56 protein-coding genes (1 of these 56 running past the window's edge) are annotated in these 56,033 nt (G+C 73.9%); 41 read left to right on the top strand and 15 right to left on the bottom strand.

Annotated features, from left to right (window positions below; all coding sequences use genetic code 11):
* On the top strand, positions 1-377 hold the final stretch of the coding sequence (locus AMK13_RS07615; RefSeq protein WP_074001618.1) for a S8 family peptidase. The gene continues 1,108 nt to the left of window position 1, outside the view; the window shows 377 of its 1,485 coding nt (coding positions 1,109-1,485); its start codon lies off the left edge, out of view; the stop codon is at positions 375-377.
* A 114-nt stretch (positions 378-491) separates the two neighbouring features.
* On the opposite strand, the gene AMK13_RS07610 is transcribed toward AMK13_RS07615, so the two are convergent.
* Complete coding sequence (locus AMK13_RS07610; protein ID WP_049659266.1) at positions 492-1,391, bottom strand: HipA family kinase; 900 nt, start codon at positions 1,389-1,391, stop codon at positions 492-494.
* A 91-nt stretch (positions 1,392-1,482) separates the two neighbouring features.
* On the opposite strand from AMK13_RS07610, the gene AMK13_RS07605 reads away from it, so the two are divergent.
* The 9 genes from AMK13_RS07605 (at position 1,483) to AMK13_RS07560 (ending at position 12,447) form a co-directional block, all read left to right on the top strand.
* The gene (locus tag AMK13_RS07605) at positions 1,483-1,923 is read left to right on the top strand and encodes an SRPBCC family protein (protein ID WP_074001617.1); all 441 of its coding nucleotides are present in this window, start codon (positions 1,483-1,485) and stop codon (positions 1,921-1,923) included.
* A gap of 234 nt (positions 1,924-2,157) precedes the next feature.
* On the top strand, positions 2,158-3,312 hold the full coding sequence (locus AMK13_RS07600; protein ID WP_074001616.1) for a glycosyltransferase: 1,155 nt from the start codon (positions 2,158-2,160) through the stop codon (positions 3,310-3,312).
* 396 nt (positions 3,313-3,708) lie between these two features.
* Positions 3,709-5,232, top strand: coding sequence for a sugar transferase (locus tag AMK13_RS07595; RefSeq protein WP_074001615.1), 1,524 nt, complete (start codon positions 3,709-3,711; stop codon positions 5,230-5,232).
* A gap of 7 nt (positions 5,233-5,239) precedes the next feature.
* Complete coding sequence (locus AMK13_RS07590; protein WP_074001614.1) at positions 5,240-6,586, top strand: O-antigen ligase family protein; 1,347 nt, start codon at positions 5,240-5,242, stop codon at positions 6,584-6,586.
* A complete protein-coding gene (locus tag AMK13_RS07585; RefSeq protein WP_074001613.1) occupies positions 6,583-8,319 on the top strand; it encodes a lipid II flippase MurJ in 1,737 nt (578 codons plus the stop codon). Before AMK13_RS07590 ends, AMK13_RS07585 begins: the two co-directional genes overlap by 4 nt.
* Complete coding sequence (locus AMK13_RS07580) at positions 8,309-9,160, top strand: polysaccharide deacetylase family protein (RefSeq protein ID WP_079271934.1); 852 nt, start codon at positions 8,309-8,311, stop codon at positions 9,158-9,160. Before AMK13_RS07585 ends, AMK13_RS07580 begins: the two co-directional genes overlap by 11 nt.
* Complete coding sequence (locus AMK13_RS07575; protein ID WP_074001612.1) at positions 9,157-10,272, top strand: glycosyltransferase; 1,116 nt, start codon at positions 9,157-9,159, stop codon at positions 10,270-10,272. Before AMK13_RS07580 ends, AMK13_RS07575 begins: the two co-directional genes overlap by 4 nt.
* Before the next feature lie 49 nt (positions 10,273-10,321).
* Entirely contained in the window at positions 10,322-11,290 is a 969-nt protein-coding gene (locus AMK13_RS40850; protein ID WP_079271933.1) for a Wzz/FepE/Etk N-terminal domain-containing protein, read from the top strand.
* The gene (locus tag AMK13_RS07560) at positions 11,287-12,447 is read left to right on the top strand and encodes a GNAT family N-acetyltransferase (RefSeq protein ID WP_079271932.1); all 1,161 of its coding nucleotides are present in this window, start codon (positions 11,287-11,289) and stop codon (positions 12,445-12,447) included. The genes AMK13_RS40850 and AMK13_RS07560 overlap by 4 nt, the downstream gene beginning before the upstream one ends.
* A gap of 4 nt (positions 12,448-12,451) precedes the next feature.
* Here AMK13_RS07560 and AMK13_RS07555 read toward each other — a convergent pair whose 3' ends face one another.
* Complete coding sequence (locus AMK13_RS07555) at positions 12,452-13,693, bottom strand: glycoside hydrolase family 26 protein (RefSeq protein ID WP_074001611.1); 1,242 nt, start codon at positions 13,691-13,693, stop codon at positions 12,452-12,454.
* 369 nt (positions 13,694-14,062) lie between these two features.
* Between AMK13_RS07555 and AMK13_RS07550 the strand changes: the two genes are divergently transcribed.
* The 9 genes from AMK13_RS07550 (at position 14,063) to AMK13_RS07510 (ending at position 21,215) form a co-directional block, all read left to right on the top strand.
* The gene (locus tag AMK13_RS07550; RefSeq protein ID WP_074001610.1) at positions 14,063-15,073 is read left to right on the top strand and encodes a hypothetical protein; all 1,011 of its coding nucleotides are present in this window, start codon (positions 14,063-14,065) and stop codon (positions 15,071-15,073) included.
* 236 nt (positions 15,074-15,309) lie between these two features.
* The gene (locus AMK13_RS07545) at positions 15,310-16,908 is read left to right on the top strand and encodes an ABC-F family ATP-binding cassette domain-containing protein (protein WP_049658446.1); all 1,599 of its coding nucleotides are present in this window, start codon (positions 15,310-15,312) and stop codon (positions 16,906-16,908) included.
* A 327-nt stretch (positions 16,909-17,235) separates the two neighbouring features.
* Positions 17,236-17,469 (top strand): helix-turn-helix domain-containing protein, encoded by a 234-nt coding sequence (locus AMK13_RS07540; protein WP_049658450.1) that lies wholly within the window; start codon positions 17,236-17,238, stop codon positions 17,467-17,469.
* A 300-nt stretch (positions 17,470-17,769) separates the two neighbouring features.
* Positions 17,770-18,576, top strand: coding sequence for an enoyl-CoA hydratase/isomerase family protein (locus AMK13_RS07535; protein ID WP_074001608.1), 807 nt, complete (start codon positions 17,770-17,772; stop codon positions 18,574-18,576).
* A gap of 193 nt (positions 18,577-18,769) precedes the next feature.
* The gene (locus AMK13_RS07530) at positions 18,770-19,258 is read left to right on the top strand and encodes an Asp23/Gls24 family envelope stress response protein (protein WP_074001607.1); all 489 of its coding nucleotides are present in this window, start codon (positions 18,770-18,772) and stop codon (positions 19,256-19,258) included.
* A 61-nt stretch (positions 19,259-19,319) separates the two neighbouring features.
* Complete coding sequence (locus AMK13_RS07525; protein WP_049658455.1) at positions 19,320-19,511, top strand: hypothetical protein; 192 nt, start codon at positions 19,320-19,322, stop codon at positions 19,509-19,511.
* Between the two features lie 83 nt (positions 19,512-19,594).
* Positions 19,595-19,912, top strand: coding sequence for a hypothetical protein (locus tag AMK13_RS07520; RefSeq protein ID WP_241852790.1), 318 nt, complete (start codon positions 19,595-19,597; stop codon positions 19,910-19,912).
* Positions 19,909-20,562, top strand: coding sequence for a DUF6286 domain-containing protein (locus AMK13_RS45790; RefSeq protein WP_074001606.1), 654 nt, complete (start codon positions 19,909-19,911; stop codon positions 20,560-20,562). Before AMK13_RS07520 ends, AMK13_RS45790 begins: the two co-directional genes overlap by 4 nt.
* Positions 20,559-21,215, top strand: coding sequence for an alkaline shock response membrane anchor protein AmaP (locus tag AMK13_RS07510; RefSeq protein WP_143204497.1), 657 nt, complete (start codon positions 20,559-20,561; stop codon positions 21,213-21,215). The genes AMK13_RS45790 and AMK13_RS07510 overlap by 4 nt, the downstream gene beginning before the upstream one ends.
* A gap of 11 nt (positions 21,216-21,226) precedes the next feature.
* Here AMK13_RS07510 and AMK13_RS07505 read toward each other — a convergent pair whose 3' ends face one another.
* Positions 21,227-21,988, bottom strand: coding sequence for an SDR family oxidoreductase (locus tag AMK13_RS07505; RefSeq protein WP_049653500.1), 762 nt, complete (start codon positions 21,986-21,988; stop codon positions 21,227-21,229).
* A gap of 110 nt (positions 21,989-22,098) precedes the next feature.
* Here AMK13_RS07505 and AMK13_RS07500 point away from each other — a divergent pair, with 110 nt between their 5' ends.
* Together AMK13_RS07500 and trxA are read left to right on the top strand one after the other, a co-directional pair.
* On the top strand, positions 22,099-22,506 hold the full coding sequence (locus AMK13_RS07500; protein WP_049653502.1) for a MerR family transcriptional regulator: 408 nt from the start codon (positions 22,099-22,101) through the stop codon (positions 22,504-22,506).
* Positions 22,507-22,509: 3 nt separating this feature from the next.
* Positions 22,510-22,842 carry a thioredoxin gene (trxA, locus tag AMK13_RS07495; protein WP_049653505.1) on the top strand — a complete coding sequence of 111 codons (333 nt, stop codon included), beginning with the start codon at positions 22,510-22,512 and terminating at the stop codon, positions 22,840-22,842.
* Here the strand turns inward: trxA and AMK13_RS07490 are convergent.
* Both AMK13_RS07490 and AMK13_RS07485 read right to left on the bottom strand, forming a co-directional pair.
* The gene (locus AMK13_RS07490; RefSeq protein ID WP_074001604.1) at positions 22,839-23,636 is read right to left on the bottom strand and encodes an SURF1 family cytochrome oxidase biogenesis protein; all 798 of its coding nucleotides are present in this window, start codon (positions 23,634-23,636) and stop codon (positions 22,839-22,841) included. The genes trxA and AMK13_RS07490 overlap by 4 nt on opposite strands.
* Before the next feature lie 31 nt (positions 23,637-23,667).
* Entirely contained in the window at positions 23,668-24,663 is a 996-nt protein-coding gene (locus AMK13_RS07485; protein ID WP_074001603.1) for a DEDDh family exonuclease, read from the bottom strand.
* A 125-nt stretch (positions 24,664-24,788) separates the two neighbouring features.
* Between AMK13_RS07485 and AMK13_RS07480 the strand changes: the two genes are divergently transcribed.
* The 4 genes from AMK13_RS07480 to moaA all read left to right on the top strand — a co-directional run bounded on the left by AMK13_RS07480 (position 24,789) and on the right by moaA (position 29,154).
* The gene (locus AMK13_RS07480) at positions 24,789-25,832 is read left to right on the top strand and encodes a zinc-dependent alcohol dehydrogenase family protein (protein ID WP_074001602.1); all 1,044 of its coding nucleotides are present in this window, start codon (positions 24,789-24,791) and stop codon (positions 25,830-25,832) included.
* Positions 25,833-26,124: 292 nt separating this feature from the next.
* Positions 26,125-26,484: a DUF485 domain-containing protein gene (locus AMK13_RS07475; protein WP_049653515.1), complete on the top strand. Its 360-nt coding sequence runs from the start codon at positions 26,125-26,127 to the stop codon at positions 26,482-26,484.
* Positions 26,481-28,088 carry a solute symporter family protein gene (locus AMK13_RS07470; RefSeq protein WP_049653517.1) on the top strand — a complete coding sequence of 536 codons (1,608 nt, stop codon included), beginning with the start codon at positions 26,481-26,483 and terminating at the stop codon, positions 28,086-28,088. Before AMK13_RS07475 ends, AMK13_RS07470 begins: the two co-directional genes overlap by 4 nt.
* Before the next feature lie 76 nt (positions 28,089-28,164).
* The gene (gene moaA, locus AMK13_RS07465) at positions 28,165-29,154 is read left to right on the top strand and encodes a GTP 3',8-cyclase MoaA (protein WP_049653518.1); all 990 of its coding nucleotides are present in this window, start codon (positions 28,165-28,167) and stop codon (positions 29,152-29,154) included.
* Between the two features lie 43 nt (positions 29,155-29,197).
* On the opposite strand, the gene AMK13_RS07460 is transcribed toward moaA, so the two are convergent.
* The 6 genes from AMK13_RS07460 to AMK13_RS07435 form a co-directional block, all read right to left on the bottom strand.
* Positions 29,198-29,437, bottom strand: coding sequence for a hypothetical protein (locus tag AMK13_RS07460; protein WP_049653520.1), 240 nt, complete (start codon positions 29,435-29,437; stop codon positions 29,198-29,200).
* Positions 29,438-29,701: 264 nt separating this feature from the next.
* Positions 29,702-30,085 carry a DUF3099 domain-containing protein gene (locus tag AMK13_RS07455; protein ID WP_049653522.1) on the bottom strand — a complete coding sequence of 128 codons (384 nt, stop codon included), beginning with the start codon at positions 30,083-30,085 and terminating at the stop codon, positions 29,702-29,704.
* A gap of 340 nt (positions 30,086-30,425) precedes the next feature.
* Complete coding sequence (locus tag AMK13_RS07450; RefSeq protein ID WP_074002096.1) at positions 30,426-30,974, bottom strand: RNA 2'-phosphotransferase; 549 nt, start codon at positions 30,972-30,974, stop codon at positions 30,426-30,428.
* 31 nt (positions 30,975-31,005) lie between these two features.
* Positions 31,006-32,403, bottom strand: a complete 1,398-nt coding sequence (locus tag AMK13_RS07445; protein ID WP_074001599.1) for a metallopeptidase TldD-related protein — start codon at positions 32,401-32,403, stop codon at positions 31,006-31,008.
* On the bottom strand, positions 32,403-33,956 hold the full coding sequence (locus AMK13_RS07440; protein WP_074002095.1) for a TldD/PmbA family protein: 1,554 nt from the start codon (positions 33,954-33,956) through the stop codon (positions 32,403-32,405). The genes AMK13_RS07445 and AMK13_RS07440 overlap by 1 nt, the downstream gene beginning before the upstream one ends.
* A 180-nt stretch (positions 33,957-34,136) precedes the next feature.
* Positions 34,137-35,282: an MBL fold metallo-hydrolase gene (locus tag AMK13_RS07435; RefSeq protein ID WP_074001598.1), complete on the bottom strand. Its 1,146-nt coding sequence runs from the start codon at positions 35,280-35,282 to the stop codon at positions 34,137-34,139.
* Positions 35,283-35,595: 313 nt separating this feature from the next.
* On the opposite strand from AMK13_RS07435, the gene fabG reads away from it, so the two are divergent.
* The gene (gene fabG / locus AMK13_RS07430; RefSeq protein WP_049652094.1) at positions 35,596-36,315 is read left to right on the top strand and encodes a 3-oxoacyl-[acyl-carrier-protein] reductase; all 720 of its coding nucleotides are present in this window, start codon (positions 35,596-35,598) and stop codon (positions 36,313-36,315) included.
* A 2-nt stretch (positions 36,316-36,317) separates the two neighbouring features.
* Complete coding sequence (gene fabI / locus AMK13_RS07425; RefSeq protein WP_049652095.1) at positions 36,318-37,085, top strand: enoyl-ACP reductase FabI; 768 nt, start codon at positions 36,318-36,320, stop codon at positions 37,083-37,085.
* A gap of 79 nt (positions 37,086-37,164) precedes the next feature.
* Here fabI and AMK13_RS07420 read toward each other — a convergent pair whose 3' ends face one another.
* Positions 37,165-37,839 (bottom strand): FadR/GntR family transcriptional regulator, encoded by a 675-nt coding sequence (locus AMK13_RS07420; protein ID WP_074001597.1) that lies wholly within the window; start codon positions 37,837-37,839, stop codon positions 37,165-37,167.
* 116 nt (positions 37,840-37,955) lie between these two features.
* On the opposite strand from AMK13_RS07420, the gene AMK13_RS07415 reads away from it, so the two are divergent.
* The 3 genes from AMK13_RS07415 (at position 37,956) to AMK13_RS07410 (ending at position 40,151) form a co-directional block, all read left to right on the top strand.
* Positions 37,956-39,254, top strand: a complete 1,299-nt coding sequence (locus tag AMK13_RS07415; protein ID WP_074002094.1) for a CynX/NimT family MFS transporter — start codon at positions 37,956-37,958, stop codon at positions 39,252-39,254.
* Positions 39,255-39,377: 123 nt separating this feature from the next.
* Entirely contained in the window at positions 39,378-39,500 is a 123-nt protein-coding gene (locus AMK13_RS45785; RefSeq protein ID WP_255357429.1) for an SGM_5486 family transporter-associated protein, read from the top strand.
* Positions 39,501-39,623: 123 nt separating this feature from the next.
* Entirely contained in the window at positions 39,624-40,151 is a 528-nt protein-coding gene (locus AMK13_RS07410; protein WP_049652098.1) for a SixA phosphatase family protein, read from the top strand.
* A gap of 109 nt (positions 40,152-40,260) precedes the next feature.
* Here the strand turns inward: AMK13_RS07410 and serB are convergent, their stop codons facing one another.
* Complete coding sequence (gene serB, locus AMK13_RS07405; RefSeq protein ID WP_049652099.1) at positions 40,261-41,517, bottom strand: phosphoserine phosphatase SerB; 1,257 nt, start codon at positions 41,515-41,517, stop codon at positions 40,261-40,263.
* Positions 41,518-41,738: 221 nt separating this feature from the next.
* Between serB and AMK13_RS07400 the strand changes: the two genes are divergently transcribed.
* From AMK13_RS07400 to AMK13_RS07390, 3 genes are all read left to right on the top strand, one after another.
* Positions 41,739-44,354: an FHA domain-containing protein gene (locus AMK13_RS07400; RefSeq protein WP_074001596.1), complete on the top strand. Its 2,616-nt coding sequence runs from the start codon at positions 41,739-41,741 to the stop codon at positions 44,352-44,354.
* Between the two features lie 278 nt (positions 44,355-44,632).
* Positions 44,633-45,730 carry a GAF domain-containing sensor histidine kinase gene (locus AMK13_RS07395; RefSeq protein WP_049652110.1) on the top strand — a complete coding sequence of 366 codons (1,098 nt, stop codon included), beginning with the start codon at positions 44,633-44,635 and terminating at the stop codon, positions 45,728-45,730.
* Positions 45,723-46,379: a response regulator gene (locus AMK13_RS07390; RefSeq protein WP_074001595.1), complete on the top strand. Its 657-nt coding sequence runs from the start codon at positions 45,723-45,725 to the stop codon at positions 46,377-46,379. Before AMK13_RS07395 ends, AMK13_RS07390 begins: the two co-directional genes overlap by 8 nt.
* A 22-nt stretch (positions 46,380-46,401) precedes the next feature.
* Here the strand turns inward: AMK13_RS07390 and AMK13_RS07385 are convergent, their stop codons facing one another.
* Positions 46,402-47,205 carry a hypothetical protein gene (locus AMK13_RS07385; RefSeq protein WP_074001594.1) on the bottom strand — a complete coding sequence of 268 codons (804 nt, stop codon included), beginning with the start codon at positions 47,203-47,205 and terminating at the stop codon, positions 46,402-46,404.
* A gap of 150 nt (positions 47,206-47,355) precedes the next feature.
* Between AMK13_RS07385 and AMK13_RS07380 the strand changes: the two genes are divergently transcribed.
* From AMK13_RS07380 to AMK13_RS07350, 7 genes are all read left to right on the top strand, one after another.
* Positions 47,356-48,147 (top strand): ABC transporter ATP-binding protein, encoded by a 792-nt coding sequence (locus tag AMK13_RS07380; RefSeq protein ID WP_049652103.1) that lies wholly within the window; start codon positions 47,356-47,358, stop codon positions 48,145-48,147.
* 130 nt (positions 48,148-48,277) lie between these two features.
* Entirely contained in the window at positions 48,278-48,700 is a 423-nt protein-coding gene (locus tag AMK13_RS07375) for an NfeD family protein (protein WP_049652104.1), read from the top strand.
* A 10-nt stretch (positions 48,701-48,710) separates the two neighbouring features.
* On the top strand, positions 48,711-49,754 hold the full coding sequence (locus tag AMK13_RS07370; protein ID WP_074001593.1) for an SPFH domain-containing protein: 1,044 nt from the start codon (positions 48,711-48,713) through the stop codon (positions 49,752-49,754).
* A gap of 195 nt (positions 49,755-49,949) precedes the next feature.
* Entirely contained in the window at positions 49,950-50,708 is a 759-nt protein-coding gene (locus AMK13_RS07365) for a sulfite exporter TauE/SafE family protein (protein ID WP_049652106.1), read from the top strand.
* Between the two features lie 79 nt (positions 50,709-50,787).
* Positions 50,788-50,967, top strand: coding sequence for a DUF1272 domain-containing protein (locus AMK13_RS07360; RefSeq protein ID WP_049652107.1), 180 nt, complete (start codon positions 50,788-50,790; stop codon positions 50,965-50,967).
* A gap of 82 nt (positions 50,968-51,049) precedes the next feature.
* The gene (locus AMK13_RS07355; protein ID WP_074001592.1) at positions 51,050-51,355 is read left to right on the top strand and encodes a 4a-hydroxytetrahydrobiopterin dehydratase; all 306 of its coding nucleotides are present in this window, start codon (positions 51,050-51,052) and stop codon (positions 51,353-51,355) included.
* Between the two features lie 123 nt (positions 51,356-51,478).
* Entirely contained in the window at positions 51,479-53,497 is a 2,019-nt protein-coding gene (locus tag AMK13_RS07350; protein WP_074001591.1) for an outer membrane protein assembly factor BamB family protein, read from the top strand.
* Positions 53,498-53,544: 47 nt separating this feature from the next.
* On the opposite strand, the gene AMK13_RS07345 is transcribed toward AMK13_RS07350, so the two are convergent.
* A complete protein-coding gene (locus tag AMK13_RS07345) occupies positions 53,545-54,075 on the bottom strand; it encodes an HNH endonuclease (RefSeq protein ID WP_049659779.1) in 531 nt (176 codons plus the stop codon).
* A 292-nt stretch (positions 54,076-54,367) separates the two neighbouring features.
* On the opposite strand from AMK13_RS07345, the gene tyrS reads away from it, so the two are divergent.
* Positions 54,368-55,636, top strand: coding sequence for a tyrosine--tRNA ligase (tyrS, locus tag AMK13_RS07340; RefSeq protein WP_074002093.1), 1,269 nt, complete (start codon positions 54,368-54,370; stop codon positions 55,634-55,636).
* Positions 55,637-56,033 lie beyond the last annotated feature (397 nt).

Genomic DNA, 56,033 nt, shown 5'->3' with positions numbered 1-56,033 from the left:
ACGGCAAGGGCGTCGTCTCCGTCACCGCGCCCGGTGGCGACCGCCGCTTCCAGCTCCCGGACACCCCCGACAAGGACGGCCGCATCCTGTCCACCATCCCCGGTGGCAAGTACGGCTACATGCAGGGCACCTCGATGGCCACCCCGCACGTCGCCGGCGTGGTCGCGCTGCTCGCCAGCACCTTCCCGTGGGCCAGCCCGGACGAGCTGACCGAGATGCTGACCAGCCACGCCGAGTCCGTCCCGTGCCCGAAGGGCGAGTTCAACCCGGGCGGTGCCGGTGCCTGGAAGGCCACCTGCGAGGGCACCACGAACGACAACGGCTTCTACGGCGCGGGCCTGGTCAACGCCGAGAAGGCGGTCCAGTGGTGGCGCTGACGCGCTGACCGCGGACAGCACTGAACAGTAGAACCGGGGAGCGGGCCCACAGGGTCCGCTCCCCGGTCGCGTTCCCACCCGTCGGCGTTCCGGCCGCGTCGGGCCCGAACCCGGCTAGCCCTCGTCGGCGTACTGCTCCCAGGCCGTCTCCACCGACGGCTTGCCGTGCAGGTCCGGTACGTCCCGCAGCCAGGCCGGCCGCCCGGCCCTGGTCCGGGCCGCCCGCCGCCGCTCCGCCTCGCGCAGCTGCTCGGGCGTGGCGAAGCCCTCCGGCAGCCACTCCTCGGAGAGCACCACCCGGGCGGCGAGGTGGGCGACGTAGGCGTGCCGGACGGCGTCCACCGAGTCGAAGCCGGGCTCGCCGGCCAGCCACTCGTCCGGGACGAGTGCCGCCACCTCCTCCAGCAGCGGCACGGTGACCAGCGGCCCGAGCTCCTCGTCAGCCAGCCGGACGTCCGGGGCCGAGCCGCCGAGCGCGTGCGCGCTGAGGTCGTACCGCTTGCCGACCGAGGCCTCGGCCCCCGCCCAGCGGTGGTGGAAGATCAGCGCGGCGCCGTTGTCGATCAGCCAGAGCCGCCCGTGCCAGACCACCAGGTTGGGGTTGTGCACGGTGCGGTCGACGTTGCCGGTCAGGGCGTCCAGCCAGACCACCCGGCCGGCCTCGGCCGAGTCCACCGTGATCATCCCCGGCCGGAAGTCCCGCGCGCCGGGCAGCAGGTCCATCCCGAGGTTGACCCCGGCGCTGGCCTTGAGCATGTCCTGGATCTCGGCGTCCGGTTCGTCCGCGGCGACGGCCGGGTCGAAGTCCACCAGCCGCAGCTCCGGCACCCGCAGGCCCAGCCGCCGGGCCAGCTCACCGACGATGACCTCGGCGATCAGCGCCTTGCGGCCCTGCGCGGCCCCGGTGAACTTGACCACGTACGTGCCTAGGTCGTCGGTCTCCACCACGCCCGGAACGGAGCCGCCGGCCCGCAGCGGGTCGACGTAGCGCACAGCAGTCACCAGATCGAGCACACCGGCCACCCTATCCCGCCGCGTCGCGGGCTGGACCCTGTGATTGGCTTGCCGGACAGAGCGGTTCCCACCACATGAGGAGAGCAAGGTCATGGGACAGGTGCAGGCCACCACCGAGCGGGTCTACGACGCCGCGCCCGAGCGGGTGTACGAGGCGCTGGCCGACTACCAGGTGACCCGCCCGAAGCTGCTGCCCGCGCAGTACAGCGAGTACGAGGTGCGGGTCGGCGGCACCGGTGCCGGCACCCAGGTGCACTGGAAGCTCCAGGCCACCGAGAAGCGGGTGCGCGACTGCCTCTTCACCGTCTCCGCGCCCGAGCCCGACCAGCTGGTCGAGAAGGACGCCAACTCCAGCATGGTGATCACCTGGACCGTCTCGGCCGTCGGCGAGGGCCGCGCCAAGGTCACCGTGACCGCCACCTGGCAGGGCGCCACCGGCATCGGCGGCTTCTTCGAGCGCACCTTCGCCCCGAAGGGCCTGAACCGGATCCACGACCAGGTGCTGGCCAACCTGGCCGCCGAGGTCCGCTGAGGCCCACCGAGGTCCACGTGGGGCCGCCGGGACCACCACGGTCCGCCGGCCCCGCGGATTCGCCAACCGCGCGATTCGCGCGCGTAGATCCATCGAACCGCTCGAATCGCCCGGGGATTCGAGCGGTTCGGTCTCCCGTACGAGCCGAAAGCCGTACGGGTGGCCGAACCGCCACCTGCGGGTGACGGGGGCCGCCCGGCACCGGTGGGCCACCCTAGGCTCGCCGCCGTGCATATGACGATCCTTCACATTTCCCAACCGGTGGACGGCGGGGTCGCCCGCGTCGTCGCCGATCTGGTCCGGGGCCAGCGGGAGGCCGGCCACCGGGTGCTGGTCGCCTGCCCGCGCGGCGGGCGGCTGGCCGCGGAGGCCGCCGCGGTGGGCGCGCTGGTCCAGGACTGGCCCGCCCGGCGCCCGCCCGGCCCGGGCACCCCCGCCGAGGCCTGGCGGCTGCGCCGGATCGTCCGGGCGGCCGCGCCCGACGTGGTCCACCTGCACAGCGCCAAGGCCGGGTTGGCCGGGCGGCTCGCGGTGCACGGCACGGTGCCGACCGTCTTCCAGCCGCACGCCTGGTCCTTCGCCGCCGTCGACGGCGCGCTGGCCGCCGCCACGCTGCGCTGGGAGCGCTTCGCCACCCGCTGGTCGCACCGGCTGCTGTGCGTCAGCGTCCAGGAGCGGGCCGACGGCGTGGCGGCCGGGCTGCACGCCGACTGGGCGGTGGTGCCCAACGGCGTGGACGTGCGCCACTACGCGCCCGCCGACCGCCGCGCCGCCCGGATCGCGCTCGGCCTGGACCTGGAGGCCCCGCTCGCGGTGTGCGTCGGGCGGCTGTGCCGGCAGAAGGGCCAGGACGTGCTGCTGGCCGCCTGGCCGGAGGTGCTGCGCCGGGTGCCGCGGGCCCGGCTGGCGCTGGTCGGCGGCGGGCCGGAGGAGCAGCGGGTCGCGGAGCTGGTCCGGCAGACCGCCGAGCCCGCCCGGATCCGGCTGGTCGGGGACGTGCCGGACCCGCGCCCGTGGCTGGCGGCGGCCGACCTGGTGGTGCTGCCCTCACGCTGGGAGGGGATGGCGCTGGCCCCGCTGGAGGCGATGGCGGCCGCCCGTCCGGTGCTGCTGACCGACGTGCCCGGCGCCCGGGAGTGCCTGCCGCCGTCCGAGCTGGCGCACGCGGTGGTCCCGCCCGAGGACGCGCGGGCCCTCGCCACCCGTATGGGGGACGCGCTGTCAGATCCGATCGAATGCGAGCGGCGCGGCGCCCGGTTGCGCGAGCACGTGATGGGCCGGCACGACGTGCGCACCGTGGTCGAACAGGTTGACGTCCTCTATCGCCACCTGCTGGGCGCGGGACCGGCGGCGGGGCGGCGCCGGGCCCGTGTCCCAGAGCGGATCTGATCGTTTCACATGCCGTGAATGCCCGCCGTTTCCGGCGTTGTCGTATTCGCACCCTCGGCCGGATAGGGAGGCGAGGCGTCAAATCCGAAATACCTATTAATGGGCGGCTGGAATGAATCGGCAAGTCAACTTCCGGCCTGTACCGCCCGGTTCTGTATTGTCGGATTTTGCCTGCTTCGTTCGGATTTCATGTCGGGAATTCACGGCTGGGCCCCTCGCGACCGACTTCTTCGTGACCAGTTCCTTTGCGATCGGCCCCGCCGCCGGACATCCGGAAGCCGCGAGCGGCAGCAGGTGCTGTCAGGACCGCGCCCACCGGGCCGGGACGGCCGCCCCGCGCCAACCGGTGCCGGGGCACCGTCACCCCGGGCACACAGCAGGGGAGATCGTGCGCTGATGACCATTGACCACGAGAGTGTGCCGCGATCGAGCGGACCCCTGTCCGGCCCCCGCCGGCCCGGCACCGGGCTGCTCGACCGGCCGGCGGGGGCGGCGCACCTCCGGACGGTCCCGCCGCAGCACCGGTCCCGTGGGACGGTCCGCTCCCGGCTGGCCCTGTCACTCGCCCTGGTCCAGGCCGACGTCATCGCGCTGTGCTCCGCCGGCGGCATCGCCAACCGCGCCTTCGACCCGGCCGCCCCGCTCGACCCGCTGCTCGGCGTCCCCGCCGTCCTGCCCCTGCTGCTCCTGCTCAACCTGGCCGGCGGCCTCTACCGCCCCCGGCTCACCCTGTCCGTCCTGGACGAACTGCCCGCGCTGTCCGCCCGGGCCGTGGTCGCCACCGCCTTCGCCGTCACCCTGTCCGGCGGCCTCGGCGGCCACTGGCCCGACTGCGGCCCGGCCAGCCCGGCCCGGCTCACCGTCCTGCTCGGCGCCCAGCTGCTGATCGTGGCCGTCGGCCGCGCCGTCCTCTACCACCTGGTCCGGCGGATCCGCCGCAGCCGCCCCAGCCCCGTCCTGGTGCTCGGCGCAGGCCGGCTCGGCCGCCGGGTCGCCGCCGCCCTCCGCGCGCACGGCGAGTACGGGATGCGCCCGGTCGGCTTCCTCGACGCGGACCCGCCGCTGCTGCCCGGCGACACCGACCTGCCCGTGCTCGGCGGCCGCGAGGCACTGGAGCGCGAGGTGCGCCGGCACGGCGTCCAGCACGTGATCGCCACCGCCGGCGCCGCCGACGAGGCCGAGACCGCCGCCACCCTGCGCGACGCCGCCCGGCTCGGCTGCCAGGTCTGGCTGGTGCCCGCGCTGCGCGAGTACGGCTCGCTGCCAGCCGCCCCGATCACCGGCGGCGACCACCTGTGGGGCTTCCCCTGCCTGCGGCTCGGCAGCCCCGCGATGCGCCGCCCCGGCTGGGCCGCCAAGCGCGCCCTGGACGTCACCGCCGCCGCGGTCGGCCTGCTGCTGCTCGCCCCCGTCCTGGTGCTCTGCGCCCTCGCCGTCCGCTTCGACACCGGCCCCGGCGTGCTCTTCCGCCAGCAGCGCACCGGCCTGGACGGCCGGGTCTTCACCGTCCTCAAGTTCCGCACCCTGCGCCCGAGCAACGAGCACGAGTCCGCCACCCGCTGGAACATCTCCCAGGACCACCGGATGGGCGCCGTCGGCCGGCTGCTGCGCAAGAGCTCGCTGGACGAGCTGCCCCAGCTGTGGAACGTCCTGCGCGGCGACATGAGCCTGGTCGGCCCCCGCCCCGAACGGCCGTACTTCGTCATGCGGTTCGGCCAGGCCTACCCCGAGTACGCGGACCGCCACCGCGTCCCGGTCGGCCTCACCGGCCTGGCCCAGGTCAACGGCCTGCGCGGGGACACCTCCATCGAGGACCGGGCCCGCTTCGACAACCGCTACATCGAGAGCTGGAGCCTCTGGCAGGACGTCAAGATCCTGTGCCGCACCGCGGCCCTGATGCTCCACCCGGACGGGAGCTGACCCCTTCGTGGCCCTGACCCTCCCCGCCTTCCCCCGCCCGGCCTTACGGGCGGCCCTACCCGCGCTCACCGAGCGCACCAGCCCGCTGGCCGCCGCCACCGTCCTGCTGGTCTGCGTGCCCACCGGGGAGAAGGACGTCGCCGCCGCCGTCCACGTCACCGCCGCCGACCTCGCCTCGCTGGCCCTGGTGGCCCTCACCGCGCTCAACCTGCTGCGCGGGCGGCTGCCAGCGGTCAGCCGCACCACCTGCGCGCTGTTCGGCGGGATCGTGGTCGCCGCCGCCGTCGCCACCCTCGGCTCGACCGACCCGGCCGCCAGCGTCACCGGCTTCGTCCGGCTCGCCCAGGTGTTCGTCCTGGTCCCCGCCGCCGTCCTCTGCGCCCTGCGCGACCGCACCGACCAGCGCCTGGTGCTCGGCTCCTTCGTGCTCGCCGCGCTGATCCAGGGCGTGGTCGGCGCGAAGCAGTACCTCACCCACACCGGCGCCTCCTACACCGGCCAGCCGATCCGGGCCGTCGGCACCTTCGGCGCGCTCGACATCATGGCGATGTCCAGCGTGGTCAGCTTCGGCCTGCTCGCCGCCCTCGCCCTGGCCCTCGGCGAGCGAGGCCCCGGGGGAAACGCCCGGCTGCGCCGCGCGATGTTCGCCGCCGCCGCCTTCCTCGCCTTCCCGCTGGCCGTCTCCTTCAGCCGGGGCAGCTGGATCGCCACCGGCCTCGCCGCCACCGTCCTGCTGCTGCGCGTCGACGCCCGGCTGCTGGTGCGCGGCGCCGTCCTCGGCCTGGCCGCCGCGGTCGTCCTGGTCGGCGGCCTCGGCCTCGGCGGCTCCGGCGTCACCAAGCGGCTCAGCTCGATCGGCTCCGTCTCCGCCGCCCCCGACCAGTCCGTCTCCGACCGGTACGACCTGTGGTCCACCGCCGGACGGATCTGGCAGGACCACCCCGTGCACGGCGCCGGCCCCAAGGCCTTCCAGCAGCTGCGCGACAGCCACGCCCCGCTGCGGCTGTCCTCCGGCAGCGACGCCGCCGACGCCACCATCGGCTTCCAGCGCGAACCGCTGCTCTCCCCGCACAACATGTACTTCCTGGTGCTCAGCGAGCAGGGCCTGATCGGCATCACCGCCTACGCCGCGCTCTTCCTCGCCCTGCTGATCGGCTGCCTGCGCCACCGCCGCGGCCCCGGGCTCGCCGCCCTCGCCCTGCTCACCTGGGTCCTCGTCGACTTCCTGTACTCCGACATCGGCGGCACCACCACCGTGCTGACCTCCGTCGTCCTCGGCCTCGCCGCCCGCGCGGCCGCACAGCACCCCGGGCACCCCGCCGCCGGTCCGGCGACCACCGGAGCGGCCCGGTGACCACCGACCGGCCCGCCGCCGTCGCCTCCCCCCTCCCCGCCCCCCGCGGCGCCCCCGGCGGGGACCCGTCCGCCGGGCCGCACCCGGCCCCCCGGCGCGGCTTCCTCGCCAAGGCCTTCGGCATCACCGCCGTGCTCAGCGCCGCCGGATCCGGCCTCGGCCTGCTGCGCGACCTCCTGCTGGCCCGCTACTTCGGCGCCAACCAGGGCACCGACGCCTTCCTGGTCGCCTGGACCGTCCCGGAGACCGCCGCGCCGCTGCTGATCGAGGACGCCATGTCCTTCCTCATGGTGCCCGCGTTCGCCCTCGCCCTGGTGCTGCGCGAGGAGGACCCGGATGCCCCCGACCCGGTCCGCCAACTGGTCCGCGCCACCCTGCCCTGGCTGCTGCTCGCGCTCAGCGGCCTCGCCCTGGCCGTCGCCCTGGGCGCCCCGGAACTGGTCGACCTGCTCGCCCCCGGCCTCACCGACCCCGGCCTGGCCGTCACCTGCACCCGGATCACCGCGGTCACCGTGCTGCCCTTCGGGGTGGCCGGCTACCTGGCCGCCGCGCTGCGCGCCCACCACCGCTTCACCGCCCCGGCCGGCATCTACGTCGCCTACAACCTCGGCATCCTCGCCGTCCTGCTCTGCCTCCACTCCTACCTCGGCGTGCGCTCCGCCGCCCTCGGCGTCGCGGGCGGCAGCCTGCTGATGGCCGGTCTGCTGGTCGGCCCGTTCCTGCGCCGGCTGCGCCAGGGCCCGCCCGGCACCGGCCGGGGCCGCCGTTCGCGCCGGGCCCTGGTGCTGATGCCGCTCGCCCTGCTGCCGGTGGCCGCCTTCACGCTCACCCGGCAGTCCCAGGTCTTCGTCGAGCGCTACCTCGGCTCGGCCCTGCCGCCCGGCACCATCTCGCACCTCAACTACGCCGCCAAGGTCTCCCAGCTCGCCATGACGGCGGGCCTGCTGATCTGCACCGTCACCTTCCCGCTGGTCGCCCGGGCGCTGGCCGCCGGGGACCTCACCGCCGCCCGCGACCGGGTGGAGAAGGACCTCGGCCAGGCGGCGGCCGTCGTCCTGTTCGGCACCGCCTTCCTGATGGCCTGCGCCCCCTCGGTGGTCTCGCTGCTGTTCGAGCGCGGCGCCTTCGGCCCGCACGACACCGCCGCCACCGCCGACGTCATCCGGGTGTACAGCTTCGGCCTGCCCGCCCAGGCGCTGATCGGCGTGATGGTCCGTCCGTACTTCTCGCTGCGCCCGGTGGTCCGCCGGGCCGACGACCCGGGCGCCGAGGACGGCCGCCGACTGCTGGACTGGTACCCGGCCGCCGCGATGGTGCTCGGCCTCGGCGTCACCGTCGCCACCGGCCTGCTCGCCACGCCCCGCTTCGGCGCCCTGGGGCTGGCCGCCGGCAACGCGGCCGGGATCACCGCCGCCGCCGCACTGCTGCTGCACGGCCTGGTGCTGCGCGGCATCCCGCTGCGGCTGCACCGGGTGCTCGGCGGCCACGGCCGGCTGGTGGCCGCCGCCGCCGGGGCCACCGTGCTCGGCACCGCCGCCGCCGGGCTGGCCGCCGACCCCCTGCTGTCGACCCTCCTCGGGGGCCTCACCGTGGCGCTGGCCTTCGCGGCCCTCGGCACCGGGCTCGGCGCCCGCGAGGTGCGCGGCCCGGTCCTCGCCCTCGCCCGGGCCCTGGGGCCCGTCCGGAACCCGCCAACCGCCGCCGAAGAAGGGAAGCGTCCCGATGGACAATGAACGGGGAACCGTCCGTTCGGCCCGGGCGGGCCTCCAGAGCGCACCGCCGGACCGGGCACGACCGCCCAGGAGCCGCCACCCGCTCGGCGCACCGCCGGTCCCCGGCTCCGCCTCGCCGTGGATCCTGATGTACCACTCGGTGGCGGTCGAGCAGGAGGACCCCTACCGGCTCACCGTCAGCCCCGAGCGGTTCGCCGAACAGATCGGCTGGCTGTACCGGAGCGGCCGGCGCGGCGTCTCCGTCCGCGAGCTGATGCGGGCCCACGCCCTCGGCCGGGACGACAGACTGGTCGGCCTGACCTTCGACGACGGCTACGCCGACATCGCCCGGTACGCGGTGCCGACCCTCCAGGCGTACGGCTTCACCGCCACCGCGTACGTGGTCGCCGACCTGCTCGGCCGGGACAACGGCTGGGACACCGAGGGCCCGCGCAAGCGGCTGCTCACCGTCCAGGAGGTCACCGGGCTCGCCGGCGCCGGCTGGGAGATCGGCTCGCACGGCCTCGGCCACCGGGCGCTGCCCGGCCTGCCGCCCGAGGCCCTCGCCGTCCAGGCCCGGGAGAGCCGGCGGCTGCTGGAGGAGGCCGTCGGCGGCCCGGTCACCGGCTTCTGCTACCCGTACGGCGCCGTCGACCTGCCCGCCGCCCTGGCCGTGCGCGACGCCGGGTACGACCACGCCTGCGCCATCGCGCACTCCCCGCTCACCGGCCGCTTCGCCCTGCCCCGCTGCTACGTCGGCGACCGCGACGGCGCCTGGCGGCTGCGCGCCAAGCAGGGCCGGCACCGGTTGCGGGACGCCGTCACCGGGCTGCGCCACGCCCGCCGGGAGCCCCGGCCATGAGGGTGCTGCACATCGTCACCGGCCTGGCCGCCGGCGGCGCCGAGCGCCAACTGCACCTGCTGCTGCGGCACCTGCCGGCGCACCAGCAGTGCGAGGTGCTCGCCCTGACCAACCCCGGCACGGTCGCCGAGGCGCTGCGCGCCGACGGCGTCACCGTCCACCACCTCGGCATGCGCGGCAACCGGGACCTCGGCGCGCTGCCCCGGCTGGTCCGGCTGGTCCGGGCCGGCCGCTACGACCTGGTGCACACCCACCTGTACCGGGCCCAGCTGTACGGCCGGACGGCCGCCCGGCTGGCCGGGGTGCGCGCGGTGGTCTCCACCGAGCACTCGCTGCACGCCGGGGTGATCGAGGGCCGCCCGGTCACCCGGGGCGTCAAGGGTCTCTACCTGGCGGCCGAACGGCTCGGCAGCACCACCGTCGCGGTCTCCCGCCAGGTCGCCCAGACGCTGCGTTCCTGGGGCGTCCCGCCGACCCGGATCGAGCTGATCCCGAACGGCATCGACACCTCCCGCTACCGCCTTCCGCCCGCCGAACGGGCCGCCGTCCGCCGCCGGTTGCGGGCCGAGCTCGGGCTGCCGTACGGGGGCTGGGTGGTCGGCGGGGTGGGCCGGCTGGTGCCCGGCAAGCGCTTCGAGGTGCTGGTCGAGGCGCTCGCCGAGCTCGACCCGGCCACCCGGCTGGTGCTGGTCGGCGAGGGTCCGGAGCGCGCCGCGCTGGAGCGCCGGGCCGAGGAACTCGGCGTGCGGGACCGGCTGGTGCTCACCGGGGAGCGCGACGACGTCCCCGAACTGCTGGCCGCCCTGGACGTGCTGGCCGCCCCCTCCACCGCGGAGACCTTCGGCCTCGGCGTCCTGGAGGGCCTCGCGGCCGGGCTGCCGGTGCGCTACAGCGCCTGCCCGGCGCTCGACGAACTGCCGCCCAGGGCCGCCCCGCAGGCCCGCCGCGTCCCCTCCGAGCCCGCCGCCTACGCCGCCGCGCTGCGCGACCTGCGGCCGCTCAGCGGGCACACCGCCGACCCGCTGCCGCACCCCCCGGCCGTCGGCCACTACGACATCGTCCGGGTCGCCGCCGACCTGGGCGCCCTCTACGACCGGCTGGCCCGCGTCTGACCGCCCGCCACCGCCGGAACCGCCGTACCAGACCCAAGGAGCAACACCCATGACCACACCGCGCCGAAGCGCCCGCCGCCTGGTCCGCCGCTGGTGGCCGGTGGTGCTCGCGGTTCCGCTGGGCGCCGCGGTCGGCGCCGGGTACGCCGTCGCCGCGTCCCCGTCGTACGCCGCGAACGCCTACGTCCTCGTGGTCGCGCAGAACCCCGGGGAGGCCGCGATCGCGACCAACTTCGCCCAGGCGTACGGCCGGCTGGCCGGGCAGCCGCAGGTGCTCGGGGTGGCGGCCGCCGAGACCGGCCACACCCGGTCCGAGCTGGAGTCCCTGGTGCACGGGACGACCTCCCCGGACGCCCCGATGATCGAGATCACCGGGACCGGGGAGCGCCCCCAGGAGGCCGCCCGGACGGCCGACGCGGTGGCCCGCTCGCTGGTCGCCTTCGCCAACACCAGCAGCAAGGACACCAACGTCCGGCTGGTGACGCTCTCCCCGGCCGCCGCGCCGGACAGGCCGACCACGCCGTCCGGGAAGCTGGACGTCGCGGTCGGCGGCGCGACCGGGCTGCTGCTGGGCGCGCTGGTGATGATGACCCGCCGCCGGGGTGCCCCGGCGGCGCCGGAGGCCGTCGGGAGCCCCGCGACGCCGCAGGAGCCGCAGGTGCCGCAGGCCTCGCGGGTGCCGCAGGCCCCCACCGCGTCCGCGCCGGTGGCCGTCCCGGCGACCCCGCGCCCGCGCCGCGAGGAGCCGGCCGGGGCCGGGACCGAGCCCAAGCCCGCCGCGGGCCCCAAGGTCGAGCCCAAGACCGAGGCCGAGCCCAAGGCCGGGACCAAGAGCGTGAAGGCGCCGGTGAAGGCCCCGGTGAAGGCCCCGGAGAAGGCCGAGAAGAAGCCCGCCGGGAAGCCCGCCGCGAAGGCCGACACGCAGGCCGCCGCCGAGCCCCCGGCGGCGGAGCAGCCCCCGGCCGAGGCGCCGGCCCCGGCCACCGCTGAGCACGCCCCGGTCGGGGGCGGTCGATGAGCACCGAGACCCGCAGAGGCGGCCTGCCCGCCCAGGCGACGGCGCCGGCCTGGACCACCGAGCTGCGCTGCGAGGACGACGCCCTGGACGCCCTCGCCGAGGAGTGGGACGACCTGGCCGCCCGCTGCCGGACCGCCACCTTCTTCCAGGCCGCGGACTGGCAGCGCTCCTGGTGGCGCCACTACGGCCGTCCCGGCGGCCTGCTCGTGGTGCTGGTCCGCCGGGACGGCCGGCTGGTCGGCGCGGGCGCCTTCGTGCGCCGCGGCGGGCCGCTCGGCGGCCTGACCGGCCTCGGCGGCGGGCTGGTCGACTACACCGACGTCCTGCTCGACGACGAGTGCGCCGACCGGGCCGCCGCCGAGTTCGCCGCCGCGCTCCCGCTCACCCGCCCCTGGCACTGGCTGGAGCTGCGCGAGGTGCACCCCGAGGCGGCGGTGCACCGGGTGTACGGGCACTGGCGCGGCAGCCGCCGCCGCTACCAGGACTCGCTCTGCCAGTACCTGCCGGCCGTCCCGATGGACCGGCTGCTCAAGCGGGTGCCCGGCAAGACCGCCCAGCGCAGCCGGGTGAAGCTCCGCAAGATCGCCGAGGCCGGGGTGGAGGTCCGCTCGACCCCGGTGGCGGAGGTGCCGCAGGCGCTGGACGCGATGCTGCGGCTGCACTTCCTGCAGTGGCAGGCGCGCGGCGTCACGCCCGAGCACCGCACCGAGCGGTTCGCCCGGCACCTGGCCGAGTCCAGCACCGGACTGGTCGCCGCCGGCCGGGCCGCCGTCCACCAGTTCCACCTGGACGGCCAGCTGGTCGCGGTCAACCTGCTGCTGCTCTGCCCGTCCTTCGGCGGGCTGTACATGTACGGGGCGCACCCGGTGCTGCGCGAGCGGCTGGACATCGCCGGACTGCTGTTCAGCGCGGCGCTGGACGAGACGGTCGGCGCCGGCGTCCCGCTGCTCGGCCTGCTGCGCGGCCAGGAGCCGTACAAGCAGCGCTGGCGGCCGGACCAGCTGGCCAACCAGCGGCTGCTGCTCGGCCCGGCGGGGGCGGCACCGGCGGCCGCCGTCCGGGCCGGGGCGGTGCGCGCCCGGCAGGCGGCGGCGCACCAGCTGCGCACCCGCTTCCCCCGCCTCAAGGAGGCGCTGCTGGCCCGCCGCCGCAGCTGACCGCTCAGTGCCGGGCGTGCCGCGCGCCGCCCGTCGGTTTGTGCGTCGGCTTGGGGGCCGTCGGACGGGTCGACGGGCTGGCCGCCCGGCTCGGGGTGGCGCCACCCCCGGGTACGGCGGGGGCGGCGGGTACGGCGGGCGCGTCCGGCGGGTCCTCCGGAGCCGGTGCCGGGGCGGTGGGCGGCGCCGGCACCCCTTCCGGCACCGGGGCCCCCTTCGAACCGGACATCAGCTGCTTGAACGTCGTCGCCGAGCGGGGATTGCGGTCGCACTCGAAGAAGCCGTGCGGACAGTAGTCGGTGACGGTCTGGTAGGCGGTGTCGTGGGTGCGGATCCAGTCGACCATCCGGCGCACGTACTCGGGGTTGTCGCCGTTGCGGAACAGCCCCCACTCCGGGTAGGAGACCGGCTTGCCGCGCTTGGCGGCGAACTCCACCTGGTCCTGGAGGCCGTACGGCTCGCGCACGTAGTCGTCGAAGGTGCCGCCGGCGGGCTGGTCGTAGCTGTCCATGCCGATGATGTCGACCACGTCGTCGCCGGGGTAGCACTTGGTCCACGGGACGGCGTCCAGGCCCCGGCTGGGGGCGAAGTCGAAGCGGAAGCGCTGGCCGGGCACCGAGCGCATCACCCCGACGATCCGCCGCCAGTACGCCTTCCACGCGGACGGGTCGGGCTTGCAGCGATGGGTGTAGGTGGTGCCGTTCATCTCCCAGCCGAGCGTGAGCACGGTGTCCGCGCCGCCCAGCGCGACCAGCCGGCGCGCGAGCTTGAGGAAGTGCGCGTCGAAGTCCCCGCGCTCCCCCTGGGCGAGCAGTCTGGCGACCTCGCCGTCCGGCACGTTCGCCTCGTTGGGCACCAGCATCGGCACGCCGAGCACCAGCAGCCGGGACGGGTCGGCCTGCCGCCACTGCGACCAGAGGCCGAGCACCATCGCCTCGCCCTCGATGTCGCTCCAGTCGTTGCCCGCCAGATAGGTGTGGCCGACCTGCATGTTCGCGTCGCCGAGCCACTGCGCGTACTGGCGGATCTGCGGGATGTGGTTGTCCCAGGAGCCGACGAAGGCGCCGAACGGCGGCTCGTGGTTCGGCCGCTGGACCGGAGGGCGGGGGGCCGCGCCGCGCGGCTCGACGGCGTCCGAGGAGAGGGTGTGCCGTTCGGTCTGGCTGAACGGCGTCCCCGCCGGGACGCTGGCCGTGGCCATCAGCAGCAGGGTGGCGGCGGCCAGCGTCAGGCGGCCGATTCGCATGGTGCTCTCCTCCGGACGTCGCGTGGGCGGGGCGCACGGTCTCGGCGTGGACGGACCGTGACGCCCCGCTGGCCGACAGTAGGCCCGAAGGGGGACGAAAAAGCCGAATGTCACCCTAAAGTGGGCGCCATTCGAACGCCGTCTGCCGCAACGGCCGGCGGCCGGTGCTCAGGTATCAGATCTGTAACGGTCCGGCCGGGCCCGTCCGGCCCGCTCCGGCGGACCCGGCGGAGCGGCCACGGCCCCGACGGCGCAGGTGGGCGGGCGGGCGCGCGGGGAGGGCGCGCGGGGCCCGGCGGACGCCCGGCGGGGCCCGGCGGCGGCGGAACCGGGCTGACTCGCGTACCCGGTGAAAGGTACGCTCCGGCCGTGTCCTGGAAGCCTCTGCGTGTACTGACCCCCCGCTCGATCCTGCCTGCCTCGGCGGTGGTGCTGGTCCTTGCGGCCGGGGCGGCGGCGCACGCGAACAAGCCGGTGCCGTTCGGCGACCGGGTCGCGGGACCGGGCGACGCGGGGGCGACGCCGGTGAACTCCGAGTCGCTCGGCTCGGCCGACCTCGACCTGCGGGTGGGCCCGGGCCTGGAGGCCTTCCACCAGCAGACCGGCGAGCAGGCCTGGTCCTACCGCCGCGAGGGCGTCGAGGCGCTCTACCTGGCGATGGCCGGCGACAACGCGATCGTGGTCTGGGACGACGGCATGGTCACCTCGGTGCGCCCCGGCGACCACGAGGTGCGCTGGCACCGGGTGGTGCCCGGCCTGGCCGACTGGCTGCACGGCGACGGCGAGCCCGGCGCCGACAAGCGGACCGACGCCCAGCGCAAGGCGCTCGCCAAGCAGCGGGCCGCGGCCGCGCTGCACACCGTCCAGCGGGACGGCTCGCCCTGGCTGGCCCTGGTCACCCCGAACCTCACCATGGGCCTGCGCGACGCCGACGGCGACCTGCGCTACAACGACAAGCCCTCCGGCGGCTGCGTCTACGACCCGCTGCGCGCCGTCCACACCGACTACGCCGTGCTGATCCCGCGCACCTGCACCAACGGCGGCGGGCAGGCCGTCTCCGGCGGCATCACCGGCTACCGGCTGGACAGCAACGGCTGGTCGACGAGCACCGGCCCGACGGCCACGGTCAAGGTGCTGGACCGCAGCCGGGTGGAGATCACCGACGGCCCGGTCGTCCCGCCCCGGGTGTTCGACACCAAGGCGGCCGCGCCCGAGACGGCCTGCGGCAGTGTGGGGGCGCCGTTCGCGGCGGTCCGGCCGCAGGGCGGCTGCGCGGCGGACCCGGCCGCCGGCCAGGACCCGGCCGGGAACCCGGCCCCGGACGCCCCGGCGGCCGCCGGAGCCCCCGCGGGGGACCAGCCGGCCGGGCAGCCCCAGTAGCCGGGACGGCCTCCGGTCGGTGGGCCGGCGGGCCGGTGGATACCCCTGGGCGGTACTTCCCCGGGGGCGGTACGGGGCCCGGTAGACTTGCCGTCATGGCTATCTTCTCCGGGCAATAGCGGGCGGCGGCGCCGCGAGGGCCGCGCCGACCGCCGATGAAGCCCCCCTCATGCCAACCCGGCCCCGGGTCCGCCGCACCCGGCCGCCCGCCCACGTCCCAGGAGTAGTCCCCAGCCATGATTTCCGCCAACGCCCTCGAACTGCGTGCCGGTGCCCGGATCCTGATCGAGTCCGCGAGCTTCAAGGTCGCCGCCGGTGACCGGATCGGCCTGGTCGGCCGCAACGGCGCCGGCAAGACGACGCTCACCAAGGTGCTGGCCGGCGAGGGCCTGCCGGCCGCCGGAACCGTCACCCGTTCGGGCGAGGTCGGCTACCTCCCGCAGGACCCGCGCACCGGCGACCTGGACGTCCTCGCCAAGGACCGCATCCTGTCCGCCCGCGGCCTCGACACCGTGCTGAAGAAGATGCGCGAGAACGAGGACCGGATGGCCAACGGCCAGGGCGCCACCCGGGACAACGCGATGAAGAAGTACGCCCGGCTGGAGACCGAGTTCCTCACCAAGGGCGGGTACGCCGCCGAGGCCGAGGCCGCCACCATCGCCGCCGCGCTGGGCCTGCCGGACCGCATCCTCGCCCAGCCGCTGCACACCCTCTCCGGTGGTCAGCGCCGCCGCGTCGAGCTCGCCCGGATCCTCTTCTCGGACTCCGACGTGCTGCTGCTCGACGAGCCCACCAACCACCTGGACGCGGACTCGATCGTCTGGCTGCGGGACTTCCTGAAGACGTACAAGGGCGGCTTCATCGTCATCTCGCACGACGTCGACCTGGTCGAGACGGTCGTCAACAAGGTCTTCTACCTGGACGCCAACCGCTCCGCCATCGACGTCTACAACATGGGCTGGAAGCAGTACCAGCAGCAGCGCGAGGACGACGAGAAGCGCCGCAAGCGCGAGCGCGCCAACGCCGAGAAGAAGGCCGCGACCCTGAACGCGCAGGCCGACAAGATGCGCGCCAAGGCGACCAAGACGGTGGCCGCGCAGAACATGGCCCGCCGCGCCGACAAGCTGCTCTCCGGCCTGGAGCAGGTCCGGGTGAACGACAAGGTCGCCAAGCTGCGCTTCCCCGACCCGGCCCCCTGCGGCAAGACCCCGCTGACCGCCAGCGGCCTGTCCAAGTCCTACGGCTCGCTGGAGATCTTCACCGACGTCGACCTGGCGATCGACCGGGGCTCCCGGGTCGTCGTGCTGGGCTTCAACGGCGCCGGCAAGACCACCCTGCTGCGGATGCTGGCCGGAGTGGAGGCGCCGGACACCGGCGAGGTGATCCCGGGCCACGGCCTGAAGATCGGCTACTACGCCCAGGAGCACGAGACGCTCGACCCGGACCGCAGCGTCCTGGAGAACATGCGCTCGGCCGCGCCGGACACCGACCTGGTGCAGATCCGCAAGATCCTCGGCTCCTTCCTGTTCTCCGGGGACGACGTGGACAAGCCGGCCGGGGTGCTCTCCGGTGGTGAGAAGACCCGTCTGGCGCTGGCCACCCTGGTGGTCTCCTCCGCCAACGTGCTGCTGCTCGACGAGCCCACCAACAACCTCGACCCGGCCAGCCGCGAGGAGATCCTGGGCGCGCTGCGCGAGTTCTCCGGCGCCGTCGTGCTGGTCACCCACGACGAGGGCGCGGTCGAGGCGCTCGACCCGGAGCGGATCATCCTGCTGCCGGACGGCGTGGAGGACCTGTGGAACCCGGGCTACGCCGATCTGGTCTCGCTGGCCTGACCGGAAGTAGACGCGAGATCCGCTTTTTGGATGAGAATATCTAGTCCTTTCGGCGTGTCCGGGAATGAAGTAGACCTGGATTCCGTTTAAGGACTTTCCGTCGGCCCGCCACTCGATCGTGGTCGGGCCGACGCTGCTGATCAGCTCTTTTTCGGCAAACAGCGGCATCAGTCCGGGGGCGCGCACTCTGTGTGAGCGCCCTGCTGCGCTCGGATCACCACCGGTGGACCACGCAATTCCGACATCGACCTTGTCGAATGGGTGGCCAGGACGCGGTGGATGGGTGATCATGGGAATCTGACCGAGCAACGCTACGAGGAGGCACGGGTGGCCGAGACTCTGAAAAAGGGCAGCCGGGTGACCGGTGCCGCGCGTGAGAAGCTCGCGGCCGATCTCAAGAAGAAGTACGACTCCGGGGCGAGCATTCGCGCTCTCGCGGAGGAGACCGGTCGTTCGTACGGCTTCGTGCACCGGATGCTGAGCGAATCCGGAGTCATTCTCCGGGGCCGCGGCGGTGCCACGCGGGGCAAGAACAAAGCGACTGCCGGGGCCAGTTCCTGACGGTTCGTCAGCCATTGGCTGGATGACGCGGCGGCAGGACGCCGACCGAGGAGACGACGGTTGACCATTCAGCCGGGCGTCCGCCCTCGGGTCGTGTGGACCGGCCGCCGATCGTCATGTCCGGGGTGTCGTCCGTCCCCCGTTTTCCGAAGTCCGTTCATTTCTCCCGGGACCGTCGTCTTCGTTCCCCCGCCGAGTGCCCGGGCCCCGTCGATCCTTCCCGGTCGGGGCCCCTGCCCTTGCGCGTCGAGGTTTGTTACTCTCCGGTAGCCACGTCCCTCGCCACCGGAGGTTCCCCGCATGACCGCTCCCGCCACCGACCCGCAGGCCCCGAGCTGGGAGCGGGACGGCGTCCGCCTGGAGATCCACGGTGAACTCGCCGTCGTAACCCTGTGCCGACCCAAGCGGCGCAACGCCCAGTCGCCGGCGCTCTGGCGCGTCCTCGCCGCCGCCGGGAGCGACCTTCCCGGCAGCGTCCGGGTGGTGCTGCTGCGCGCGGAGGGGGTCTCCTTCTCCGCCGGGCTGGACCGGGCCATGTTCACCCCCGAGGGCATCCCGGGCGAGCCCACCTTCCTCCAGCTCGCCGCCTCCACCGACCAGGAGCTGGACGCCGCCATCGCCTCGTACCAGGAGGCCTTCACCTGGTGGCGCCGCCCGGACCTGGTCTCCATCGCGGCGGTCCAGGGCCACGCCGTCGGCGCGGGCTTCCAGCTGGCCCTCGGCTGCGACCTGCGGGTGGTCGCCGAGGATGTCCAGTTCGCGATGAAGGAGACCTCGCTGGGCCTCGTCCCGGACCTGGCCGGCACCAAGCCGCTCACCGAACTCGTCGGCTACGCGCGGGCGCTGGAGATCTGCGCGACCGGCCGCTGGGTGGGGGCCGAGGAGGCCGCCGCGATCGGACTGGCCAACCTGGTGGTGCCGGGCGAGGAGCTGGACGCCGCCGCCCGGGACCTCGCGGCGGCGCTGCTGGCCGCTCCGCGCGGCGCGGTGATCGAGACCAAGGCGCTGCTGCAGGGCGCCGCCGGGCGCTCCTTCGACGAGCAGCGTTCGGCCGAACGGGCGGCGCAGGCCCGTCGGCTGCGGGAGCTCGCCGGGATCGGCGACTGACCGCACGGTGATGACGCGGGGCCCGGCCCGGGGAGATTCCCCCGGGCCGGGCCCTTTCCCGTGCTGGGGGAGGGCCGCCGGTGCTCGCCGGGCGGGGATCGTGGCGAAATGCCAGAGTTGGGGAGGTTTGCGATATAGCTGGTGCCGTACGACGGGAGAAGCGCCCATGCCTGACACTCCGACGCCCGCGACCATGCCCAAGCACACCGGCAGCGGCAGCGCCCCGAACCCCGGTCCGCCGGGGGCCGGCGGCGGTGCCAAGCCGGTGGGGGAGCGTGGCCGCACCGCGCTGGCCGTCGGCGTGGTGGAGAAGATCGCCGGGATGGCGGCCCGCGAGGTCGCCGGGATCCACGCGCTCGGCTCCGGGCTCGCCCGCACCTTCGGCGCGATGCGGGACCGGGTGCCCGGCGGCAAGCCCAGCGTCGGGCGGGGCATCAAGGCGGAGGTCGGCGAGAAGCAGACCGCGATCGACATCGCCCTGGTGGTCGAGTACGGCGTGGTCATTCCCGAACTCGCCCGCCAGGTGCGGGAGAACATCATCAACGCGGTGGAACGGATGACCGGCCTGGAGGTCGTCGAGGTCAACATCGCGGTCAACGACGTCCACCTCCCGGACGAACCGGAGTTCGAGGAGGAAGAGGAGCCGGTGGCGCCCTCCGGGCAGCGGCCGAAGCTCAAGTAGCGCGTTCGGCGGCGGGCCGACGGCGGACCCGACGAGGCAGCGGGACACGAGGGAGTAGCGGATGAACCTGGCCATCGTCGGCCTGGTGGTGGGCATGGCCCTCGGCTTCGCCGGGTACTTCGGCGGGTTCGCGGCCTTCCTGCTGGTGGCCGCGCTCGGGCTGGTCGGATTCGTGCTCGGGCGCCTACTGGAGGGCGACATCGAGCTGGGCGAACTCGGGGACCTGCTCCGCGGCCGCGACCGGCGCCGCTGATGGCGGGCCCCGCGTCGGCTCCGGCCGCGCTCTCCGGGTCGGGTTCCGTGCCGGGCCCCGGCCCGGCTTCCGGTTCCGGTTCCGTGCCGGGGCGCCGGGGGCGGCTCCGGGTCGCCGACCGGGTGTACGCGCGGATCGCGGCCCGGGCCGTCCGGGAGGTGCTGACCGAGGCCTGGCCCGCCGGGCGGGCGAAGGGGGCGCCGCCGCACGTCTCGGTGACCGTACCGGGGAGCACGGTGACGGTCCGGGTGGCGGTCGAGCTGCCGTTCCCCTCGGACATCGCGGCGCTGGCCGGGGCCGTTCGGACGCGGATCGCGGAGCGGGTGGTGGGGCTGACCGGGACGAGGGTGTCGGAAGTCGTCGTCGTGGTCGAGAAGTTGGTGACGGGGGGCGCCTCGTGACCGAGGAGGTGCCCGGAACGGCGGCGGCGCCGGGGGCCCGGCCGGAGAAGGTCAGGCGGCTGCGGGCGCCCCGTACGGCCGCGGCGGCCCTGGTGGCGACGGCGGTGCTGGTGGTGGCGGGGGCGCTGCTGTACGACGTGGTCGCCGTACGGGTGGGGCAGCCGGCGCGGCGGTGGCGGGCGCAGATCGCGGACGAGCTGGCGACCCGCCACCTCGACGACCTGGCGGTGCTGGTGGGGGCCGGAGCGGCGACCGCGCTCGGCGGGTGGCTGCTGTGGCTCGCCGTCGCGCCCGGGCTGCGGCGGTGGCTCGTGCTGCGGCCCTACGGGGGGACGACCGCGGCCGTCGACCGGGCCGGGGTCGGACACCTGCTGGCGGACCGGGCGGCGGGCCTGGACGGGATCGACCGCCTGCGGATCCGGGTCGGGCGGCGGCGGGTCCGGATCTCGCTGGAGGGGCTGGCGGACCCGGCGCTGGTGCAGCGGCAGTTGCGGGACGAGCTGGAGCGGGTGGGGCTGGGGCGGCCGCTGCGGCTGGACGTGCGGACGGGGCGGGGGGCCGGGGGCGTGGTGGGGGAGGACCAGGGGGCGGGGACCACCGGTTCCGGGACGGGGGCCGGGGCGGCTGGCGGCGAGGGGGCGGCCGGGTGAGGAGGACGGTCGTCAACCGGGTGGTGCTGGGGGTGGTGGGGGCGGTGCTGCTGGCGGCCGGGGTGCTGGTGCTGGCGGGCGGGCTCGACCTGTACCGGCGGCTGGGCGTCCACCCGCCGCAGTGGTGGCCGCTCACCTCACCCGACCAGCCGGTGGTGAGCGCGCGTTCCCGGGGGCGGTGGGTGGCGTCCTCGTGGTGGTGGCCGACGGTGATCGGCGGACTGACCGCCCTGGTGGCGGGGATGGCGTGGTGGCTGGTGGCGCAGCTGCGGCGCAGCGGGCTGTCGAGCATCGCGGTGCCGACGCCGGGGGTGAGCGGGCTGCGGCTGCGGGTCGGTGCGCGGGCGTTGGAGGAGGCGCTGGAGAACGGGACGGCGGTGCTGCCGGACGTCGAACGGGCCGGGGTGCGGCTGGTGCGGGCGCCGGGGCACCCGAGGCTGCGCGGGGCGGTGCGGCTGCGGCCGGGCGGGGATCCGGCCGCGCTGGTGGAGCACTTCGAGGACGGGCCCCGGACGGACGCGTGCGGGAGCCTGCGGCTGGCGGAGCTGCCGGCCGACCTGCGGATCCGGGTCCTCCAGGCGGCCCACGCCGAGCCGCGGCCCGGGCGGGGGCGGCGCGGTCGGCGGGGGCGCGGGCAGGCGCGGGTGGAGTAGGCGGGTCGGGCTCAGAGGCCGCGGAGGGCGCCGCCGTCGACGGGGACCATGATGCCGGTCAGGTAGGAGGCGGCGGGGGAGAGCAGGAACGCGGCGACCTTGCCGAACTCCTCGGGGGTGCCGTAGCGGCCCAGCGGGATCGAGGCGGTGGCCTGGGCGCGGGCCGCGTCGGGGTCGGCGGCGAGGCCGTCGAGCTCGCGGACCCGGTCGGTGTCGATCCGGGCCGGGAGCAGGCCGAGCACCCGGATGCCGCGGGGGCCGAGCTCGTCGGCGAGGGCCTTGGCGGCCATGGCGAGACCCGGGCGCAGACCGTTGGAGATGCCCAGGCCGGGGATCGGCTGGCGGACCGAGCTGGAGAGCACGAAGGCGATCACCCCGCCGTCGGGGAGCGCGGCGGCGGTGGCGCGGGCGAGGCGCAGGGCGCCGAGGAAGACGGACTCGAAGGCGTCCCGCCAGGCCTCCTCGGGGGTGGTCTCCACGGGGCCGGCCTGGGGGCCGCCGACGCTGATCAGGATGCCGTCGAGCCGGCCGAAGCGGTGCCGGGCCTCGGCGATGAGGCGCTCGGGGGTGTCGGGGTCGGCGTTGTCGGCGACGAGACCGTGGGCGGTGCCGAGGGTCTCGAGTCCGGCGACGGCGGTGTCGACGGCTTGCCGGGTGCGGCCGCTGACGAGCACGCGGGCGCCGTCGGCGACGAGTTCGCGGGCGCTCGCGAGGCCGAGGCCCCTGGTGGCGCCGGTGACGATGTAGGCCTTGTCCTTCAGTCCGAGATCCATGGGGACATAGTGCCCGGTGTGGAGAGTGGGGAGCGGGTCGAGGGGGCTGGCGTTGACGCCGGGGGGAAGGTTTACGGTCGTCGTCGGAAGTGCGGGAGGAGTGGTTCGGCATGCGGATCGGGGAGTTGGCGGAGCGGGCGGGGACGACCACGCGGGCGTTGCGGTACTACGAGCAGTTGGGGTTGTTGCCGGCCCGGCGGGCGGGCAACGGGTACCGGGCGTACGACGAGGCGGACCTCAGGCTGCTGCGCGAGATCCGGATGCTGCAGGACTTCGGGTTCGGGCTGGAGGAGACCAGGCCGTTCGTGGAGTGCCTGCGGGCGGGGCACCCGGAAGGGGACTCCTGTCCGGCCTCGTTGGAGGTGTACCGGCGGAAGCTGGGGGAGCTGGACGAGTGCATCGCCCGGCTCCAGGACGTAAGGGCGCAGGTGGCGGGGCAGTTCGACCGGGCCGTACGGGCGCGGGACGAGCTGGCCGCCGTCGAGGAACCGCCCCATTGTGAACTGGCGAAGGAGTAGACGGTGGTGGAGATCGCGGGTGTGCCGGCGGTGACGGACGAGACGTTCGCCGCGGAGGTGCTGGCGGCCGAGGGGCCGGTGCTGGTGGACTTCACGGCGGACTGGTGCCCGCCCTGCCGGATGATGGCGCCGGTGCTGGCGGACATCGCGCGGGAGGAGGCGCACCGGGTGCGGGTGGTGAGCCTGGACGTGGACCACAACCCGCGGACCCAGGCGGCGTACGGGGTGCTGTCGATGCCGACGCTGATGGTGTTCCGGGGCGGGCAGCCGGTGCGGTCGGTGGTGGGGGCGCGGGCGAAGGCGCGACTGCTGCGGGAGCTGGAGGACGTCCTCTAGGCGGGGACGGCGTCGAGCGGGACCTCGGCCTCGGCGGCCTGCTTGGCGCGGTCCTTGGCCTCGCGGCGGGCGAGGACCCAGACGCCGACCGGGATCATCGCGGTGAACAGCCACCACTGGATGGCGTAGGCCATGTGCGGGCCGATGTCGGAGTGGTTGGGCTCGGGGACCAGCTGGGGCTGGTCGGCCGGGGCCGGGGTGGTGCCGGCGAGTTCGAGGTAGCCGCCGAGGAGGGGGGCGCCGGTCCGCTTGGCCTGCTCGTCGGTGTTGATCAGGTTGAACTGGCGGTCGGGCAGGCCGGTGCGGTCCTTGATGCCGCTGGCGCCGTAGGTCTCCTCGGCGCGCAGGCGGCCGGTGAGGGCGACCTCGCCGGCCGGGGTGGCCGGGACGGGCGGGTACTCGGTGGCGCCGTTGCCGGAGGCGACCCAGCCGCGGTTGACCAGGAGGGTGCCCTTGCCGTCGGCGAGCCGGAACGGGGTCACGACGAAGTAGCCGATGGTCCCGCTGGAGTCGGTCCGCTTGCGGACCACGAACTCGTGTGCCGGGTCGTACTGTCCGGTGGCGGTCACCGTGCGCCAGGTGAGGTCCTTGGGGACCGCGAAGCCGGGGGTCGGCGACAGGGTGTCGAAGGGGACCGGCGCGGCCGTGAGGGCCTGGCCGATCAGCTCGTTCCGGGCCACCCGTGCCTCGTGGCGGTGAAGCTGCCAGAAGCCCAGCTTGATCGTCGCGGGGATCAGCAGCAGCGCGACCAGCATGGTGATCAGCCACTGTCGGGTCAGCAGAAAACGGTACACATGGGAACGGTACGCCGACCTCACAACGGGCTCACGCACCGGGGTGCGGGGCGACCTCGCGCAGCAGCTGGAGGAAGGCGTCCTCGCCGACGACGGGGGTGCCGACCTCGCGGGCCTTGCGGGCCTTGCCGCTCCAGCTGTCCGGCTCGTTGGTGACCAGCAGGCTGGTGAGGCGGCTCACCGAGGTGGCGATGTGCAGGCCGGCCTCGACCGCGCGGTCCTCCAGGACCTCGCGGTCGGTGGCGGTGTCGCCGGTGATGGCCACCCGCATGCCCTGGACCAGCGGCTTGCCGTCCTGCCAGCGCCCCGGGTTGGGGTACGGGCAGGGCGGGCGCTTCTTGGCCTGGCGGTACGAGGCGCCGGTCCAGTTGCCGCGGCCGGGGGCGGCGGGCTCCTCCTCACCGAGGTCGGTGACCGCGACGCAGTTCTGCAGCGGCAGCGGCACGCCGCCGTCGCGGGCGAGGTGCAGGCTGGGGCGGAAGGCCTCGGCGAGCACCCGGGCGTCGTCCAGGGCGTTGTGGGCGTGGCGCTGCCGGACGCCGAAGTGGGCGGCGAGCGAGGACAGCTTGCCGTTGGGCAGCGGCAGGCGCAGGTCGCGGGAGAGGACCATGGTGCACAGCCGCTGCTCGACCGGGGCGCGCAGGCCGGCCCGGGAGAACTCGCGGGAGATCATGTTCCAGTCGAAGAGCGCGTTGTGCGCGACCAGGACGCGGTCGTGCAGGCGCGCGGCGAACTCCTCGGCGATCTGCGGGAAGGTCGGGGCGGTGGCGAGCAGCTCGGCGGTGAGGCCGTGGATCCAGACCGGGCCGGGGTCCCGCTCGGGGTTGACCAGGGTGTACCAGTGGTCGACGACCTCGCCGTCCGGGTCCAGCTGGTAGACGCCCGCCGAGATGACGCGGTCCGAGCGGCCGAGACCGGTGGTCTCGACGTCGACGACCGCGAAGCCCCCGGCGGGGGCGGCGGAGCGCTGCGCGGGGACCGGGGCGGTCCGCGGCGCTCCGTACGTCTCGGGCTGGATCGGTTGCATGGTCCAACAGGATAAGGGGCCGGGCGGGGGGCTCCGGCCGGAATGTTCCGACCGACCGGCCGGAATAGAGTGGTCAGCGGGGGTGTCGTACACCTGGTCGAGACCGTTCAGCTAAGGAACAGCGCATGCGTGCCACCGTGATTCACGGCCCCAACGACATCCGGATCGAAGACGTCCCGGACCCGGTGATCCAGTACCCGACGGACGTGGTGCTCCGGGTGGTGAACGCCTGTATCTGCGGCAGCGACCTGTGGGCGTACCGCGGGGTCGCGCAGCGGGTGGCCGGGCAGCGGATCGGGCACGAGTTCCTCGGCGTGGTCGAGGAGGTCGGCGCCGAGGTGCGCGGCTTCGCCAAGGGCGACTTCGTGGTGGCGCCGTTCGTCTGGTCGGACGGCGTGTGTGACTTCTGTCTCGAAGGCCTCCAGACCTCCTGCCCGCACGGCGGGTTCTGGGGGCAGGTCGGTTCGGACGGCGGCCAGGGCGAGGCGGTGCGGGTGCCGTTCGCGGACGGGACGCTGGTGAAGCTGCCGAAGGAGGCGGCGGGCGACGAGAAGCTGCTGCCCGGGCTGCTGGCGCTGTCCGACGTGATGTCCACCGGGCACCACGCGGCGGTCTCGGCGCGGGTGCGGCCCGGGGCGACGGTCGCGGTGGTCGGCGACGGCGCGGTGGGCCTGTGCGGCGTCCTGGCGGCGCACCGGCTGGGCGCGGGCCGGATCATCGCGCTGGGTCGGCACACGGCCCGCACCGAGCTGGCCCGCCGCTTCGGTGCGACGGACGTGGTGGCGGAGCGCGGCGAGGCCGCGGTCGAGGCGGTGAAGGAGCTGACCGGCGGGCAGGGCGCGCACGCGGTGCTGGAGGCGGTCGGCACCGAGGAGTCGATGCGGACGGCCGTCTCGATAGCCCGGGACGGCGGCGCGGTGGGCTACGTCGGGGTGCCGCACGGCGGCAGCGCGGGCGTCGACATCGGTCAGATGTTCGGCCGGAACGTTTCGCTGAACGGCGGCGTCGCCCCGGCCCGCGCGTACATCCCCGAGCTGCTGCCGGACGTCCTCTCGGGCGCCATCGAGCCGGGCCTGGTCTTCGACCGGACCGTCGGCCTGGACGGCGTTCCGGACGGCTACCGCGCGATGGACGACCGCTCGGCCCTGAAGGTGCGGATCGCCTTCTGAGGCGTCGGCCTCCCGGCTCCGGCCCGTGCCGCCCCGTTCGGGGTGCGGCACGGGCCGGAGCCGTTCTCCGGGGAGGTTCCAGGGGCCGATCGTGGGCGGTGCGGTCGCTGGGATGGGCTGTTTTTCGGCCAATCGGATGGTGCGAGGGGGTGAACGGTCGACTGATCGCGGTCAACCCCTTCCGGGGCGGGCAGGACGCTCCTAGCATTGCGCGGCGCACACCAGACATGTGACGCCCCTCACGTTCGATCGTTCCCCCCGTGTGACAAATACGCCGAAGGAGTGAGACAGCGTGGATTCGCCGCCGCTCACCACCACCGCCGCCACGGAAGCCCAACTCATCGACGACAGCGAGGAGTTCCGTACGCTGCGGCGCTCGTTCCGGAGCTTCGCCTTCCCGGTCACCATCGGCTTCGTGCTCTGGTACCTGTTCTACGTCCTGCTCTCCTGCTACGCCCCGGGACTGATGCGCACCAAGGTCCTCGGGCACGTCAACGTGGCCCTGGTCCTCGGGCTGCTGCAGTTCGTGACCACCTTCGCCATCGCCGCCTGGTACGCCCGCTACGCGGACCGGCGGATCGACCCGCCCGCCGCGGCGATCCGCGAGGCGCACGGCGCCGTCGTCCACGCTCCCCGGGAGTCCGCCGAATGAGCCTGCTCGCCAGCTCCGCCACCGAGCACCGCGGCCTGACGATGGCCCTGTTCGGCGTGTTCGTCCTCGCCACCCTCGGCATCACCGTCTGGGCCGGGCGGCAGACCAGGAGCGCCGCCGACTTCTACGCCGGCGGCCGCGGCTTCACCGGCTTCCAGAACGGCCTGGCCATCTCCGGCGACTACATGTCCGCCGCCTCCTTCCTCGGCATCGCCGGGACCATCGCGCTCAGCGGCTACGACGGCTTCCTCTACTCGATCGGCTTCCTGGTCGCCTGGCTGGTCGCCCTGCTGCTGATCGCCGAACCGCTGCGCAACTCCGGCCGCTTCACGATGGCGGACGTGCTCGCGTTCCGGATGCGCCAGCGCCCGGTGCGCACCGCGGCGGGCGTCTCCACCATCGTGGTGTCGATCTTCTACCTGCTCGCCCAGATGGTCGGCGCCGGCACCCTGGTGGCCCTGCTGCTGGGGGCCGAGGGGGGCGCCGCCAAGCGCTGGACCATCGTCGGGGTCGGCGCGCTGATGATCGTCTACGTGGTGATAGGAGGGATGAAGGGCACCACCTGGGTGCAGATCGTCAAGGCGGTGCTGCTGATCGCCGGCGCCGCGCTGATGACCGTCCTGGTGCTGGCCAAGTACCACTTCAACCCCTCCGAACTGCTCGGCGCGGCGGCGAGCGCGAGCGGCAAGGGCGAGGCCTTCCTCCAACCGGGGCAGAAGTACGGCAGCGGCACCGCCAAGCTCGACTTCATCAGCCTCGGCATCGCGCTGGTGCTCGGCACCGCCGGCCTGCCGCACATCCTGGTCCGCTTCTACACCGTGCCCACCGCCAAGGCGGCCCGGAAGTCGGTGCTCTGGGCGATCGGCATCATCGGCGTCTTCTACCTGATGACCCTGGCGCTCGGCTTCGGCGCGGCCGCGCTGGTCGGCTCCAAGGCGATCAAGGCGGCGAACGCGGCGGGCAACACCGCGGCCCCGCAGCTGGCCGAGGCGCTCGGCGGGGGCGCCGGGAGCACCGGCGGCGCGATCCTGCTCGCGGTGATCTCGGCGGTCGCCTTCGCCACCATCCTGGCCGTGGTCGCCGGGCTCACGCTCGCCTCCTCGGCCTCCTTCGCCCACGACCTCTACGCCAACGTGATCCGGCGCGGGAAGGCGAGCGAGAAGGAGGAGGTGCGGTCGGCGAAGTGGGCCGCGGTCGCGATCGGGGCGGTGGCGATCGTGCTCAGCCTCTTCGCGGACAAGCTCAACACCGCCGCCCTGGTCGCGCTGGCCTTCGCCGTCGCCGCCTCGGCGAACCTGCCCACCCTGCTCTACTCGCTGTTCTGGAAGCGCTTCACCACCGTCGGCGCGGTCAGCTCGGTCTACGCCGGACTGCTCACCTCGGTGACGCTGGTGGTCTTCTCCCCGGTGGTCTCCGGCGCGAAGACCTCGCTCTTCCCGCACTCCGACTTCCACTGGTTCCCGCTGGAGAACCCCGGCCTGGTCTCCATCCCGGTCGGCTTCCTGGCCGGCTGGCTCGGCACGCTGCTGTCCAGGGAACGCCCCGACGCGGCGAAGTACGCTGAACTGGAGGTCCGCTCGCTGACCGGGCTGGGCGCCCACTGATCGTCCCGCGATGACTATGCTGGCCCGGCCCGCCGTGACGGTGGCCGGGCCGGCCGCATCTCGGGGAAGGACGAACGTGCTGCTCGACACCTTCGGACGCCAGGCCGTCGACCTGAGGGTCTCCCTCACGGACCGCTGCAACCTGCGCTGCACCTACTGCATGCCCGAGGAGGGCCTGCGGTGGCTGGCCAAGCCCGAGCTGCTGACCGACGAGGAGATCGTCCGGCTGGTCACCGTGGCCGTGCGCGACCTGGGCGTGCGCGAGGTCCGCTTCACCGGCGGCGAGCCGCTCCTGCGTCCCGGACTGGTCGCCGTCGTCGCCGCCTGCTCGGAGCTCGAGCCGCGCCCGGAGCTCTCGCTGACCACCAACGGCATCGGACTGGCCCGCACCGCGACGGCGCTGCGCGAGGCCGGCCTCGACCGGGTCAACGTCTCGCTGGACACCCTCGACCCCGAGGTGTTCCACACCCTCACCCGCCGCCACCGCCACCAGGACGTCCTGGACGGGCTGGCCGCCGCCGAGGCCGCCGGGCTGGCACCGGTGAAGCTGAACGCGGTGCTGATGCGCGGGGTCAACGACCACGAGGCGGCCGACCTGCTGGCCTGGTGCCTGGAGCGGGGCTACGAGCTGCGCTTCATCGAGCAGATGCCGCTGGACGCCCAGCACGGCTGGGACCGTACGTCGATGGTCACCGCGACGGAGATCCTGGACCTGCTGCGCACCCGCTTCACGCTCACCCCGGAGCCGTCCGCGAGCCGGGGCGCGGCACCCGCCGAGCGCTGGCTGGTGGACGGCGGCCCGGGCCGGGTGGGCGTGATCGCCTCGGTCACCCGGCCGTTCTGCCGGGCCTGCGACCGCACCCGGCTGACCGCCGACGGCCAGGTGCGCAACTGCCTGTTCGCGACCGGCGAGACCGACCTGCGCACCGCGCTGCGCTCCGGCGCGGACGACGCCGAACTGGCCGCGCTGTGGCGGGCGGCGATGTGGGGCAAGAAGGCCGGGGCCGGGATCGACGACCCGGAGTTCCTCCAGCCCGAGCGGCCGATGTCCGCGATCGGCGGCTGAGCGGGCCGAGCGGGCTGAGCGGGTTGGGCCGGTCGGGCAGGCGCTAGGCCGGCTTCCCGGAGCCCTCGGCGGGCTCGGGGGTCCAGTCGGCGAAGGCGACGACCTCCTTGAGGAAGCCGCGCACCGAGAGGAACTGGGACAGGTGCTCGCGGTGCCCGTCGCAGGCGAGCCAGGTCTTGCGGCGGTCCGGGGTGTGCAGCTTGGGGTTGTTCCACACCAGCACCCAGCCGGCGTCCGTCCGGCAGCCCTTGGCGGAGCAGATCGGCGTCTGCGGGGTGTCCATCGGGCCGTCCTCAACGATTGGCGGGTGGGTCTGCACCGCCAGTCTGTCACGCCCGTCCGGGCCGACCGGATCCGGGCATGGCGACGCCGGGCAGCCACGGGGGGAGCCGCCCGGCGTCGGTCCGTCGCTCCGACGGGGGATGCGGAGCGCGTACGCAGTATGTCACGCCAAGACCCTCGGATGGGGAGGTCTTGCATGATTAATCTGAGCTTCTTTTGAGCTTTCGCTGAGCCGGACGGGGGTGAAGCGGCATGAAACGGACGGTCAGTCCACGTCCTGTGAAGGATCGGTGGGAACGGCCTTTGCCTCTCCTGTACCAGCCTTCGCACCAGCCCCACCCGTCCCACCGGGGCCGAGCATCAGCGGGGTGTCCAGCGGGATGTCGAAGGTGCTCGGCAGCCCCGGGGCCCGCTCCCGGCCCGCGTTGGCGATCAGCACCGCGAAGTACGGCAGCAGGACGGCGCCCGCCAGCGCCGCGAACGCCAGCCAGCGCTGGACGTCCCACAGCACCACCGCGAGCAGCACGCAGACCGTGCGGAGCAGCATCGAGATGACGTAGCGGCGCTGGCGTCCCCGGACGTCCTCGGTGAGGCTGCTGCGCGCCCCCGTGATCCGGAAGACCTGCCCGTCGTCGGCGCTCTTGCCCATGTGTCCTACCGCCCTCGTCGCGCACCCGCGCGCCTGGCCGCGCGGCCTCCTCACGGTACGCCCGGGCGCACCCGGCGACGAGACCGGGTGGGCCGCACCCACCCGGTCGGGTACGCGAAGGGCCTGTCCGGCGGAGCGGACAGGCCCTCGGCGGTGCGGTGCGGCTCTAGGGCCTGTCTTCAAACTCGCGTCTGCGGGCCGACGCCGGGGCACGCACCTCGCCGCGTTGTCGTCGGTCGCCAATGCTCCGCAGTGGCTCCCTCCTCCGCCTTGCGATGCACGCACCCCAACGCCGCCCCGCCCGCCCTCCGGGCGGACGACGGGAGTTTGAAGACAGGCCCTAGGAGCGGCGGGAGAGGTACCGCGGGGGAACGGCGTCGGTGAGCCAGACGCCGTTCTCGCTGAGCCGGAACTCGTGGCCGGCCGCCGTCATCGCCGCCGCGTTCACGGTCAGCACCACCGGACGGCCGTGCCGGGCGCCGACCCCGGTGGCCGTCCCGGTGTCCGCCGAGAGGTGGACGTCCTGGCGGGCCATCGGGCGCAGGCCCTCGCGGAAGATCGCCGCCAGGTGCCGGTCGGCGGTGCCGTGGTAGAGCACGGGCGGCGGCACGGTGGCGGTCAGGCCGAGGTCGACCGCCACCGTGTGGCCCTGGTTGGCGCGGATCGAGAGACCGTCCGGCGAGTAGCCGAAGCGGCGCTTGTTGTTGGTCGCCACGACGTGGTCCAGCTCGGCCCGGGTGAGCGGCCGGCCCCGGGCGGCGAGCCCGGCGAGCAGCTCGTCGACCCGGACCCAGCCGGACGCGTCCAGCGCGACCCCCGCCAGCCCGGGCTCGTGCCGCAGGATCCGCGACAGCATCTTGCTCGACCTGACCAGGCGCTTCTCGTCCATCATGTCTCTCGTATCCCCCGTCGGTCAGCGGCTAAGAGGCCTGGCTGACCGAACTCATGTTGAAGTCCGTGACACGCACGGGTGGCATCGCGGTGCGGGTGACGTTGTCGCTCCACTCGCGGGGCAGGCAGCGTTCGGTGCGGCCCACCTCGGTGATCCGGTTCAGCAGGTCCACCGGGGACTCGTTGAACCGGAAGTTGTTGACCTCGCCGACGACCTCGCCGTTCTCCACCAGGTAGACGCCGTCCCGGGTGAGCCCGGTGAGCAGCAGCGTCGCCGGGTCCACCTCGCGGATGTACCAGAGGCAGGTGAGCAGCAGGCCGCGCTCGGTGCGGGCGATCATCTCGTCCAGCGTCGGCGCGGACTCCTGGTCGGCCGTCTCCAGTACGAGGTTGTCGATCGCCGGGCGCAGCGGCAGGCCGGTGAGGGCGGCCGCGTGGCGGGTGGTGACCAGGTCGTTCAGCACGCCCTCGCGGATCCACTCGGTGGCGGTGATCGGCTGGCCGTTGTCGAAGACCGAGTAGTCCCCGCCGGAGGAGTGGGTGAGCACGAACGGCGCGGCCTCCAGGCCGGGTTCGCGCGGGTCGGAGCGCAGGGTCAGCGGCAGGGCGCTGAGCTTGTCGCCGATCCGGGTGCCTCCGCCGGGCTTGGAGAAGACCGTCCGGCCCTCCTGGGCGTCCCGGCCGCCGGAGGACCAGTTGAGGACGATCAGCAGGTCGGCGACGGCCGAGGGCGGCAGCAGCGCCTCGTACCGCCCGGCGGGCAGGTCCACCTTGCGGGCGCCCCAGCCGAGCCGCCTGGTCAGCTCGGTGTGCAGGCCGGCGACGTCGACGTCGGCGAAGTCCCGGGTGGAGGCGCCCACCCAGGCGGAGCTGGAGAGGTCGGCGGTCTTGGCGTTGATCTCGACCATGCCGGTGGGCTGGTCGTGGCGCAGCCGCAGGCCGGTGGAGCTGCCCAGGTAGCTGGAGGTCATCTCGTGCCGGGCGAAGCCGTACAGGAGCTGGCCCTGGGCCGCGGCGCGGGCGAAGGCCTCGCCGAGGGCCGGGCCGAAGGCGTCGAACACCTCGATGGAGGTCAGTGCGGGCGGCTCGGTGAAGTCCGGCGAGGAGGGCCCGCCGGCGATCAGCGGCTGGGCGTCCTCGGCCGGTCCGGCCGCGCGGGCGGCCTCCTCGGCGGCCCGTACCAGGCCCTCCACCTCCGCCGCGGTGACGGCCTCGCGGGAGACCACGCCGGAGGCGGTGCCCTCGGCGCCGGCCACGGTGGCGATCACGGTGAGGCGGCGGCCGCGGGTGACGCCGTTGGTGGTCAGGGCGTTGCCGGCCCAGCGCAGGTTGGCGGTGGACTCCTCGTCGGCGATCACCACGCAGCCGTCGGCGCGGGAGAGGCCGAGCGCCAGCTCGACGAGTTCGTGGGGCTGCTTCGCGGTCATCAGTGACCCGCCTCCTGCTGGGTGTTGAGCACGTTGACGTTGCGGAACAGCGCCGACGGGCAGCCGTGGCTGACCGCCGCGATCTGACCGGGCTGCGCCTTGCCGCAGTTGAAGGCGCCGCCGAGGAAGTAGGTCTGCGGGCCGCCGACCGCCGCCATCGAGCCCCAGAAGTCGGTGGTGGTGGCCTGGTAGGCGAAGTCCTTGACCTGGCCCGCGAGTTCGCCGTTCTTGATGGCGTAGGCGCGCTGCCCGGTGAACTGGAAGTTGTACCTCTGCTGGTCGATCGACCAGGAACGGTCGCCGACGATGTAGAGGCCGTTCTCGACCTGGCCGACCAGGCCCGCGGTGTCCGGGCCGTCGGCGGCCGGCCGGAGCGAGACGTTGGCCATCCGCTGCACCGGGACGTGTGCGGGGGAGTCGGCGAAGGCGCAGCCGTTGGAGCGCTCGAAGCCCTTCAGCGCGGCGATGCGGCGGTCGAGCTGGTAGCCGACCAGGACGCCGTCCCTGACCAGGTCCCAGGACTGGGTGGCCACGCCCTCGTCGTCGTAGCCGATGGTGGACAGGCCGTGCTCGGCGGTGCGGTCGCCGGTGACGTGCATCAGCTCGGAGCCGTACTTCAGCGAGCCGAGCTGGTCGAAGGTGGCGAAGGAGGTGCCGGCGTAGGCGGCCTCGTAGCCGAGCGCGCGGTCCAGTTCGGTGGCGTGGCCGATCGACTCGTGGATGGTCAGCCAGAGGTTGGTCGGGTCGATCACCAGGTCGTAGCGGCCGGCCTCGACGCTCGGGGCCCGCATCTTCTCGGCCAGCAGGACGGGCAGTTCGGCGAGTTCGGCGTCCCAGTCCCAGCCGGTGCCGGTGACGTACTCGTAGCCGCGGCCGACCGGCGGGGCCAGGGTCGTCATCGAGTCGAAGGCGCCGGTGCGCTCGTCGACCGAGGTGGCCTCCAGGTCGGAGTGCACCCGGATCCGCTGCTGGGTGGTCACCGTGCCGGCGGTGTCCGCGTAGAACTTGTTCTCCTGGACGGTCCGCAGGGCCGCCTGGACGTGCGAGACGCCCTCGGCGGCCAGCAGCCGGGAGCTGCGCTCGGCGAGCAGCGCGGTCTTCTCGGCGTCCGGCACCTCGAAGGGGTTGACCTCGTACGCGGAGACCCAGGTGACGTCCCGGTGGACCGGCTCGGCGGCCAGCTCGACCCGCTCGGTGGAGCCGGCCGCCCGGCTGATCCCGCCGGAGAGGCGGGCCACCGCGACGGCCTGCTCGGCGACCCGGGCCGCCGCGTCGGGGGTGAGGTCGACACCGGCGGCGAAGCCCCAGGCGCCCTCCAGCACCACCCGGACGGCGAAACCGAGCTGCACGCTGTCGGAGGTGCCGGCCGGGCGCGCGTCGCGCAGCCGCCAGGAGGCGCTGCGGATCCGCTCCAGGCGGAAGTCGGCGTGGCTCGCGCCCAGTTCGCGGGCGCGGGCGAGGGCGGCGTCGGCGAGGGGCCGCAGCGGCAGGGCGAGGAACGCCGGGTCGACGGCGCGCCCGTGCGGGGCACCGGAGCGATCGGCCGGAGGGATCGGAGGCAATCGGGCTCCCAGGTCGCGGAGGGTGGCGGTGCGGCGCCACAGGGGCGCCCGCACCGCATCATTTCCCGTCCACCGGGTTTCCGGCCAGCGCATTTCGACCGGTGCGCCGCAGTGAGGGACCGTCCGGTCCGGCCTCCGGTGCCCGGCTCCGCGGCCCTCGGGCCCGGGCCGTCAGCCGACGGTCTCCCACCAGCCGTCCAGCTCCGGCGGGTTGTCGACGTCGACCCGCTCGCCGGGGCGCGGCACGGCCAGCGGGACGGCCTGCTCCTTGGCGGCCTTCACCAGTCGTTCGATCGGCTCGGCCCACGGGTGCAGGCCCAGGTTGAAGGTGCACCAGTGGACCGGCACCAGCAGGCCGGCGGTCAGGTCCCGGTGCGCGAGGACGGCGTCCTCGGGGGTCATGTGGATGTCCGCCCAGGCCGCGTCGTAGGCGCCGATCTGGACCAGCGCGGCGTCGAACGGGCCGTGCTGCGCGCCGATCCGGGCGTAGCCCTCGAAGTAGCCGGAGTCGCCGGTGTAGAAGACCTTGCGCTTCGGGCCGGCGATCACCCAGGAGCCCCACAGGGTGGTGTTGCGGGTCAGCCCGCGGCCGGAGAAGTGGTGCGCCGCGGTCAGGGTGAGCACCAGGTCGCCCAGGGTGCAGGTCTCGTCCCAGTCCAGTTCGATGATCCGGTGCTCGGGGACGCCCCAGCGGCGCAGGTGGGCGCCGATGCCGAGCGGCACCGCGAAGGGCGCGGACTGGCTGCGCACCAGGCGCTTGACCGTCGCCATGTCCAGGTGGTCGTAGTGGTCGTGCGAGATCAGCACCGCGTCGACCTGGGGCAGCTCCTCCAGCCCGACCGGCACCGGGTGCAGCCGCTTGGGGCCGACGTGCGCGGCGGGGGAGCAGCGGTCGCTCCAGACCGGGTCGAGCAGCACCCGGAAGCCCTCGATCTCCACCAGCGCGGAGGCGTGCCCGTACCAGGTGACCTCCACGCCCTCGGCGGCCGGCCCGGGCGGGGTGGCGGGGCGGACGGTCGGCACCGGGTGGGCGGGGACGCGGCCGGCCCGCTCGAACAGCATCCGGCGGGCGGTGGCGCCGTCGAAGCCGGTGGCGCCGGTGGCGCGGGCGAGCGCGGAGGGCGCGTTGTGGAAGACGCCGTCGCGGTACTGCGGGGAGTTGCGCACCCGCTCCTCGCGCTCGCCGTCCGGCCGTCGCCCGAACGCCGCCGGCAGGTCGCGCAGCGACCACGCGGTCGCGCCCAGGCCGGCCGCCAGGGCGGTGAGGGCCAGCAGTCGTCCGCGTCGGTGGGTGCTCCCGGGCCGTGCCTTGGTCATCCGCTCTGCCTTCGTCGCTCGCCGGGATGGTCGGGGATCGGTACGGCCGGTCCCGGGCCGGCCCCGCACCACGGGGGCAACGGGTGCGCCCGCCCGTGTTGTTCCCGTACAGTCGCCCCGATCCGGGCAGCGCCCGGGCCTGGGCGGTCTCCGTCGCCGGGACGGCACGGACGGGTACGGATTGTCGGATTGCGACAGATCCGCCGGGGCGGCGCTGTGGGAGACCGATGCGCCGCCGTCGCCGACCGCCCGATAGCGTCACACTGCGTACGCATTCCGACGTACGCGCTCACTCACGGAGAGAGGTGGATCGTTGAGCCGCTCGGTTCTCGTCACCGGAGGAAACCGGGGCATCGGCCTCGCGATCGCCCAGGCCTTCGCCGAAGCGGGCGACAAGGTGGCCATCACCAGCCGCTCGGGCGAGGTGCCCGAGGCGCTGGCCAAGTACGACGTCCTCGCGGTGCGCTGCGACATCACGGACGCCGGGCAGGTCGACGCCGCCTTCACCGAGATCGAGCAGAAGCACGGCGCGGTCGAGGTGCTGGTCGCCAACGCGGGCATCACCAAGGACACGCTGATGCTGCGCATGTCCGAGGAGGACTTCACCTCCGTCGTGGACACCAACCTGACCGGCACCTTCCGGGTGGTCAAGCGCGCGTCCAAGCTGATGATGCGCGCCAGGAAGGGCCGCGTCGTGCTGATCTCGTCCGTGGTGGGCCTGTCCGGCTCCCCGGGCCAGGCCAACTACGCCGCCTCCAAGGCCGGCCTGGTCGGCTTCGCCCGGTCGCTGGCGCGCGAGCTCGGCCCGCGCAACATCACCGTCAACGTGGTCGCCCCCGGCTTCGTCGACACCGACATGACCGCCGTGCTCAGTGACGAGCGCCGCGCGGAGATCGTCGCGGGCGTGCCGCTGGGCCGCTACGCGGCGCCCGCAGAGGTCGCCTCCACCGTGCGGTTCCTCGGGTCGGACGAGGCCGCGTACATCACTGGAGCCGTCATTCCCGTCGACGGCGGATTGGGCATGGGTCACTGATCATGAGTGGAATCCTCGAAGGCAAGCGGATCCTGATCACCGGTGTGCTGATGGAGTCCTCCATCGCCTTCCACACCGCCAAGCTCGCGCAGGAGCAGGGCGCGGAGATCATCCTCACCGCCTTCCCGCGCCCGAGCCTGACCGAGCGGATCGCCCGGAAGCTGCCGAAGCCGGTCAAGGTGCTGGAGCTGGACGTCTCCAACCCGGAGCAGCTGGCCGGCATCGCCGACCAGGTCCGCGAGCACCTGCCGACCCTGGACGGCATCGTCCACTCGATCGGCTTCGCCCCGCAGGACGCGCTGGGCGGCAACTTCCTGGACACCCCGTGGGAGTCCGTGGCCACCGCGATGCACGTCTCGGCGTACTCGCTGAAGTCGCTGACCACGGCGCTGCTGCCGCTGATGCAGGACGGCGGTTCGGTGGTCGGCCTGACCTTCGACGCGCAGTACGCCTGGCCGCAGTACGACTGGATGGGCCCGGCCAAGGCTGCCCTGGAGTCGACCAACCGCTACCTGGCGCGCTACCTGGGCGACCGGGACATCCGCTGCAACCTGATCTCGGCCGGTCCGATCGGCTCGATGGCCGCCAAGTCCATCCCGGGCTTCGGCGACCTGGCCGACACCTGGAACCACCGCTCCCCGCTGAAGTGGGACCTGAGCGACCCGGAGCCGGCCGGCCGCGGCATCGTCGCGCTGCTGTCGGACTGGTTCCCGAAGACCACCGGCGAGATCATCCACGTCGACGGCGGTCTGCACGCCATCGGCGCCTGACGCTCCGCCCGTACGCCGCTGCCCGGCCCTCCCTCGCGGGGGTGCCGGGCAGCGGCGTTCCGGGTGGACGCCGGCGCGGTCAGACGTCCGCGGTGCCGCAGGCGCCGATGGCGCGGCCGGCCTCGACGGAGGCGCGCTGGGCGTCGCCGTCCCGGATGGCCTCCAGGATGGTGTGGTGGCCGATGTAGCGCTCGGCGATCAGCTCGGGGCCGACGTCGTGCCGCAGGTGCTCGCGGGTGACCTCGCCGAGGTCGGCGTAGACGGCGAGCAGGACGTCGTTGTGGGCGGCGGCCACCACGGCCTGGTGGAAGGCGGCGTCGGCCTGGACGAAGTCCTCGGCGTCGCCGGAGTGCCAGGCGGCCTCCCGGCGGGCCAGGGCGCCGTCCAGGAGCTCCAGGTCGCGCGGGGTGCGGCGGTGGGCGGCGAGGCCGGCGGCGGAGGTCTCCAGGGCCGCCCGCAGCTCGGCGACCTGGTCCTGGCCGGCGTCGGCGAAGCGGCGGTGCATCACGCCGGCCAGCTCGCTGGTGGCCAGCACGTACGTGCCGGAGCCCTGGCGGATGTCGAGCAGCCCGTTGTGGGCGAGGGCGCGGACGGCCTCGCGGACGGTGTTGCGGGCGACGCCGAGCTGTTCGACCAGGGCGGCCTCGGTGGGGATGCGCGAGCCGACCGGCCACTCCCCGGAAGTGATCTGGGCACGCAGCTGTGCGATCACCTGGTCGGACAGCGGGGTGCGCCTCGGCGAGGACAGCGCCACGGGGGACTCCTTGCGGCTACGGCTCGGGTGGGGCCTGGGTGGGAGGTGGCCGGTGGATGAACGGTCGGCACATCATGCCAATTCCAAGGTGCATCAATTCATCCCATCATTCTATGATGCTCTCTATGCCCGCAGCAGACACCACCGCTTCCTCCCGGACCGAGAGCCGGCCGCCGACCGAAGAGCGGCCCGCCGCCTCCGGCTCCGCCAAGTACCTCGGCGTGCTGTTCGCCGTCGCGATCGCCGCCGCCGCCTTCAACCTGCGCCCCGTGGTCACCAGCCTCGGGCCGCTGCTCAAGCAGGTCCGCGACGACCTCGGGATGAACCCGACGCTCGCCGGGCTGCTCACCGCCGTCCCGTCGCTCTGCTTCGGGCTGTTCGGCTTCGCCGCGCCCGCGGCGGCCCGTCGGATCGGTCCGATCGCGGTCGTCACGGCGGGCATGGGCGCCATCACGGCGGGCGTGCTGGCCCGCTCGTTCGCCGGCGGCACCGCCGTGTTCCTGCTGCTCACCGCCCTCGCCCTGGCCGGGGTGGCGGTCTCCAACGTGCTGCTGCCGGTGGTGATCAAGCGGTACTTCCCGGACCGGGTCGGGCCGATGATCGGCCTCTACTCGATGGCGCTGTCCGCCGGCACCGCGCTGGCCGCCGCCGTCACCGTGCCGCTGACCAAGTCGCTCGGCGGCGACTGGCGCTACGGCCTGGGCGTCTGGGCCGTCCTGGGGGCGCTCGCCCTGGTGCTCTGGCTGTTCGTGCTGATCGCCAAGCGGGAGCGCGGCGAGCGGGCCGGCGGTGCCGCCGCCCCCGTCCGGCTGCCGATCACCCGCAGCCGGACCGCCTGGGCGCTGGCCGGGTACTTCGGCCTCCAGGCCACCGGCGCGTACGTGGTCATGGGCTGGATGTCGCAGATCTTCCAGGACGCCGGCATCGGCGAGGGCACCACCGGCGTGCTGCTCGCGGTCACCATGGTGATCGGCGTGCCGGTCTCCTTCGTGCTGCCCAACCTGGCCGCCCGCCGCGGCGACCAGCGGCTGTTCGTGGTGCTGCTGGCCTGCTGCGGCATCGCCGGGTACGCCGGTCTGGCGATCGCCCCGGCCGGGGGCGCCTGGCTCTGGGCGGTCCTGCTGGGCCTGTCCAACTGCGCCTTCCCGCTGGTGCTGACCATGATCGGACTGCGGGCCCGGTCCGCGGGCGGGGTCGCGCAGCTCTCCGCCTTCGCCCAGGGCATCGGCTACCTGGTGTCCATCCCGGGCCCGATCCTGGTCGGCTGGCTCTACGGGGCCACCGGCGAGTGGTACTGGCCGCTGGGCTTCCTGTCGCTGCTGCTGGTGCCGCAGATGCTGTTCGGCCTGCGCGCGGCGCGGGCCCGGCACATCGAGGACGAGGCGGTGCACCCGGCGGAGCGGGCCGCGGCGTGACGCCCCCGCCGGGGGTGTGAGGACGCGCGGGGGAGGGCCGGGCCCCGACGGGCGGGTCAAGACCCGGCCAAGGGGGCGGGGTCGGCGGACGGCGGGCGTGTTCGGAGTGGGAGACTTCCGGACATGCCCGTTCTCGATCCCAACCCCACCGACGGCCGCAAGCAGCTCGGCCGCATCGCCCTCGCCTTCGCCGCCATCGCGGTGCTGGTGTCGATCATCGCCACCGTCGCCGCCACGATGGGCTGACGGACGGCCGTACGCCGGCTGACGCCCCGGTGAACGGGGCATGGTGACACGGGTCGTCCCTCGGAGTGGCGGCATCCCGGGGCATCGCGCCGCCGGGCCGCTTTTCTGCCAAGCTTGCTGGGTATGAGCGCCGACACGCCCCGCAGGATCATCGTTCTCCGCCATGCCAAGGCCGACTGGCCGAACGGCGTGGACGACCACGACCGGCCGCTGGCCGACCGGGGCCGTCACCAGGCCCCGGACGCCGGCCGCTGGCTGGTCGACTCCGGCATCAGCCCCGACTACGTGCTCTGCTCGACCGCGCTGCGCGCCCGTGAGACCTGGAAGCTGGCAGTGCACGAGCTGCCGCAGCGGCCGCTCCGGACGGTGTACGAGGAGCGGGTCTACGAGGCCAGCCCCGGGGAGATCATCGCCGTCCTCCAGGAGACCCCGGAGGAGTACGCGGACGTGGTGCTGGTCGGCCACAACCCGGGCGTGCTGGGGCTGACCCAGGTGCTGGCCGGGGACGCGGGCGATCCGGACGCGCTGGAGCGGCTGCGCCTCGGGGGCTTCCCGACGGCGGCGGTCGCGGTGCTCAGCTTCAGCGGCTCCTGGAAGGGCGTCGAGCCGGGCGTGGCCCAGCTGGTCTCGTACCACACGCCGCAGGACTGACCGCGGGACCGTACACGAGGGGCGCGCGGATCGAATCCGCGCGCCCCTCTGGTACGTCCACAGGCCCTCTCCGGGCGGCCGCCTCACTCCATCGGCCGTCGGGCGGGCCCTACTCGGTCGGGGTGCCGTGCAGCGCGTCGGCGGCCTCGACCTCCTCGCGGGTGATGCCCAGCAGGTACAGCACGGTGTCCAGGAACGGCACGTTCACCGCGGTGTCGGCGGCCTCCCGCACCACCGGCTTGGCGTTGAACGCCACCCCGAGGCCGGCCGCGTTCAGCATGTCCAGGTCGTTGGCGCCGTCGCCGATCGCCACCGTCTGCTCCAGCGGCACCTTCGCCTGCTCGGCGAAGCGGGCCAGCCAGCGGGCCTTGCCCGCCCGGTCCACGATCTCGCCGACCACCCGGCCGGTGAACCGGCCGTCCACCACCTCCAGGGTGTTCGCGGCCGCGAAGTCCAGCCCCAGCTGCTCCACCAGGTGGTCGGTGACCTGGGTGAAGCCGCCGGACACCACCGCGACCTGGTAGCCGAGGCGCTGGAGCGTACGGATCAGGGTGCGCGCGCCCGGCGTGAAGCGGACCTCGGCGCGCACCTTCTCGGTCACCGAGGCGTCCAGCCCGGCCAGCAGCGCCACCCGGGCCCGCAGCGACTCGGCGAAGTCCAGCTCCCCGCGCATCGCCGCCGCCGTCACCGCGGCGACCTCCTCCTCGCAGCCCGCGTGGGCGGCGAACAGCTCGATCACCTCGTCCTGGATCAGCGTGGAGTCGACGTCCATGACCACCAGGCGCTTGGCCCGGCGCTCCAGACCGGCGGCGACCACCGCGACGTCCACCCGCTGGGTGGCCGCCTCCTGGGCCAGCGCGGCCCGCAGCTCGTCGGTGGCCACACCGGAGACGGCCAGCTCGACCGCCGTCACCGGGTACTTGGCGAGCCGGAAGACACGGTCGATGTTGCCGTCCGAGGCGGTGATCCGGGAGGTGAGCGCGGAGACGGCGGCGGCGGTCAGCGGGTTGCCGAGCACCGTGACGTGCGAACGGCCCTCACGGCGCGGCCGGTTGTCACCGATGCCGGAGAGGATCTCGGCCTGGAGCTTCTGCTCGTCGGCCCAGCGGTGGACGGTGGCCCGCAGCCCGCCCTCGGCGCCGGGTGCGGTGGGCGGGGTGACCAGGGCGCACAGCGTGATGCGCCCACGGGTGACGACCTGCTCGATGTCGATGACGTCGACGCCGAAACCGGCCAGCGTCGTGAAGAGGCCGGCGGTGATGCCGGGACGGTCCTTGCCGAACACCTTGACGAGCAGGGTGCGCTCGTCCGCGGTCCGGTGCTGGGCGGCGGGGAGGGGCTCAGCGGCCAGGGGCGATGCGTTCATGGTGCCTCCCACGCTACCGGGCGCCCGAGGGCCCGGGAGCACCCGTCCCACCTCGCGGGACGCCGCAGGTCCGGGCTCGGTAGCAGCCTGGTCACAGTCGCCCGGGCCGACTTTCACCGGCGGTCGGCGGGCTGGAATGATTCCCCCGGCAGTCACAGGAACATCGCGGCCCCGGCCGGGGCCACAATTCGGGGGAACCGAGAGAGCGGGGCAGGCGAGCAGTGCCGCAACTCGTCATCGAGATCAACGGACAGCAGCGGACTCTGGAGCCCGGGCGGTCCTACACCATCGGGCGAAACCCGCAGTCGGACTTCACGTTCGACGACGCGAGGGTCTCCTGGCAGCACGGGACCATCGGCTTCAACGGCAGCGGTTGGCAGCTGGACGACCACGGCAGCACCAACGGAACGTACGTGGCCGGTGCCCGCACCCTCCAGGCCCAGCTGTTCCCCGGCGCCGTGGTGAACCTGGGCAACCCGGAGAACGGCCCCCGGCTCGGCTTCTCCGCGCCCGCGCAGGCCGCCGCCCCGCACGCCGCGGCCCCGCAGGCCACCCCGATGCACGAGGCCGCCACCAGCCGCGGCCCGGTGCCCACGCCCCAGCAGCCCGCCCCGCAGCAGGGCTGGCCGCAGCACGACCCGTACCAGCAGCAGCCGCAGCAGGCCTGGCCCGGCCAGCAGCAGGCCCAGCCGCCGGTCCCGCAGCAGCACTACGCGCCGCCACAGGACCGGCCGGCCCCACAGCAGCAGCCCCAGCCCCAGCACGGCGGCCTCCCGCAGCAGGGCTTCCCGCCCCCGCCGCACGACGGCGGGCCGCAGCCGACCATCATCCGCAACCTGACCTCGGCGATGCGCACCGTCCGGATCGGCCGCGCGCTCGACAACGACATCGTGGTGTCCGACCTCCAGGTCTCCCGCCACCATGCCGAGCTGCGCCAGCTCCCGGACGGCCGCTACGAGATCGTCGACCTCGGCAGCCACAACGGCATCTTCCTCAACGGCCAGCGGGTGCAGCGTCAGCTGATGGGCCCGCAGGACCGGCTGACGGTCGGCCACTCCGGCTTCGTCCTGGTCGGCGACCAGCTGCAGGAGTTCGTCGACACCGGCGCCGTCTCCTTCTCCGCCCGCCACCTGACCGTCGAGGTCGACCACAAGGGCGGCAAGAAGGTCCTGCTCGACGACGTCAGCTTCGGCGTCCCGGAGAAGTCCCTGGTGGCCGTCATCGGCCCGTCCGGCTCCGGCAAGTCGACCCTGCTGCGCGCCCTCACCGGCTACCGCCCGGCCGACCGCGGCGAGGTGCTGTACGACGGCCGCAACCTCTACAAGCAGTTCGCCGAACTCCGCTCGCGCATCGGCCTGGTGCCGCAGTCCGAGATCCTGCACCGCGAGCTCACCGTCCGGAAGGGCCTCAAGTACGCGGCCCGGCTGCGCTTCCCCGGGGACACCGAGGCGAAGGAGCGCGAGGCCCGGATCGACGAGGTGCTGTACGAGCTGCGCCTCGACAAGCGCGCCGACAACAAGATCACCGCGCTCTCCGGCGGCCAGCAGAAGCGCGTCTCGGTCGCCCTGGAGCTGCTCACCAAGCCCTCGCTGATCTTCCTGGACGAGCCCACCTCGGGCCTCGACCCGGGCATGGACCGCGAGGTCATGCAGATGCTGCGCGGCCTGGCCGACGACGGCCGCACGATCCTGGTCGTCACCCACTCGGTGGCCGAACTCGCCCTCTGCGACCGGCTTCTGGTGATGGCGCCGGGCGGCTCGGTGGCCTACTTCGGCCCGCCGGACGAGGCGCTGCACTTCTTCGGGTACGAGACCTGGGCGGACGTCTTCCAGGCCTTCGAGAACTACCCGGACCACGACTGGGCCGGCCGCTACCGCGGTTCGGTGCACTACCAGCAGTACTCCGCCCCGACCGTCGAGGCGGGCGAGGTGCAGCACGTCCAGGTCGCCCAGGAGGCCGTCAAGCCGCCCAAGCCGCAGAGCTGGGGCTCGCAGCTGTGGACCCTGATGCGCCGCTACATGTCGGTGCTCGCCTCGGACCGCGGCTTCCTGGCGCTGTCGGTGCTGCTGCCCGCGGTGATCGGCGCGGTCAGCGTGCTGATCCCCAACGAACCGGGGCTCGCGCCCAACCCGAACACCCAGCTCCACCTCAACAACGGGGCCGCGACGATCCTGCTGATCCTGGCGATCGGCGCCTGCTTCTCCGGAGCGGCCAACTCGGTCCGCGAGCTGATCAAGGAACGGGCGATCTACGAACGGGAACGGGCCACCGGGCTCTCCCGCTCGGCGTACATGATGTCCAAGATCATCGTGCTGGGCTTCTTCAGCGTGATCCAGGGCGCGATCATCTCCGCCGTCGGCTTCCTGCCGCGCAAGCTCCCCGAGCACGGCCTGCTCGTCAAGAACCTGCCGATCGTCGAGATGACCGTCGGCATGATCCTGCTCAGCTTCGCCGCGATGATGTTCGGCCTGATGATCTCCGCGCTGGTGAAGACCGCCGAGAAGACCATGCCGCTGCTGGTCATGTTCGCCATCGTCCAGGTCGTCTTCACCGGCTGCCTCTTCCAGATCTTCAGCAAGCCGGGCCTGGAGCAGGTCGCCTGGCTGATGCCGGCCCGCTGGGGCACCGGCATCGTGTCCACCACGCTGGACCTGTCCACGCTCATGGGCCCCTGGAACAAGGACTTCCAGAACCCCAACTACGACCCGCTCTGGAAGCACAGCGTCGCCCAGTGGGCGATCGACGCGGGCGTGCTGGTGGCCATCTCGGTCGTCATCGGCGTCCTCGTCACCCGGCTCCAGCGCCGGCACGAGCCCGAGGTCATGCAGAAGGGCTGACCCCTCCCCCGACGTCTCGGACGGCAGTCCGAGGGGCGGTCCTCCCACCCGGGAGGGCCGCCCCTCCGCGTTTCCGGGCGGGCCCTCCCGGGGCGCGGGTCCTAGGTCCCCGGACCCGGGCCCGGGGCGGCCGGGGACGGACGCGGCGGCCGTCACGGCGGCGGTAGTTTGGCCGTATGCCCAGCACCTCCGGAGACCACGCGGCCCACCACGGCCCGCTGCCCGCCTGCGAACCGTGCCTGGCCGGGATCGAGGCCGTCAGCCAGGCGCTGCTCGCCATGAGCCGGCACCTGGAGGTCCGCGAGGTACTGCGCCGCATCACCGCCTCCGCCCGCGGCCTGCTCGGCGCCGAGTACGCGGCCCTCGGCGTGCCCGACGACCACGGCGGCTTCGCCCAGTTCGTCGTCGACGGCGTCACCGACGAGCAGTGGCGGGCGATCGGCCCGCTGCCCCGGCAGCACGGCGTGCTCGCCGCGATGCTGCACGAGACCGGCCCCACCCGGCTGGTGGACGTCCGCAAGGCGCCCGCCTTCGAGGGGTGGCCCGAGGCCCACCCCGACATGGACGCCTTCCTCGGCATGCCGATCCTGGACACCGACGCGGCCGAGGACGAGCCGCAGGTGATGGGCGTCATCTTCCTCGCCAACAAGCGCGGCGGCGGCCAGTTCACCGACCACGACGAGGAACTGCTGCGGATCCTCGCCGCGCACGCCGGCCTCGCCCTGTCCAACGCCCGGCTGTACGAGCGCAGCCGCGAGCTCACGCTGGCCGGCGAGCGGGCCCGGATCGCCCACGACCTGCACGACGCCGTCTCGCAGAAGCTCTTCTCGCTCCGCCTCACGGCCAAGGCGGCCGCCAAGCTCGTCGACCGCGACCCGGCCCGGGCCCGCGCCGAACTCGCCGAGGTCGCCCGGCTGGCCGCCGAGGCCGCCGACGAACTGCGCGCCGTCGTCGTGGAACTGCGCCCCGCCGCCCTGGAGGAGGACGGGCTCAGCGCCACCCTCGCCTCCCAGGTGCAGGTCCTCGACCGGGCGCACACCGCCGACGTCGCCTTCGCCGCCGACGGCGTCCGGGCGCTGCCGCCCGCCCAGGAGGCCGCGCTGCTGAGGGTCGCCCAGGAGGCGCTGCACAACGCGCTGCGCCACTCCGGCGCCCGCCGGGTCACCGTCACCCTGGCCGGGACGCCCGCGCGCGGCGCCGTGCTGCGGGTGCACGACGACGGGCGCGGCTTCGACCCGGAGTCCGTCCGACGGGCCGGCCGCCACCTCGGCCTGGCCTCGATGCGCGACCGCGCGGCCGCCGTCGGCGGCACGCTCACCCTGGAGTCGGCCCCCGGTCGGGGGACGCTCGTCGAGATGGAGGTCCCCGGTGCCTGAGAGCACACCGTCGATCCGCGTCCTGCTGGTCGACGACCACCAGGTCGTCCGGCGCGGGCTGCGCACCTTCCTGGAGGTCCAGGACGACATCGAGGTGGTCGGGGAGGCCGCCGACGGGGCGGAGGGCGTCGAACGGGCCCGTGAACTCGACCCCGACGTCGTCCTGATGGACCTCAAGATGCCCGGCGTCGACGGCATCGAGGCGCTGCGCACCCTCAAGGGGGAGGGCAGCCGGGCCCGGATCCTGATCGTCACCAGCTTCACCGAGCACCGCACGATGGTCCCCGCGCTGCGGGCCGGCGCCGCCGGGTACGTCTACAAGGACGTGGACCCGGAGGCGCTGGCCGGCGCGATCCGCTCGGTGCACGCCGGCCACGTCCTGCTCCAGCCCGAACTGGCCGCCGCCCTGCTCTCCGACGACGGCCCGCGCGCCCCCCAGGGCCGCGGCGGCACGCTCACCGAGCGCGAGCGCGAGGTGCTCGGCCACATCGCCGACGGCCGCTCCAACCGGGAGATCGCCCGCAGCCTCCACCTGTCGGAGAAGACCGTGAAGACCCACGTGTCCAACATCCTCATGAAGCTGGACCTGGCCGACCGCACCCAGGCGGCACTCTGGGCCGTCCGCCACGGCGAGACCCGCGAGGCGTAGCGCGCCGGGGGTGCCCCTCCGCTCAGCGGTCGTCCCGCTCGTCGACGAGGGCGTTGTAGGCGGCCACCTGGGCGCGCCGGGCGGTGCGCCGCAGCGGGGCCAGGGCGGACTGCCGGGCCGCCATCTCGGAGGCGCTGACGGCGGCGCCGTGCCCGCCCGAGGCGATGGCGAGCAGGGCGGACACCTGACGGGCCGACTCCAGGACGCGGACGGCCCGGGGCGGGTAGCCGGGGGCCAGCGGCTCGCTGTGGCCGCGCCGGCGGTAGGCGTCGAGGGCGCGCAGGGCCTCGGGCCCGGCACCGGCCACGTCGAGGCGGGTGAGCAGGACGGTCGCCTCCCGCAGCCCCTCCGCCAGCTCGCGCTCGGCCTCGTGGAGCGACGGGACGTCCGCCGGAGGTGTGTCGTTGACCTCATGGCAGCGCCACAGCACGGTGGCCGAGCGGTCGCCGGCCGGCCCGTACTCCTCCACCTCCGGCACCAGCCCGAGCGGTGCGCCGACGGCCAGGACGGCCTCGCCGGCCCGCATGGCCCGCTCGTTGAAGGCCTTCGGGCCGGTCAGTCCGAGCGGGTGCCCGGCCGAGGGCAGCGCGAGGCGCAGGCCCTTCACGCCGAGCACCCGCAGGCGCCCCAGCGCCCAGGTCAGCCCGTGCTGCTCGCCGGGCCCGTCGCCGGGCAGGCCGGTGACCCGGTGGCGCTCGTCGGCGCCCAGGACGGCCGCGGCGGCGTCGTCCGGCGGCACCAGGCCCGCCAGCTGGGCGTTGCCCCATGCGGTGAGCCGCCCCGAACGGGGCTCTTCGTACGGATTGTCGGCTGGAGTCACGAGCATCCGGCCAGCCTACGGAATCGCCGGTCATCCGCGTGGCGTAGGTTTGCCCATGCGTGTGCGGCGCACCCACCCCGTGCCCACCGGCTGCCGGAGTAGGCTCGCCGCCCGCACCGACGGCCGAGAATCTTGTTTTTTGGGGAAGGCATAGGCATGAGCGACGTGCTGGAGCTGGTTGACGTATCCGTGGTCCGGGAGGGGCGCGCGCTGGTCGACCAGGTCTCGTGGTCCATCTCCGAGGGCGAGCGCTGGGTCATCCTGGGACCGAACGGCGCCGGCAAGACCACGCTGTTGCAGATCGCCTCCTCGTACCTGTTCCCGACCTCGGGCAAGGTCACGGTGCTGGGCGAGAAGCTCGGCGAGATCGACGTCTTCGAGCTGCGCTCCCGGATCGGTCTGGCCGGCGCCGCCATGTTCGACAAGCTGCCGGCCGAGCAGACCGTGCTGCAGACCGTCCTCACCGCCGCGTACGGCATGACGGTCACCTGGCAGGAGACCTACGAGCAGTCGGACGAGTCCCGCGCCCTGGCCCTGCTCGACCGCCTCGGCATGGCCAACCTCACCGACCGGAAGTTCGGCACCCTCTCCGAGGGCGAGCGCAAGCGCACCCTGATCGCCCGCGCCCTGATGACCGACCCCGAGCTGCTGCTGCTCGACGAGCCCGCCGCCGGCCTGGACCTCGGCGGCCGCGAGGACCTGGTCCGCCGGCTCGGCGCGCTCGCCCAGGACGAGTTCGCCCCGGCGATGGCGATGGTCACCCACCACGTCGAGGAGATCGCGCCCGGCTTCACCCACGTCCTGATGATCCGTCAGGGCAAGGTGCTCACGGCCGGCCCGATCGACACCGAGCTGACCGCCCGCAACCTCTCCAAGTGCTTCGGCCTGCCGCTGACCCTGGAGCGGCACGGAGACCGCTGGTCGGCGCAGGGTCTGCCGCTGGGCTGAGGCCCCGTCCGCCCGTTCCTGTCGTTCATCCGGACGGCCGTCGGGAACCGGTCGCACGCGCGACCGGTTTCCGCCCCTCGACCTGCGGGAACTGTCCGCTTCGAAGGCCTTCGCTCCCTAGGATGGACATGTGGACAGCTGGATCTGGTGGCTCCTGGCCGCCGCAGGGCTCGGCATACCGCTGGTGCTCACCGCGATGCCGGAGTTCGCCATGTTCGCGGTCGGGGCGCTGGCCGCCTCCGGCGTGGCCGCGCTGGGCGGGGGAGTGGTCCTCGAGACCGTGACCTTCGTCGCCGTCTCGGTCGCCCTGGTGGTCTTCGTCCGCCCGATCGCCTACCGGCAGCTCCGTAGCGGGCCGCAGGTCAAGATGGGCATCGAGGCGCTCCAGGGCGCCACCGCGGTCGTCGCGGAAACCGTCGACGGGGAGGGCGGGAGGATCAAGCTGAACGGCGAGATCTGGTCGGCCCGCGCGCTCCACCCGGGCCAGGTGTACCAGCCTGGACAACAGGTCGACGTCGTCGAAATCCAGGGCGCGACCGCCCTGGTCGTCTAGGGGAGAGTCCGTGGAACCCGTCCTTATCGTTTTGGTCGTCCTGGTCGTGGTGGCCTTCATCGCGCTGATCAAGACGATCCAGGTCATCCCGCAGGCCAGCGCCGCGATCGTGGAGCGCTTCGGCCGCTACACCCGGACGCTCAACGCAGGGCTGAACATCGTCGTCCCGTTCATCGACCGGGTCCGCAACCGGATCGACCTGCGCGAGCAGGTCGTGCCGTTCCCGCCGCAGCCGGTGATCACCCAGGACAACCTGGTCGTCAACATCGACACCGTCATCTACTACCAGGTGACCGACCCCCGGGCCGCGACGTACGAGGTCGCCAGCTACATCCAGGCGATCGAGCAGCTGACCGTCACCACGCTGCGCAACATCATCGGCTCGATGGACCTGGAGTCCACCCTGACCTCGCGCGAGGTCATCAACGCCGGTCTGCGCGGCGTCCTGGACGAGGCCACCGGCAAGTGGGGCATCCGGGTCAACCGCGTCGAGCTGAAGGCGATCGAGCCGCCGACCTCCATCCAGGACTCGATGGAGAAGCAGATGCGCGCCGACCGTGACAAGCGCGCCGCGATCCTCACCGCCGAAGGCCAGCGCCAGGCCCAGATCCTCAAGGCCGAGGGTGAGAAGCAGGCCGACGTGCTCCGCGCCGAGGGTGAGGCGCAGGCCGCGGTCCTGCGCGCCGACGGTGAGGCGGCCGCGATCCGGACGGTCTTCGAGGCCATCCACGACGGCGACGCCGACCAGAAGCTGCTCGCCTACCAGTACCTCCAGACGCTGCCCGAGCTGGCCAAGGGCGACTCCAACAAGCTCTGGATCATCCCCAGCGAGGTCGGCGACGCGCTCAAGGGCCTCGGCGGCGCCTTCGGCGGCCTGACCGGCGGGATGAACGGTGGCGCGGTCGCGGCGCCCACCGTTCCGCAGGCGGCCCCGGCGGCCACCCAGGTGCCGCTGGACCCGGCCTCCGGCCCGCGGCCGGTGGACACCGAGAAGGGCGCCGCCCGTCCCCGGGTGGACCCGGCCCGGGAGTACCCGAAGATCGACCCGGAGTGACCGACCCGGAGTGACCGGTCGGACCGAGTTCCGTCGAGGGCCCGCTGCCGAGAGGCGGCGGGCCCTCGGCCTTGTGCGGCGGCGGTGGAGCGCGCGCACGTTGTGAGGTGCGTCCCGAATCGTGGGCGGGTCTGGTAGAGCCGCGGGGCCGTCCGGCATGATCCCCTCGGACAGGACCGAGAGGAGAGGTGACCCATGACGCTCTGGGAGTCGATCGCCGTCCTGGTGGCCGGCGTCGGCGCCGGGATGATCAACGTCATCGTCGGCTCCGGCACCCTGATCACCTTCCCGGTGCTGCTCGCCGTGGGCCTCCCGCCGGTCACCGCCAACGTCTCCAACACCTTCGGCCTGGTCCCCGGTTCGCTCAGCGGCGTGATCGGGTACCGCCGCGAACTGGCCGACCAGGGCCGCCGGGTGCTGCGCCTGGGCACCGCCTCGCTGCTCGGCGGGCTGGTCGGCGCGCTGCTGCTGACCAGGCTGCCGAGCGGGGCCTTCGACGCGATCGTCCCGGTGCTGATCCTGCTCGCGCTCGTGCTGGTGGTGATCCAGCCCCGGGTGGCCAAGGCCGTCGCCGCCCGCCGCCGCCCCGGCGGCGATCCGGACGGCAGCCCGGTCCTGCTGGTCGGGGTGTTCCTGACCGGCATCTACGGCGGCTACTTCGGCGCCGCGCAGGGCGTGCTGCTGATGGCCCTGATGGGCATGCTGCTCCAGGAGGACCTCCAGCGGATCAACGCGGTGAAGAACGCCCTGGCGATGATCGTCAACGCCGTCGCCGCGCTCTTCTTCCTCTTCACCTCGACGGTGAACTGGACCGCCGCCGGTCTGATCGCGGCGGGCTCGCTGGTCGGCGGCCTGGTCGGCGCCAAGGTCGGCCGCCGCCTCCCGCCGACGGCGCTGCGCGGGGTCATCGTGGTGGTCGGCCTCGTGGCCGTCGCCAAGCTGCTGTTGAGCTGAAGGGCCGTCAGGCCGTCGGGCCCGGCAGGGTGTCGGAGCATCGAAACGTCGGAACATCGGAACGTCGGAGGAGTACGCCATGGCCCTGGAGATGCGTGAGAGCTGCGAGCGCTGCGCGGTGTCGCTGACCGCGGACGGCGGCGCCTCGATATGTTCCTACGAGTGCACCTTCTGCCCGGACTGCACCGAGGCCATGGCCGGCGGCTGCCCCAACTGCGGCGGCGAGCTGGTGACCCGTCCGCGCCGGAAGGCCGCCTGACACCGGAACCCCGGACGTCCCGGAAACCCGGACGCGCCGGAACTCCGGCACCCCGGACCGACCATCCAGCAGGAGCGCGGCGATGAGCAGCAGGGCACGGCTGAACGAGGACGAGATCACGGCGGCCCTGGCGGCGCTGCCCCGGTGGACGCGGGAGGGCGACGGCATCGCCCGTACCGCCGACGCCCCGGACTTCCCGGCGGCGGTCCGGGTGGTCGTCGCCGTCGCCGAGCAGGCCGAGTCGCTCGACCACCACCCCGACATCGACATCCGCTGGCGCACCCTGCGCTTCGTCCTGTCCACCCACAGCGCCGGCGGCCTCACCGGTCTGGACTTCACCCTCGCCGCCCGGATCGACGAGGCCCTGCGCGCCGAGTCGGCCTCCTGACGCCGCCGCAGGACCGGTCGGCCCGGGACCGTACGGGCGAGGGCCCGGGCCGCGCCTCCGGGCGGGCGTGAGATGCTGACTGCCGCATCGGCAGGCGGGCGGGGCTCGGGAGGGACGGAACGGATGGCGCAGGAGCCCTTCGGAGACGCCCACGACCGGCAGCCGTGGCCGCCCCAGAGCCACCCGGACTGGCAGAGCGGCGGGTACGGCGGGTACGCCGAGCAGCAGCAGACGCCGCAGCAGCCGTCGCAGTGGCCGCCGCAGCAGGGCTACGGCTCGGCCGAGTACGGGCAGCAGCAGCCGCAGTCCGGCCAGGGCGGTTACCGGCCCACCGGCTACGACCAGAGCGGGTACGACCAGGCCGGCTACGAGCAGAGCGGTGTCGGCCCGACCGGCTACGAGCAGAGCGGTGTCGGCCCGACCGGCTACGTCCAGGGCGGCTACGTCGAGGGCGGTTACGTCCAGGGCCCGTACGGCGGCCAGGAGCAGTACCAGCCGTACCCGCAGTACCCGGACCACGCGCAGCCGCACCAGCCCTACGCGCCGTACGCCGCCCCGCAGCAGCCCGCCGACGAGGGGCTGTACGTCCCGGCGGGGGCGGAGTACTCGGCGGACGGCTACGTGCACATCGAGGAGGCCGGGCCGGCGCCCGTCCCCGAGGAGCCCGCGGCGACCACTCCGGTGCGGGTCCCCGAGCCGCAGGCCGAGCCGGCCCCGCGGTCGAGGGCCGCGGCCCGTCGAGGGGGCGGCGGCGGTTCCGGCGCGGGTGAGGGCTCCGGCTCGTCGCTCTCCGCCAAGGCCCGGAAGGCCGCCGACGCGGTGCTGACCGGGGAGCACATGCCCAGCCGCAAGGCCCTGCTGGTGCGGACCGGCGCCGGGGTGGCCGCGCTGGGAGTGCTGGTGGCGGCCGGGCTGATGGTCGGCGCCGAGGGCGGCGGCAGCGCGGCGGCGAGCAGCGGCGGCGAGCCGGGCTTCGCGGTGGCGCACGACCGGGTGTGGGCCGCGCAGCCGGCCGCGGCCGGTCCGTCCGGGGGCGACGACACGCTGATCGGCGGCTGGCTGCTGGCCGACGCGGTGGTCCGGGCCGACGGCTCCGGGGTGCACGCGTACGACCGGGCGGGCGGCAAGGCGACCTGGTCGGTGGAGCCGCCGGCCGCCGGGGCCGTCCCGTGCGGGCTGTCGGCGGGGGTGAACCCGGCGGGCCTGGGCGCGGCCCTGTTCCGTCCGCAGGCCGATCCGAAGAGCCCCTGCACGCTGGTGGCCGCCGTGGACACCAAGACCGGCAAGACCGTCTGGACCAAGAGCCTCTCGGACGCCAAGGGCGCCTACTCGGCCCGGGTCGGCGTCACCGAGGACAAGGTGATCGCCGTCGGCGACGACCGGGTGCTGGCCTGGGAGTCCGCCGACGGGAAGGACGTCTGGCAGTACACCGGGCAGGGCAAGTTCTGCACCCTGTCCGGCGGCGTCAGCGGCAAGACCGTGCTCGTCGCCTCCTCCTGCGCCGACTCGACCCCCGCCGACCAGGCCGTCGCGCTGAACACCGCGGACGGCAAGGTCGGCTGGTGGCGGGGCCTGAACAACCAGCCGAAGACGGTGACCGTGCTGTCGGCCGAGCCGTCCGTGGTCCTCACCACCGGCGGGAAGCCCGAGGACGACCGGGTGTTCGCCTGGGGCGCGGGCGGCGACCCGGCCGCCGAGATCCCGGTGGCCGTCGACGGCGGCCGGCTGGACGTCGCCCACGGTACGTTTTCGGCCACTCCCGAGGTGTACTTCGAGGGCCGCACGATGGTCACCACCCTGGCCCCGCCGTCCGGCGGCGGGCCGGTGGCCGCGGTCGGCTACGACCTGGACACCGGCAAGCAGCGCTGGAAGACGCCGACCGCCGCCAAGGGCGCCGTCCGGGCGGTCGGCATCGACGGCGGGTCGCTGGTGCTCGCCGCCGACGAACGCCGCGACCAGCCCGCCCGCCTCAGCCGGTTCCCGCTGGCGGGCGGCCGGGAGGCGACCGGGGGCAACTTCCCGGCCGGCACCGGCTCGCTGCTGATCTCCGGGCGGGTGCTCATCGGCGGCGGGCAGGTGGTCGTGGTGCCCGAGCACTCGACGAACTACGGCACGGCGGCGGGGTACCGGGCGAAGGACTGAGGCCCTCCGCCCGGGTTTCCGGCCTCCTTGCGCCTCCTCGCGCCGCCTTACGCCGCGGAGACGGGCCGGCCCGGTACGGCCGGCAGCCAGTCGGCGAGGTCCCGGACCTCCGAGCCACGCAGACCGAGCGCCAGCATCAGGCTGGCCTGCGGCGTCGGCTCGAACGGGCGGCGCAGCAGCTTCATCCCGGCCTGCTCCGGCGTGCGGTCCGCCTTGTGCTGGTTGTCCTCCGCGCACGCGGCCACGGTGTTCATCCAGCTGTCGGCACCACCGCGCGACCTGGGCTGGAGGTGGTCCACCGTGGTGGCCCGCCGGCCGCAGTACGCGCACAGGTGCCGGTCCCGCGCCAGGACGCCGCGCCGCGACCACGGAGCCTGTTGTCGGAACGGCACCCGTACGTACCGTTGCAGTCTGATCACCCGTGGCACCGGGACGGCAATGCCCGTCCCCCTGATCGAGCGCAGCGGATGCGCCTGCTCCACCACGGCCTTGTCCTGGAGCACCAGGACGACGGCGCGCTGGAGCGACACCGTCGTCAGGGGCTCGTAGCTCGCGTTCAGAACCAGCGTGTTGCGCACTCGGCACACCCTTCCCGCGGGCGTGCCACGGCGGCACGACCGTCTCCACACACGTCACTGCCGCCGCACGGCGGTGGAACCACTCTGAATGGGCCCGTAGCCGTCGAACAACGGAATTTCCGGTATCGGGGAGGGGCCCGGGACGGCGGACCGGCCGACCGGGAGGGGTGCCTCGGGGAAACTCGCCGGCCGGAACCGCGTAGGCTCTATCAGGCTGGAGTCGTACCGACCCGGAGCCCGACCGAACCGGGCCAGCACTGGTCGGACGCCCGATCGAAGGAGAAGCGTGACCGTGACGGACATCGTCGACGAGCTGCAGTGGCGCGGGCTGATCGCCCTTTCCACTGACGAGGACGCACTGCGCAAGGCGTTCGCGGACGGCCCGGTCACGTTCTATTGCGGCTTCGACCCGACGGCCCCCAGCCTGCACCTCGGCAACCTGGTGCAGATCCTCACCATGCGCCGCATCCAGCAGGCGGGGAACCTCCCGCTCGGGCTGGTCGGCGGCGCCACGGGCCTGATCGGCGACCCGAAGCCCACCGCCGAGCGCGTGCTGAACGACCCCGAGACGGTGGCCGGCTGGGTCGAGCGCCTGCGCGGCCAGATCTCGCGCTTCCTCGACTTCGAGGGCCCGTACGCGGCGCGCATGGTCAACAACCTGGACTGGACGTCCGGGATGTCGGCGATCAGCCTGCTGCGTGACGTGGGCAAGTACTTCCGGGTCAACAACATGATCGCCAAGGAGGCCGTCGCCCGACGGCTCAACTCCGACGCGGGCATCAGCTACACCGAGTTCAGCTACCAGATCCTCCAGGGCATGGACTACCTGGAGCTGAACCGCCGCTACGGCTGCGCCCTGCAGACCGGCGGCAGCGACCAGTGGGGCAACCTGACCGCCGGCACGGACCTGATCCGCAAGGCCGACGGCAAGTCCGTCCACGCGCTGGCCACGCCGCTGATCGTCAAGGCCGACGGCACCAAGTTCGGCAAGACCGAGTCCGGCACGGTCTGGCTCGACCCCGAGCTGACCACCCCGTACGCCTTCTACCAGTTCTGGCTGAACGCGGACGACCGGGACGTCCCCACCTTCCTGCGGATCTTCAGCTTCCGCTCGAAGGAGGAGGTCGAGGAGCTGGAGCGCGAGACCACCGAGCGCCCGGCCGCCCGCCTCGCCCAGCGCGCCCTCGCCGAGGAGCTCACCACGCTGGTGCACGGCGCGGAGCAGTACGAGCGCGCGGTCGCCGCGTCCAAGGCGCTGTTCGGCCAGGGCGACCTCGCCGACCTGGAGGCCCCGACCCTGGCCGCCGCCCTGGCCGAGGTCCCGAAGGCCGAGGTGTCCGAACTCCAGACGGTGGTCGACCTGCTGGTCGCCGTCGGGCTGTCGCCCAGCCGTTCGGCCGCCCGCCGGACGATCAAGGAGGGCGGTGCCTACCTCAACAACGTCAAGGTGACGGACGAGGAGGCGGTGCCGACCGAGGCCGACCTGCTGCACGGCCGCTGGCTGGTGCTGCGGCGCGGCAAGCGGAACCTGGCGGCGGCGGAGCTGGTCGCCGCCGGCTGACCGCCGGTCGACGGCCGGGCCGGTGGAGGCTGCCGGTTGAGGCTTGGCTGAAAGCACACCTGCTCTGAGCTGCGGCTTCGAGCCCCGAGGGCCGGATCTGGACAGATCCGGCCCTCGACGTTTGACGATGTCGTCCAGGTGGCCTAGTGTTGAACGAGTCGCTGGAGCGGCCACCCCACTCAGCAAGACCCACTCCCACTCTGATTCCCATGAAAATGGGTTCGTCGGCATTGCCGTCTACGGGTGAGTGTGAATTTCGAGTGACACTCGGAATGCGGTAATGTGGTGGACGTCGCGAAAAGCGGACCCGGCCAGTTCGGGAAATCGGATGAATGAAACTCCGGAAAACGGAGCGGAAAACGTCTGATAAGCTGGTAACACGAAAGAACGAAGCCCG

The sequence above is a fragment of the Streptomyces sp. CB02056 genome, from assembly GCF_001905545.1.
Classification (GTDB): domain Bacteria; phylum Actinomycetota; class Actinomycetes; order Streptomycetales; family Streptomycetaceae; genus Kitasatospora.
Note: the sequence above shows the minus strand (reverse complement) of the source record. Positions and strands in the feature narration are given on the sequence as shown.

Bases quoted from the DNA above. Each gene is read 5' to 3' on its own strand.
- AMK13_RS07605 (WP_074001617.1), top strand. From the start codon at position 1,483: ATGGGACAGGTGCAGGCCACCACCGAGCGGGTCTACGACGCCGCGCCC.
- AMK13_RS07600 (WP_074001616.1), top strand. From the start codon at position 2,158: ATGACGATCCTTCACATTTCCCAACCGGTGGACGGCGGGGTCGCCCGC.
- AMK13_RS07595 (WP_074001615.1), top strand. From the start codon at position 3,709: ATGACCATTGACCACGAGAGTGTGCCGCGATCGAGCGGACCCCTGTCC.
- AMK13_RS07580 (WP_079271934.1), top strand. From the start codon at position 8,309: ATGGACAATGAACGGGGAACCGTCCGTTCGGCCCGGGCGGGCCTCCAG.
- AMK13_RS07575 (WP_074001612.1), top strand. From the start codon at position 9,157: ATGAGGGTGCTGCACATCGTCACCGGCCTGGCCGCCGGCGGCGCCGAG.
- AMK13_RS40850 (WP_079271933.1), top strand. From the start codon at position 10,322: ATGACCACACCGCGCCGAAGCGCCCGCCGCCTGGTCCGCCGCTGGTGG.
- AMK13_RS07560 (WP_079271932.1), top strand. From the start codon at position 11,287: ATGAGCACCGAGACCCGCAGAGGCGGCCTGCCCGCCCAGGCGACGGCG.
- AMK13_RS07555 (WP_074001611.1), bottom strand. From the start codon at position 13,693: ATGCGAATCGGCCGCCTGACGCTGGCCGCCGCCACCCTGCTGCTGATG.
- AMK13_RS07545 (WP_049658446.1), top strand. From the start codon at position 15,310: ATGATTTCCGCCAACGCCCTCGAACTGCGTGCCGGTGCCCGGATCCTG.
- AMK13_RS07535 (WP_074001608.1), top strand. From the start codon at position 17,770: ATGACCGCTCCCGCCACCGACCCGCAGGCCCCGAGCTGGGAGCGGGAC.
- AMK13_RS07530 (WP_074001607.1), top strand. From the start codon at position 18,770: ATGCCCAAGCACACCGGCAGCGGCAGCGCCCCGAACCCCGGTCCGCCG.
- AMK13_RS07525 (WP_049658455.1), top strand. From the start codon at position 19,320: ATGAACCTGGCCATCGTCGGCCTGGTGGTGGGCATGGCCCTCGGCTTC.
- AMK13_RS07505 (WP_049653500.1), bottom strand. From the start codon at position 21,988: ATGGATCTCGGACTGAAGGACAAGGCCTACATCGTCACCGGCGCCACC.
- AMK13_RS07500 (WP_049653502.1), top strand. From the start codon at position 22,099: ATGCGGATCGGGGAGTTGGCGGAGCGGGCGGGGACGACCACGCGGGCG.
- AMK13_RS07485 (WP_074001603.1), bottom strand. From the start codon at position 24,663: ATGCAACCGATCCAGCCCGAGACGTACGGAGCGCCGCGGACCGCCCCG.
- AMK13_RS07480 (WP_074001602.1), top strand. From the start codon at position 24,789: ATGCGTGCCACCGTGATTCACGGCCCCAACGACATCCGGATCGAAGAC.
- AMK13_RS07470 (WP_049653517.1), top strand. From the start codon at position 26,481: ATGAGCCTGCTCGCCAGCTCCGCCACCGAGCACCGCGGCCTGACGATG.
- AMK13_RS07460 (WP_049653520.1), bottom strand. From the start codon at position 29,437: ATGGACACCCCGCAGACGCCGATCTGCTCCGCCAAGGGCTGCCGGACG.
- AMK13_RS07455 (WP_049653522.1), bottom strand. From the start codon at position 30,085: ATGGGCAAGAGCGCCGACGACGGGCAGGTCTTCCGGATCACGGGGGCG.
- AMK13_RS07450 (WP_074002096.1), bottom strand. From the start codon at position 30,974: ATGGACGAGAAGCGCCTGGTCAGGTCGAGCAAGATGCTGTCGCGGATC.
- AMK13_RS07445 (WP_074001599.1), bottom strand. From the start codon at position 32,403: ATGACCGCGAAGCAGCCCCACGAACTCGTCGAGCTGGCGCTCGGCCTC.
- AMK13_RS07435 (WP_074001598.1), bottom strand. From the start codon at position 35,282: ATGACCAAGGCACGGCCCGGGAGCACCCACCGACGCGGACGACTGCTG.
- fabI (WP_049652095.1), top strand. From the start codon at position 36,318: ATGAGTGGAATCCTCGAAGGCAAGCGGATCCTGATCACCGGTGTGCTG.
- AMK13_RS07415 (WP_074002094.1), top strand. From the start codon at position 37,956: ATGCTCTCTATGCCCGCAGCAGACACCACCGCTTCCTCCCGGACCGAG.
- AMK13_RS45785 (WP_255357429.1), top strand. From the start codon at position 39,378: ATGCCCGTTCTCGATCCCAACCCCACCGACGGCCGCAAGCAGCTCGGC.
- AMK13_RS07410 (WP_049652098.1), top strand. From the start codon at position 39,624: ATGAGCGCCGACACGCCCCGCAGGATCATCGTTCTCCGCCATGCCAAG.
- serB (WP_049652099.1), bottom strand. From the start codon at position 41,517: ATGAACGCATCGCCCCTGGCCGCTGAGCCCCTCCCCGCCGCCCAGCAC.
- AMK13_RS07395 (WP_049652110.1), top strand. From the start codon at position 44,633: ATGAGCCGGCACCTGGAGGTCCGCGAGGTACTGCGCCGCATCACCGCC.
- AMK13_RS07385 (WP_074001594.1), bottom strand. From the start codon at position 47,205: ATGCTCGTGACTCCAGCCGACAATCCGTACGAAGAGCCCCGTTCGGGG.
- AMK13_RS07380 (WP_049652103.1), top strand. From the start codon at position 47,356: ATGAGCGACGTGCTGGAGCTGGTTGACGTATCCGTGGTCCGGGAGGGG.
- AMK13_RS07365 (WP_049652106.1), top strand. From the start codon at position 49,950: ATGACGCTCTGGGAGTCGATCGCCGTCCTGGTGGCCGGCGTCGGCGCC.
- AMK13_RS07360 (WP_049652107.1), top strand. From the start codon at position 50,788: ATGGCCCTGGAGATGCGTGAGAGCTGCGAGCGCTGCGCGGTGTCGCTG.
- AMK13_RS07355 (WP_074001592.1), top strand. From the start codon at position 51,050: ATGAGCAGCAGGGCACGGCTGAACGAGGACGAGATCACGGCGGCCCTG.
- AMK13_RS07350 (WP_074001591.1), top strand. From the start codon at position 51,479: ATGGCGCAGGAGCCCTTCGGAGACGCCCACGACCGGCAGCCGTGGCCG.